This is a genomic window from Lysobacter silvisoli (genome assembly GCF_003382365.1).
GTDB lineage: Bacteria > Pseudomonadota > Gammaproteobacteria > Xanthomonadales > Xanthomonadaceae > Lysobacter > Lysobacter silvisoli.
The window spans coordinates 2,095,820-2,153,490 of the sequence record NZ_QTSU01000001.1; the positions used below are offsets into that span (position 1 = coordinate 2,095,820).

51 protein-coding genes (2 of these 51 running past the window's edge) are annotated in these 57,671 nt (G+C 70.1%); 30 read left to right on the plus strand and 21 right to left on the minus strand.

What is annotated here, in order from left to right; all coding sequences use genetic code 11:
* The 15 genes from DX914_RS09290 to DX914_RS09360 form a co-directional block, all read right to left on the minus strand.
* Positions 1–65, minus strand: the 5' portion of a protein-coding gene (locus DX914_RS09290; RefSeq protein ID WP_231118185.1) for an alpha/beta hydrolase family protein. Its footprint begins 1,663 nt before the window's first position; only the first 65 of its 1,728 coding nucleotides appear in the window; it begins with the start codon at positions 63–65; its stop codon lies beyond the left edge, outside the window.
* A gap of 368 nt (positions 66–433) precedes the next feature.
* Positions 434–2,440 (minus strand): alpha/beta hydrolase family protein, encoded by a 2,007-nt coding sequence (locus DX914_RS09295; protein ID WP_115858700.1) that lies wholly within the window; start codon positions 2,438–2,440, stop codon positions 434–436.
* A gap of 94 nt (positions 2,441–2,534) precedes the next feature.
* A complete protein-coding gene (rfbD, locus tag DX914_RS09300) occupies positions 2,535–3,443 on the minus strand; it encodes a dTDP-4-dehydrorhamnose reductase (protein ID WP_115858701.1) in 909 nt (302 codons plus the stop codon).
* Positions 3,440–3,997, minus strand: coding sequence for a dTDP-4-dehydrorhamnose 3,5-epimerase (gene rfbC, locus DX914_RS09305; RefSeq protein ID WP_115858702.1), 558 nt, complete (start codon positions 3,995–3,997; stop codon positions 3,440–3,442). Before rfbC ends, rfbD begins: the two co-directional genes overlap by 4 nt.
* Positions 3,994–4,878, minus strand: coding sequence for a glucose-1-phosphate thymidylyltransferase RfbA (gene rfbA, locus DX914_RS09310; RefSeq protein ID WP_115858703.1), 885 nt, complete (start codon positions 4,876–4,878; stop codon positions 3,994–3,996). The genes rfbC and rfbA overlap by 4 nt, the downstream gene beginning before the upstream one ends.
* Positions 4,879–4,887: 9 nt before the next feature.
* Positions 4,888–5,940, minus strand: coding sequence for a dTDP-glucose 4,6-dehydratase (gene rfbB, locus DX914_RS09315; protein ID WP_115858704.1), 1,053 nt, complete (start codon positions 5,938–5,940; stop codon positions 4,888–4,890).
* Between the two features lie 421 nt (positions 5,941–6,361).
* Positions 6,362–7,558, minus strand: a complete 1,197-nt coding sequence (locus DX914_RS09320) for a CaiB/BaiF CoA transferase family protein (RefSeq protein WP_231118186.1) — start codon at positions 7,556–7,558, stop codon at positions 6,362–6,364.
* A 108-nt stretch (positions 7,559–7,666) separates the two neighbouring features.
* On the minus strand, positions 7,667–9,514 hold the full coding sequence (locus DX914_RS09325) for a beta-L-arabinofuranosidase domain-containing protein (protein ID WP_196778856.1): 1,848 nt from the start codon (positions 9,512–9,514) through the stop codon (positions 7,667–7,669).
* 4 nt (positions 9,515–9,518) lie between these two features.
* Positions 9,519–11,708 carry a formylglycine-generating enzyme family protein gene (locus DX914_RS09330; RefSeq protein ID WP_115858705.1) on the minus strand — a complete coding sequence of 730 codons (2,190 nt, stop codon included), beginning with the start codon at positions 11,706–11,708 and terminating at the stop codon, positions 9,519–9,521.
* 33 nt (positions 11,709–11,741) lie between these two features.
* Entirely contained in the window at positions 11,742–12,632 is an 891-nt protein-coding gene (locus tag DX914_RS09335; RefSeq protein ID WP_115858706.1) for a ribokinase, read from the minus strand.
* On the minus strand, positions 12,629–13,822 hold the full coding sequence (locus tag DX914_RS09340; RefSeq protein WP_115858707.1) for a serine hydrolase domain-containing protein: 1,194 nt from the start codon (positions 13,820–13,822) through the stop codon (positions 12,629–12,631). The genes DX914_RS09335 and DX914_RS09340 overlap by 4 nt, the downstream gene beginning before the upstream one ends.
* 130 nt (positions 13,823–13,952) lie before the next feature.
* Positions 13,953–16,226 carry a TonB-dependent receptor gene (locus DX914_RS09345; RefSeq protein WP_115858708.1) on the minus strand — a complete coding sequence of 758 codons (2,274 nt, stop codon included), beginning with the start codon at positions 16,224–16,226 and terminating at the stop codon, positions 13,953–13,955.
* A gap of 268 nt (positions 16,227–16,494) precedes the next feature.
* Complete coding sequence (locus tag DX914_RS09350; RefSeq protein ID WP_115858709.1) at positions 16,495–17,376, minus strand: LysR family transcriptional regulator; 882 nt, start codon at positions 17,374–17,376, stop codon at positions 16,495–16,497.
* Positions 17,377–17,456: 80 nt separating this feature from the next.
* Positions 17,457–19,874 carry a sodium:solute symporter family protein gene (locus DX914_RS09355; RefSeq protein ID WP_231118187.1) on the minus strand — a complete coding sequence of 806 codons (2,418 nt, stop codon included), beginning with the start codon at positions 19,872–19,874 and terminating at the stop codon, positions 17,457–17,459.
* 128 nt (positions 19,875–20,002) lie between these two features.
* Positions 20,003–20,851: an HpcH/HpaI aldolase/citrate lyase family protein gene (locus tag DX914_RS09360; RefSeq protein ID WP_115858710.1), complete on the minus strand. Its 849-nt coding sequence runs from the start codon at positions 20,849–20,851 to the stop codon at positions 20,003–20,005.
* Positions 20,852–21,027: 176 nt separating this feature from the next.
* Between DX914_RS09360 and DX914_RS09365 the strand changes: the two genes are divergently transcribed.
* Both DX914_RS09365 and DX914_RS20210 read left to right on the plus strand, forming a co-directional pair.
* Positions 21,028–21,363 (plus strand): PadR family transcriptional regulator, encoded by a 336-nt coding sequence (locus tag DX914_RS09365; protein WP_115858711.1) that lies wholly within the window; start codon positions 21,028–21,030, stop codon positions 21,361–21,363.
* Between the two features lie 2 nt (positions 21,364–21,365).
* Positions 21,366–22,301, plus strand: coding sequence for a hypothetical protein (locus DX914_RS20210; protein WP_158549227.1), 936 nt, complete (start codon positions 21,366–21,368; stop codon positions 22,299–22,301).
* A gap of 90 nt (positions 22,302–22,391) precedes the next feature.
* Here the strand turns inward: DX914_RS20210 and DX914_RS09375 are convergent, their stop codons facing one another.
* Positions 22,392–23,306: an AraC family transcriptional regulator gene (locus DX914_RS09375; protein ID WP_115858712.1), complete on the minus strand. Its 915-nt coding sequence runs from the start codon at positions 23,304–23,306 to the stop codon at positions 22,392–22,394.
* A 99-nt stretch (positions 23,307–23,405) separates the two neighbouring features.
* On the opposite strand from DX914_RS09375, the gene DX914_RS09380 reads away from it, so the two are divergent.
* From DX914_RS09380 to DX914_RS09390, 3 genes are all read left to right on the plus strand, one after another.
* Positions 23,406–24,149: an SDR family oxidoreductase gene (locus DX914_RS09380; RefSeq protein ID WP_115858713.1), complete on the plus strand. Its 744-nt coding sequence runs from the start codon at positions 23,406–23,408 to the stop codon at positions 24,147–24,149.
* 25 nt (positions 24,150–24,174) lie between these two features.
* Complete coding sequence (locus DX914_RS09385) at positions 24,175–24,432, plus strand: hypothetical protein (RefSeq protein ID WP_115858714.1); 258 nt, start codon at positions 24,175–24,177, stop codon at positions 24,430–24,432.
* A gap of 68 nt (positions 24,433–24,500) precedes the next feature.
* The gene (locus DX914_RS09390) at positions 24,501–25,433 is read left to right on the plus strand and encodes a patatin-like phospholipase family protein (protein WP_158549228.1); all 933 of its coding nucleotides are present in this window, start codon (positions 24,501–24,503) and stop codon (positions 25,431–25,433) included.
* A gap of 74 nt (positions 25,434–25,507) precedes the next feature.
* Here the strand turns inward: DX914_RS09390 and DX914_RS09395 are convergent, their stop codons facing one another.
* Positions 25,508–26,164 carry an O-methyltransferase gene (locus DX914_RS09395; RefSeq protein WP_115858716.1) on the minus strand — a complete coding sequence of 219 codons (657 nt, stop codon included), beginning with the start codon at positions 26,162–26,164 and terminating at the stop codon, positions 25,508–25,510.
* Between the two features lie 262 nt (positions 26,165–26,426).
* On the opposite strand from DX914_RS09395, the gene DX914_RS09400 reads away from it, so the two are divergent.
* Entirely contained in the window at positions 26,427–27,059 is a 633-nt protein-coding gene (locus DX914_RS09400; protein ID WP_115858717.1) for a TetR/AcrR family transcriptional regulator, read from the plus strand.
* A gap of 193 nt (positions 27,060–27,252) precedes the next feature.
* Here DX914_RS09400 and ssb read toward each other — a convergent pair whose 3' ends face one another.
* A complete protein-coding gene (gene ssb / locus DX914_RS09405) occupies positions 27,253–27,795 on the minus strand; it encodes a single-stranded DNA-binding protein (protein WP_115858718.1) in 543 nt (180 codons plus the stop codon).
* A gap of 216 nt (positions 27,796–28,011) precedes the next feature.
* Between ssb and DX914_RS09410 the strand changes: the two genes are divergently transcribed.
* The 24 genes from DX914_RS09410 (at position 28,012) to DX914_RS20010 (ending at position 56,109) form a co-directional block, all read left to right on the plus strand.
* Complete coding sequence (locus DX914_RS09410; protein WP_115858719.1) at positions 28,012–28,746, plus strand: nuclear transport factor 2 family protein; 735 nt, start codon at positions 28,012–28,014, stop codon at positions 28,744–28,746.
* Positions 28,747–29,128: 382 nt separating this feature from the next.
* Complete coding sequence (locus DX914_RS09415) at positions 29,129–30,145, plus strand: sigma-54 interaction domain-containing protein (protein WP_115858720.1); 1,017 nt, start codon at positions 29,129–29,131, stop codon at positions 30,143–30,145.
* Positions 30,145–30,750: a hypothetical protein gene (locus DX914_RS20005; protein WP_147300637.1), complete on the plus strand. Its 606-nt coding sequence runs from the start codon at positions 30,145–30,147 to the stop codon at positions 30,748–30,750. The genes DX914_RS09415 and DX914_RS20005 overlap by 1 nt, the downstream gene beginning before the upstream one ends.
* Positions 30,751–30,784: 34 nt before the next feature.
* Complete coding sequence (locus tag DX914_RS09425) at positions 30,785–31,816, plus strand: hypothetical protein (RefSeq protein WP_115858722.1); 1,032 nt, start codon at positions 30,785–30,787, stop codon at positions 31,814–31,816.
* Positions 31,809–32,132, plus strand: coding sequence for a hypothetical protein (locus DX914_RS09430; RefSeq protein WP_115858723.1), 324 nt, complete (start codon positions 31,809–31,811; stop codon positions 32,130–32,132). Before DX914_RS09425 ends, DX914_RS09430 begins: the two co-directional genes overlap by 8 nt.
* Positions 32,129–34,237 carry a phage tail sheath family protein gene (locus tag DX914_RS09435; protein ID WP_115858724.1) on the plus strand — a complete coding sequence of 703 codons (2,109 nt, stop codon included), beginning with the start codon at positions 32,129–32,131 and terminating at the stop codon, positions 34,235–34,237. Before DX914_RS09430 ends, DX914_RS09435 begins: the two co-directional genes overlap by 4 nt.
* A 30-nt stretch (positions 34,238–34,267) precedes the next feature.
* Positions 34,268–34,738 (plus strand): phage tail protein, encoded by a 471-nt coding sequence (locus DX914_RS09440; protein WP_115858725.1) that lies wholly within the window; start codon positions 34,268–34,270, stop codon positions 34,736–34,738.
* Positions 34,735–35,553 carry a T4 family baseplate hub assembly chaperone gene (locus DX914_RS09445; RefSeq protein WP_115858726.1) on the plus strand — a complete coding sequence of 273 codons (819 nt, stop codon included), beginning with the start codon at positions 34,735–34,737 and terminating at the stop codon, positions 35,551–35,553. Before DX914_RS09440 ends, DX914_RS09445 begins: the two co-directional genes overlap by 4 nt.
* Before the next feature lie 23 nt (positions 35,554–35,576).
* Positions 35,577–35,720 carry a hypothetical protein gene (locus tag DX914_RS20215; RefSeq protein ID WP_158549229.1) on the plus strand — a complete coding sequence of 48 codons (144 nt, stop codon included), beginning with the start codon at positions 35,577–35,579 and terminating at the stop codon, positions 35,718–35,720.
* Positions 35,721–37,523 (plus strand): hypothetical protein, encoded by a 1,803-nt coding sequence (locus DX914_RS09450; protein ID WP_115858727.1) that lies wholly within the window; start codon positions 35,721–35,723, stop codon positions 37,521–37,523. It begins immediately after the preceding gene.
* Positions 37,524–37,528: 5 nt separating this feature from the next.
* The gene (locus tag DX914_RS09455) at positions 37,529–39,538 is read left to right on the plus strand and encodes a hypothetical protein (RefSeq protein WP_115858728.1); all 2,010 of its coding nucleotides are present in this window, start codon (positions 37,529–37,531) and stop codon (positions 39,536–39,538) included.
* 3 nt (positions 39,539–39,541) lie between these two features.
* Positions 39,542–41,470: a hypothetical protein gene (locus tag DX914_RS09460; protein ID WP_115858729.1), complete on the plus strand. Its 1,929-nt coding sequence runs from the start codon at positions 39,542–39,544 to the stop codon at positions 41,468–41,470.
* Positions 41,471–41,481: 11 nt separating this feature from the next.
* On the plus strand, positions 41,482–42,225 hold the full coding sequence (locus DX914_RS09465) for a CIS tube protein (protein ID WP_115858730.1): 744 nt from the start codon (positions 41,482–41,484) through the stop codon (positions 42,223–42,225).
* A 12-nt stretch (positions 42,226–42,237) separates the two neighbouring features.
* Positions 42,238–42,558 (plus strand): hypothetical protein, encoded by a 321-nt coding sequence (locus tag DX914_RS09470; RefSeq protein WP_147300638.1) that lies wholly within the window; start codon positions 42,238–42,240, stop codon positions 42,556–42,558.
* A gap of 9 nt (positions 42,559–42,567) precedes the next feature.
* A complete protein-coding gene (locus DX914_RS09475; RefSeq protein WP_115858732.1) occupies positions 42,568–43,689 on the plus strand; it encodes a hypothetical protein in 1,122 nt (373 codons plus the stop codon).
* A gap of 7 nt (positions 43,690–43,696) precedes the next feature.
* Positions 43,697–44,491: a phage baseplate assembly protein V gene (locus DX914_RS09480; RefSeq protein WP_115858733.1), complete on the plus strand. Its 795-nt coding sequence runs from the start codon at positions 43,697–43,699 to the stop codon at positions 44,489–44,491.
* A 13-nt stretch (positions 44,492–44,504) separates the two neighbouring features.
* The gene (locus DX914_RS09485; protein ID WP_115858734.1) at positions 44,505–44,861 is read left to right on the plus strand and encodes a hypothetical protein; all 357 of its coding nucleotides are present in this window, start codon (positions 44,505–44,507) and stop codon (positions 44,859–44,861) included.
* A gap of 4 nt (positions 44,862–44,865) precedes the next feature.
* Entirely contained in the window at positions 44,866–45,111 is a 246-nt protein-coding gene (locus DX914_RS09490; RefSeq protein WP_115858735.1) for a hypothetical protein, read from the plus strand.
* A 14-nt stretch (positions 45,112–45,125) separates the two neighbouring features.
* Positions 45,126–45,485: a GPW/gp25 family protein gene (locus DX914_RS09495; RefSeq protein WP_115858736.1), complete on the plus strand. Its 360-nt coding sequence runs from the start codon at positions 45,126–45,128 to the stop codon at positions 45,483–45,485.
* Between the two features lie 26 nt (positions 45,486–45,511).
* Positions 45,512–47,116: a baseplate J/gp47 family protein gene (locus DX914_RS09500; protein WP_158549230.1), complete on the plus strand. Its 1,605-nt coding sequence runs from the start codon at positions 45,512–45,514 to the stop codon at positions 47,114–47,116.
* Between the two features lie 10 nt (positions 47,117–47,126).
* On the plus strand, positions 47,127–51,200 hold the full coding sequence (locus DX914_RS20220; RefSeq protein ID WP_158549231.1) for a two-component regulator propeller domain-containing protein: 4,074 nt from the start codon (positions 47,127–47,129) through the stop codon (positions 51,198–51,200).
* 64 nt (positions 51,201–51,264) lie between these two features.
* Complete coding sequence (locus DX914_RS09510; protein ID WP_147300639.1) at positions 51,265–51,804, plus strand: hypothetical protein; 540 nt, start codon at positions 51,265–51,267, stop codon at positions 51,802–51,804.
* A gap of 25 nt (positions 51,805–51,829) precedes the next feature.
* Entirely contained in the window at positions 51,830–53,560 is a 1,731-nt protein-coding gene (locus DX914_RS20225) for a DUF6519 domain-containing protein (RefSeq protein WP_158549232.1), read from the plus strand.
* A 17-nt stretch (positions 53,561–53,577) separates the two neighbouring features.
* Positions 53,578–56,109: a vWA domain-containing protein gene (locus tag DX914_RS20010; protein ID WP_158549233.1), complete on the plus strand. Its 2,532-nt coding sequence runs from the start codon at positions 53,578–53,580 to the stop codon at positions 56,107–56,109.
* A gap of 208 nt (positions 56,110–56,317) precedes the next feature.
* Here the strand turns inward: DX914_RS20010 and DX914_RS09530 are convergent, their stop codons facing one another.
* From DX914_RS09530 to DX914_RS09540, 3 genes are all read right to left on the minus strand, one after another.
* On the minus strand, positions 56,318–56,773 hold the full coding sequence (locus DX914_RS09530; RefSeq protein WP_115858741.1) for a hypothetical protein: 456 nt from the start codon (positions 56,771–56,773) through the stop codon (positions 56,318–56,320).
* 114 nt (positions 56,774–56,887) lie between these two features.
* Positions 56,888–57,247 carry a hypothetical protein gene (locus DX914_RS09535; RefSeq protein ID WP_115858742.1) on the minus strand — a complete coding sequence of 120 codons (360 nt, stop codon included), beginning with the start codon at positions 57,245–57,247 and terminating at the stop codon, positions 56,888–56,890.
* A gap of 58 nt (positions 57,248–57,305) precedes the next feature.
* Positions 57,306–57,671, minus strand: partial view of a DUF1801 domain-containing protein gene (locus DX914_RS09540; protein ID WP_115858743.1) — the 3' portion only. It continues 24 nt past the right edge of the window; 366 of the gene's 390 nt are visible here — the last part of the coding sequence; its start codon lies off the right edge, out of view; the stop codon is at positions 57,306–57,308.

Consider the following 57,671-nt stretch of genomic DNA (forward strand, 5'->3'; position numbering starts at 1 on the left):
AGCAACGGCTGGTCCAGCGAGCCGATCTTGCGCGACATGCTGATGACCACGCGCTCCGGGCTCACCCACCAGAAGCCGGCGACATGGGTGTTCTTTTCCAGCCGGAAGTTGGCCGTGACCTTGTTGTCGGAGCGGCGGATGATCGCCAGCGCCGTCTTGTCCTCGAATGGGACCGTGGCCGCCAGGTAGTCGCCGTTGGGCGACAGCTTCACGTCGTTGAACTGGTCTTTCTTGATGTAGGCGTCGACGTTGACCGCCGCCAACGCGGGCACAACCAGCATCAGCCCGGCGGCGAGGGCCGCGGCGCATCCCAACTTCTTCATTCTTCCCCCTGACTCCACTACTTACGTGCCGTAAGGCACCCAGGCCCCCCAAACGGCTGCGGCCACCCGAAGGTGGCCGCAGATTACCGCTTCCCAAGGGCGGGCGAAACTCAGTTCGCCTTGCTCGCGCTGCCCACGTTGACCTTGCCGCCGATGTGGCGGTCGAAGAAGTTCAGCATCTCGGTGTAGAGGCGCTGGTTGTTCTCTTCCTTGTAGAAGCCGTGCATTTCGCCGGACTGGATGATCATGCCTTCCGGCGGGTTGCCGGCGGCGATCAGGGCCTTGTTCATGTTCTCGGTGTTCTCCGGCGGGCAGCGCGGGTCGCGGGCGCCGGCGGCCAGGTAGACCGGGATCTTGAACTTGTCGGCGTGCTTGACCGGCGACATGGCGTCCTGCTCGGCCTTGGTCTTGCCGAAGGCGCGGGCCATGTAGCGGCGGCCCGATTCGCGCTCGGAGGTGTCGCTCTTGGTCAGCTGCACGTCCATGTCGTAGGCGCCGACGTAGCCGAACGCGCACTTGAACAGCTTCTGGTCGATGGTCGGCGCCATCAGCGAGGCGTAGCCGCCGAAGCTGCCGCCGTAGATGCACACCCGGTTGCCGTCGGCGTAGCCCTGGTCGATGGTCCACTTGGTGGCGTCGATGATGTCGTACATGATGCCGGTGCCCCAGGTGCCGTAACCCTTGTCCTGGAACGCCTTGCCGAAGCCGCCCGAGCCGCGGTAGTTGATCTGCATCACCAGGTAGCCGCGGCTGGCCAGCAGCTGGGTTTCCCAGTTGAACGCCCAGTCGTCGCGCGGGCCCATCGGGCCGCCGTGGACGTTGACGATCATCGGCAGGTTCTTGCCGTCCGAGCCGTTGGGGATGGTCAGGTAGCCGTGAATCTTCAAGCCGTCGCGCGTGGTCAGCGAGAACGGCTTGACCGTGGCCATCTTCTTCGGGTCCAGCCACTTGCGGCCCTGCATCAGAAAGCGGGCCTTGCCGGTGTCGCGGTCGTACAGGTACAGCTCGCCGGGGTTCTTGTCGCTGACCACCGAGACCACGATCTTCTTGCCGTCCTTGGTGGCGCTGGAAAAGCGCACCAGCTGGCCCGGGAAGGCGCCGGCCAGGGAGGCGTAGATCTCGGCATCGGCGTGCTTGTCGTCGACCATGGTCACGCGCGGCGCTCCGGCCTCGGTGATCACGCCCAGGATGTTCTCGCCGTCGGCCGAGGTGATGTAGCCGGCCGGGTCGGAGACCGGGTCTTCGAACAGGGTGTTGAAGTTGCCGGTGGCCGGGTCGATGGTGCCCAGCGCCTCGGGCTTCTTGCCGTCGCTCTGGTTGGCGTAGATCAGGCCATCGGTGGAGGTGCCGATCACGCTCAGGTGCTTGCCCGAGCTCTTGGAGCTGTTGACCAGGGTCCACTTGCCGTCGTCGCCGCGGCGGTACAGCTCGTTCTGGCTGTCGAAATTGCCCTGCGCGTCCTCGTCGTCGTAGCAGATCGCGAAGCGCGGCGCCTTGCTGGCGTCCAGGGCGATTTCGCAGTTCTCGCGCGGCGCGCGCGCCAGCGACTTGCGCCGGCCGGTCAGGGTGTCGAACAGCACCAGCTCGGTGCCCACGCCTTCGCTGGAGCGCGGCGAGGTCACGGTCATGATCACGTTGACGTCGTCGTCGGGCAGGGTGTCGAGCAGCTGGAAGCGCTCGTTGCCGACCTGCTTGCCGCGCTGGGTGGCGTCGCGGGTGCCGTAGAACACCAGCGGGCGCGGCTGGCTGCCGTCGGCATTGACGCCGTACCACTCGCCGGTGCCGAAGGGCTGCGCGTAGCGGCCCAGCTTGCGCACCGAATTGAAGATCAGGCGCTCCGGGCTGACCCACTCGAACTGACCCACGCTCTTCTCGTCGGGCAGCTGGTTGACCTTGACCAGGCTCAGGTCCTTGGTGCGCAGCACGGTCAGCACGTCCTGATCGCCGCGGTCCACGGTCATCGCCAGGTACTCGCCGGTGGGCGAGATCTTGGCGCCGCTGTAAGTCGGGTGGCGGACGAAATCGGCGATGGTGGGCGCGCCCGCAGGCGTGTCCGCCGCGTGTGCCGAGGCCGCGCACAGCGCAAGGCCCAGCACCGCGAGGTGCAGCTTCTTCATGAAGTTATCCCCTAAAACGACGCGAAAAATACGGCTCGCGCCTAGCCTACCTCATCCAACGGTTTGGGGCATCCGGCCCCCTACCGTCACCGGATCAGGCGCCAGGCTTTGCCGAGTCTGGCGCCAGGGTTGCGTCCAGGGCATCGCGCCAATCGGGGAAACGCAGGCCGTAATCGGCCTGCAGGCGCGCGGTGTCGAGCACGGAGTACGCGGGGCGCTGCGCGCACGTGGGGTAATCGGCGGTGGTGATGGGGTGCACCGTCGGCCGGCGCGGGATCAGGCCCAAGGCATAGGCGCGGTCGAAGATGGCTTCGGCGAAACCGTGCCAGGTGGTTTCGCCCGCGGCCACCAGGTGGCGCACCGCCGGCGCGGCGATGCCCTGGCGCAGGATTTGCGCGCTGGCGTCGGCGATCAGCCAGGCCGGCGTCGGGCAGCCGCGCTGGTCGGCGACCACGCGCAGTTCGTCGCGCTCCGCGCCCAGGCGCAGCATGGTGCGCAGGAAGTTGCCGCCATGGGTGGCGTAGACCCAGGCGGTGCGCAGGATCAGGTGACGCGCGCCGCTGGCCGCGATTTCCTGTTCGCCGGCCAGCTTGCTGGCGCCGTATACGCCCAGCGGCGCGGTCGGGTCGTCCTCGCGGTAGGGGCGCGTGCCGCTGCCGTCGAAAACGTAGTCGGTGGAGTAATGCAGCAGCGCCGCGCCGCGCGCGGCGCAGGCGCGCGCCAGCCGGCCCGGCCCTTCGGCATTGGCGCGGAACGCGGCCTCGCGCTCGTCTTCGGCACGGTCCACCGCGGTGTAGGCGGTGGCGTTGACCACCACGTTCGGCGCGACCCGCGCGAGCAAGGGTTCGATCGCGTCGAAGTCGGTCAGATCCAGTCGCTCGCAGGCGCTGCCGTCGCCCAGCTCGCCGCTGCGCGTGGTCACGGTCAGCTCGCCCAGCGGCGCCAGGCTGCGGCGCAGTTCGTGGCCGACCTGGCCGTTGCCGCCGAGCAGCAGCAGCCTCACGGCGCGTATACCGGCAGGCGGTCCTCGCTTACCTCGGCCAGCAGCGGCGCGCGCGCATCCTTGTCCGACAGCGAAGGCTCGCTGACCGGCCAGTCGATCGCCAGCGCCGGGTCGTCCCAGCGGATGCCGGCATCGGCCTTGGCGTCGTAGGTGGCGGTGCACAGGTAGGTGAACACCGCGCGTTCGCTGAGCACGCAGAAGCCGTGGGCGAAACCTTCCGGTATCCAGAAATGGCGCTTGTTCTCGGCGCTGAGCAGCACCGCGGTCCAGCGGCCGTAATGCGGCGAACCGCGACGGATGTCCACCGCCACGTCCCAGACCTCGCCCTCGATCACCGACACGTACTTGCCCTGCGGATTGGGCCATTGGTAGTGCAGTCCGCGCAGCACGCCGCGCGCCGACGAGGACACGTTGCCCTGGACGAAGTTAGGGCTCAGGCCGTGCGCGGCCAGCTTGTCGCGGTTGAACGACTCGAAGAAGTAACCGCGCGCATCGCCGAACACCTGCGGTTCGATCACCACGCAGCCCGGCAGGTCGGTTTCGATCAGCTTCACGGCACGAACCCGCGCTTGGCCAGGCCCAGCAAGTATTGGCCGTAGCCGTTCTTGGCCAGCGGCGCGGCCAGTTCGGTCAGGCGGTCGGCGTCGATCCAGCCGTTATTCCAGGCGATTTCCTCGGGGCAGCAGATGCGCAAGCCCTGGCGCGCCTCGATGGTTTCGATGAAGTTCGACGCTTCCAGCAGCGACTGGTGGGTGCCGGTGTCGAGCCAGGCGTAGCCGCGGCCGAGCTGCTCCAGGTGCAGCGAGCCCTCGTCCAGGTAACGCCGGTTGAGATCGGTGATCTCCAGCTCGCCGCGCGGCGAGGGCTTGAGCTCGGCGGCGAAATCGCTGGCGCGGCCGTCGTAGAAATACAGGCCGGTGACCGCGTAGTTGGAACGCGGCTGCGCGGGCTTCTCTTCCAGCCCGATCACCCGGCCTTCGCCGTCGAATTCGGCGACGCCGTAGCGCTCGGGATCGTTGACCCAGTAGCCGAACACCGTGGCGCCCTGCTCGCGTTCGTCGGCGCGCTTGAGCATGGCCGTGAGGCCAGGCCCGTGGAAGATGTTGTCGCCCAGCACCAGGCAGCTGGGGCCGCCGGCGAGGAACTCGCGGCCGATCAGGAAGGCCTGCGCCAGCCCGTCGGGGCTGGGCTGCGCGGCGTACTCGATGTTCATGCCCCAGCGCGAGCCGTCGCCGAGCAGGTGGCGGAACAGCGCCTGCTCGTGCGGGGTGTTGATGATCAGCACGTCGCGGATGCCCGCCAGCATCAGCACGCTGAGCGGGTAATAGATCATCGGCTTGTCGTACACCGGCAACAGCTGCTTGCTGATCGCCTGGGTGATCGGATACAGCCGGGTGCCGGAGCCGCCGGCCAGGATGATGCCCTTACGGTTCATGGAAAGTCCTCAGGCCTGGCCGATGCGCTCGAGACGGTAGCTGCCGTCCAGCACGCGTTGCACCCAAGGCTGGTGCTCCAAATACCAGTCCACGGTACGCGCCATGCCCTGCTCGAAGGTCACGGTCGGCGCCCAGCCCAGTTCGCCCTGCAGCTTGGACGCGTCGATCGCGTAGCGGCGGTCGTGGCCCGGGCGGTCCTTGACGTAGGTGATCAGCGATTCGCGCGCGCGGCCGTCGGCCAGCGGGCGGCGTTCGTCCAGCAGCTTGCAGATGGTCTTGACCACCACGATGTTCTGACGCTCGGCGTCGCCGCCGACGTTGTAGGTCTCGCCCAGGCGGCCGGCTTCGAGCACGCGGCGGATCGCGGCGCAGTGGTCGCCCACGTACAGCCAGTCGCGCACGTTGAGGCCGTCGCCGTAGACCGGCAGCGGCTCGCCGGCCAGGGCCTTGGCGATGATCAGCGGGATCAGCTTTTCCGGGAACTGGTAGGGGCCGTAGTTGTTCGAGCAGTTGGTGGTCAGCACCGGCAGCCCGTAGGTGTGGTGGAAGGCGCGGACCAGATGGTCGGACGCGGCCTTCGATGCCGAGTACGGCGAGTTCGGCGCGTAGGGCGTGGTTTCGCTGAACTTGCCGCTGTCGCCGAGGCTGCCGTAGACCTCGTCGGTGGACACGTGCAGGAAGCGGAACGCGTCCCGGCCGGGCGCATCCAGCGACTTCCAGTAGTCGCGGCTGCATTCCAGCAGGCTCAGCGTGCCGACCACGTTGGTGTGGACGAAGGCGGCCGGGCCGTCGATGGAACGGTCGACGTGGCTTTCGGCAGCGAAGTTGATCACCGCATCGGGGCGGTGCTCGGCGAGCAGGCGCGAGACCAGCGCGGCGTCGCCGATGTCGCCCTGCACGAACACGTGGCGCGCATCGCCGTCCAGCACGGACAGGGTGTCGAGGTTGCCGGCGTAAGTCAGCGCGTCCAGGTTCACCACCTTGACGCCGCGCTGCACCGCTTCGAGTACGAAATTACCGCCAATGAAACCGGCGCCGCCGGTGACCAACCAAGTAGACACTCAGACACTCCCTGAAAGAAGAACCATGCGTACGTGCGCCGCCGCGGCCCGCACTCCTTGTGGCGGGCGCCGGGACGATACGACAGCCAAGCTGAAAGCCGCCGTCACGCCCCGCCCGGCCGCGCCTGCTGCGCCACCGGGTCGTGCAACCGCATGATTCTAATACTTTCGTTAAGACGATTAGGGTTGCGACCCGAGCCCTGACACAGGGCATTGGGCCAGCAAAAACCGTCTCGTTCAGGCAGTGGGGATCACGCAAACCCTTGTCTGCAAAGGCAGATTGCGCCTCGCCTCAGTGGAAAAGGCGTGCCATTCTGAACAGCACGGTCGCGGTACGGACCAGACCGATGGCACGAGCTGGGCCGCAGTCGGCCGACGGATCGTGATTGGGTTCACACCGCAGGCGTGCCAGCGGCGAGATTCAGCCCTGCGCGTCCCGCGCCGCCACCGCCGCCTTCACCGCCTCGGTGTCCTGCCCCAGCATCGGCGCGGCGAACGGCGCCGGCCCCGGGGTGCGGCCGAATTTGATCGACTGCGCCACCGCGCGGTAGCGGCCGACCTGCGGGTGCTCCAGCGTGCCGACGATGCCTTCGGCCAGCACCTGCGGATGCTCGAACATGTCCTCGATGCGGCGCGCGGCCGCGCACGGCACCTCGTCGCCGAACAAGGCCTCCCATTCCGGCGCGCCGCGTTGCGCCAGCGCCTGGTGCAGGCGCGGCACGATCTCGGCCGCGTGTTCGGCGCGCTTGCGCACGCTGTCGTAGCGCGGATCGGCGGCCAGCGCGTCCAACCCGGTCTTGGCGCACAGCGCCTTCCAGAAGCGCGGGGTGTTGGCGGAGATGTAGATGTGGCCGTCACGGGTGGGATGGATGCCGGTGACGCCGCCCGAACGCATGTCGCGGCCGATGTCCAGCGACTCGCCTTCGGCCCAGATCATCCGCGCCGATTGCATGGTCAGCGCGCTGCGCAGCAGCGACACGCCCACGAACTGGCCCAGGCCGCTGCGCTCGCGTTCGTACAGCGCCGAGGACACGCCCGCGGCCAGCAAGGCGGCGGTGTAGTAGTCCACGACCGAGCCGTAAATGATTTCCGGCGGCCCGCCGCGGCGTCCCTGCAGTGCGCACATGCCGGTCATGGTCTGCAGCACCTGGTCGTAGCCGGCCTTGTCCTTCATCGGGCCGGTCTCGCCATAGCCGGTCACCGCGCAATAGATCAGGCGCGGATTGATCAGCTGCAGGCGTTCGAAATCGATGCCCAGCCGCGGCGGCACGCCGGGGCGGAAGTTGTGCACCAGCACGTCGGCGTCGCGGACCAGGCGCAGCAGCACGGCGTGGTCGGCGGCCTGCTTGAGGTCCAGCACGATGCCGCGCTTGCTGCGGTTCACGCCCAGGAAGGCGCGGCTTTCGCTGGGCAGGGTCGAAGGGTATTGGCGCAGGTTGTCGCCGTCGGGCGGCTCGATCTTGATCACCTCCGCGCCCTGGTCGGCCAGCAGCGCACAGCCGTAGGGGCCGGCGATGTAGGCGCTGAGGTCGAGCACGCGCACGCCGGCCAGCGGACCGCCGGGACTGCGCGCGGCGGCGGGCTCAGGCGGAAAGGCGTCCATACGCTGCGCGTCCATGAGGTTCCTGACGGGGGTCTGCGGTCACTGTGCGCCGCGCTGCGGCAAAGAAACAGGCAGGCGGCATAGGTTCTGACGCCACAAAATCTTGCTTGGTGCCGCCGCGATTCACGGCGACGGCTCCGGCGCCAGGCCCATCCAGGTCAGGCGCCAGGCGCCGTCGACGCGGCCGCCGGCGGCGTAATACGGCGCGAACACCAGCGGCTCGCGCCGCAGCGGCCGCAGCACCAGGGTCGGCAGGCCGTCCAGCGGTTCGCCCGGCGCCAGCCAGTCGCGCTGCGGCAGGGCCGGCAGCTTCAGCGTTTCCTCGGTCTTGTAACCGTCGATCAGCGTGGTGGCGTAAACCAGCGGGCCGTAGGTGAGGCCCAAGTATTCGTAGCGCAACACTTGCTGCTGCACCTGACTGCCGTCGGGCGCGCGCGACTCCTGCACGTTGCGGTTGAGCGCGCGGTGGGTGCGCGGGGCCATCGGGAATTCGGCCAGCACTTCATCGCCGTCGCGCCAGACGCGTTCCAGCACCCATTCGCTGCCGGGTGCCGCGGCGGCGGCGCCCTCACCCGCCATGGCGACGCTCGCACCCTCGGCCCACGACGGCACGCGCAGCTTCAGCGCGAAGCGGGCCGGGCCGTCCACGCCGATGCGCAGGCGCACGCGGCCGTCGAAGGGGTAGTCGGTGATCTGCTGCAGACGCACGCGTCCCGCGCCGGGCAGATCCAGCATCGCCTCGCCCGGCCCGTACACGCGCACGGCGACCGTGGCCTCGCCCTCGCAGGCATAGGCGATCGCCGGCAACTCCTCCAGCGCCATCGCGCCGCTGGATTTGCAGCAGCGCCAATACGTGGTGTGCACGCGGCGCCCGTTGGGGAACACGTAGTAGCACCAGTCCTCGCCATTGGGGGCCTGCGCGGCGAGCAGGTCGTTGTAGGCGGAGCGCTCGATCTCCTCGGCGTACACTGGCTCGCCGGTGATGGCCAGCAGTTCGCGGTTGAGCTGGATCCAGGCCAGAGTCGAGCAGGTTTCCACGTAGCCCTGCGGATTGAACGCGCCCGGCGCGTTGAACACCTCGCGCGAGCGATGGGCGACGCCGCCCCAAGGTCCGCCGCCCAAGGTGAGGTGGCGTTCGCGGATGCTGCGCCACAAACCCAGCACCGCCTCGCGGTAGGCGGGCACGCCGGTCGCGCGGTGCAGCTTGGCCAGGCCGACCAGATTCCAGGCCAGTTGGTAGGCCTTGCCCGTCGCGATCTCGGCCGCGTCGGCGCCGGCCAGCGCGCGCGGCAGCAGCGCCAGTTCGGGGTGGCGGTCGGCCTGGACCAGGACGTTCAGCCCCAGATCCAGGTAGCGCCGCTCGCCGGTGGCGAAGTAGAGCTCGGCCGCGGGGTCCATCAGCACCGTCGCCGACAGGCCGTGGTGGTTGCCCAGATCGGTGATGTCGATGCCCTGGTCCAGCGCCTGCGCGCACAGCTCGCCGATGCGGCGCGCGGCCTGCAGATAGCGCGGTTCGGGGAAGTGGCGGTGGATCTCCAGAAACCCCAGGATCAGATACGCGTGGGTCCAGATGTCCCAGGTGCGCACGCTGGGCGCGCCGTCCCAGCTCACCGGCTTGGGCGGCTGCTTGCGCATGAAGCGGCGCTCGGGGGCGTAGGTGCCCAGGTAGCCGTCGTCTTCCTGGGTCGAGACCAGGAAATCGGCGACGCGGCGCAGGCGCGCCAGCAGCGCGGCGTCGCCGGAGCGCGCGGCGGCCTTGGCCGCGGCGACCATCCATTTGCCGGCGTGCTCGCCGTACCAGTCGCCTTCGCGATTGGCCGCGCGCGCGGCCGGTGCGAACAACGCGATCGCGGGGCTGGTTTCGTCGACGATGAAATGCGACAGGCGGCCATTGAGGTTGGCCGACAGCGCTTCGCCGAGCAGACCCTGCAGCTGCACGTCCACGCGCGGTTCGTACTTGGAATCGGTCATGCGCTCAGCCCGCGTCCACGACGCAGCGGAAGCCGATGCAGCCCGAGCGGTCCTTGCTCGGCGCCATCAGCAGGTACTTGCCGTGCTGGTCCAGGCGATAGGCCTGGGGGAAATACCAGTGCGAGGTCTGCGGCTGGTAGCTGCTGCCGCCGCGCAGGATCGCCGCGCGCGTGTGCTCGTCGTGGTACTCGTCGGTCCACTGCCAGACGTTGCCGACCAGGTCGAGCACGCCGTAGGGGCTGGCGCCTTGCGGGTGCGCGTCGACGTCGTCGGGCGCGCGCAGGCGGCGGCCGCGGTTGGGCGCGGGCACCGCGTCGGCGCGCCAGTCGTCGCCCCAGGGGTAGCGGCGGCCGTCGCCGCCCTGCGCGGCGTACTGCCATTCCCATTCGCGCGGCAGGCGCTTGCCGGCCCAGTGCGCATAGGCGCGCGCGTCCTCGATCGAGACCCAGGTCACCGGCTTGCGCTCCCAGCCCGGCGGCGGCGCCCCGTCGACCCAGTCGCGCAGGTAGTTGTGGGCGTCGCGCGGGCGGTAGCCGCTGGCCTGGACGAAGCGCAGGTACTGCGCGTGGGTCACCGGCGTGCGGTCGATATGGAACGGCGTCATGCGCATGCGCCGGCGGTGATGGCGGCGCGCGCTGGGCTCCCAGGGGTATTGCACGTCCACGCCGTCCCAGGTCTGGCCCTCGATCTCGACGCCGCCGACGATGAAATCGAAATCGCCACCGGGGACCGCGATCATGTCCTCCGGCGCTTCGGCCGCGGGCGCGGTACGCTCGATCGGCAACAACTGCTGCGGCAGCGCGCGCCATTGCGCGGAGTAGTCGCGCAGCGGCGTGGCCGCCTGCGCGGCCATGCGCGCGAGCAGATCGTCCAGGCCTGCGAGCGTGGCGCCGGGCGCCAGCGCGGCGACCGCGCCGAAGCCGCGGCCTTCCAACGCGAACTCGAACACCGCGCGCTCGCCGTCCAGCCGCGGCGACAGCGGCACGCCGTTCCAGACGTCGTAGTAGCGCGCGCCGTCCGTATGCGGCACCGACAGCTGCTCGCCGCCTACCTCGTACTCGTTGCGGTTCACCAGCGTCCACAGGGTGACGCCCTCGCGCGGGAAGCGGCTGGCGAACACGCCGGCCTGCAGAGTGCGCTCGTAGGGTCGCCAATCGGGGCTGACCATGCAGGCGGCGAAGCCGCGCTCGATCGCGGCGATGCGGCGCAGCGATTCGGCGTCGCGCGGCGTGAGCTGGTTCCACAGCCCCCAGATGTTCTCCCAGGCGTTGTAGCCCACGCCGTTGAAGAAGATGTACTGCAGGTCGTGGTTGCGGTCGCGGCCCCAGCGGTTCTCGTAGTTGATCATGTGGCGCGGTTCCAGCCACTTGAACTTGGCCACCGGCGGCACGACTTCGTTGGGCGCCTTCTTGCCCCAGCTCTGCACGTTCCAGATCAGGGCCTCCTCGGCGCTGATCGTGGATTCGGGCTGCAGCACCACCGGGTGGCCCAGCGCGTCGCAGGCGTCGAAGAACGCGCGCGGCACGCCGTTGTAGGTGTCGCCGTTGATGCCGTCGGCGCCGACGGCGACCACCAGCTCGGCGATGGACTCCCAATCCTGGCGGCCGTCGTCGCGGGTGCCGTTGTCCCAGGGCATGGTCGGCAGCAGCACGCGCACGCCGCGACGGTGGAAGTCGGCGATCGCGCCGCGCAGGCCCTCCAGGCCGCCGGGCAGGTCGCCGGCCAGGTCGAACTGGTTGCGGTCGTCGATGCCGATGTTCGGGTAGACGTGCCAGATCAGCACGCTGTCGATGCCGCCGTAGCGGCGCTCCAGGTCGTCCAGGTAACGGTCCACGGTGTAGCGGCCGGCGACGGGATCGTAGAAGTAGCGGTCCTCGGCCATCATCTGCGCATGGACGAAGTTGCGCTGCGCCCACTGCAGTTCGGGGCGGCGGTAATGGCGGTCGTCGTAGCCGATGCGGATCAGGTGCTCGCGGCGCCAATCCACCAGCTCGGCGATCCAGTCGTCGACGCTGCCGTCCACGTCCATCTTCCAATGGCCGATCTCGGCGAAGGGCCAGCCCGGCGCCTTGCCCGGCAGCGGCAGGTAGCGCTGCGTGGTCACGTGCGAAAACTTGTACTCGTGGCGGACCACGCGGCGTTCGTCGCCGTCGTCGCGCCGCGTGTCGTGGGGGGAATCGGGCGTGGGGCTCATGGCAGGGTTCGCAGGGGAGGTGTCGGTAAGGACTCAGGCCGTGGCGGCGGCGAGCAAGGCATCGACCTCGGCGCGGCTGGGCACGCTGGTCTGCGCACCGGCGCGGGTGCAGGCCAGGGCCGAGGCCGCACTGGCGCGGCGCAGCGCCGCAGCGCCGTCCTCGCCCGCGGCCAGCGCCGCCGCCAGTGTGCCGCAGAACGTGTCGCCGGCGGCGGTGGTGTCCACGGCGACCACGGCGAACGCGTCCTGGCGCCAGCGGCGGCCGTTCAGGCGTGCGCAGCAGCCGCGTGCGCCCAGGGTCACGATCACGTTGGGCACGTCCAGGCGGTCCAGCGCGGCATCCACGTCGCCATCGACGCCGGTCAGCACGGCCAGTTCGCCTTCGTTGACGACCAGCACGTCGACCGCGGCCAGCAGTTCGGCGGGCAGGCGCTGCGCGGGCGCGGCGTTGAGCACGACCTGCACGCCGGCCGCGCGCGCGGCCCGGGCCCAGGCCGTAACGGTCGGCAACGGCGTTTCCAACTGCAACAACAGATGGCTGACGCCCTCCAGTGCGGGCAGATGCTCGGGACGCAGCGCGGCGTTGGCGCCGGGGGCCACGGTGATCGCGTTCTCCCCCGCGTCGGACACGCAGATGAAGGCGGTGCCGGTGGCGCCGCGCACGCGCAAGGCGTGCAGGCGCACACCGGCATCGCGCAGCGAGGCTTCGATGGCGGCGCCGTGGCCGTCGTCGCCGAACGCGGCCAGCAACCGGGTGGGCGCGCCGCCCGCATGCGCGCAGGCCACCGCCTGGTTGGCGCCCTTGCCGCCGGGATAGGTGGCGAAGTCGTAGCCGAGCACCGTTTCGCCGGGCGCCGGCACATGCGCGGCGCGGACCACGAAATCCAGATTGGCCGAGCCGGCCACCAGCACCGCGCCGCTCATGGCGTCAGCCCCTGGTAGACCAGCGCGTAGTAGCGCTTGGCCAGGCGCGGCAGGTCGGCGCGGTCCTCGCGCGGCAGGTGCTGCAGCATCAGGATCGCGAGCATCCGCTCCTGCGGGTCGATCGTGTAGCTGGTGGACGCGGCGCCGGACCAGCCGAACTGGCCGACCGACCCGAGCTGGCCGCGTCGCGCGGGGTCCAGCACCACGTAGCCGCCCAGACCGAAGCCCTCGGCGTCGCTGTATTGGTTCACCGGCGGGTCCAGCATGGTCAGGTGGTTGCGCAGCATCAGCTCGACGGTCTTGCGGCCCAGCACCGTGTGGCCGTCGAGCCGACCGCCGTTCAACAGCATCTGGCAGAAACGCGCGTAATCGCCGGCGGTGGAGTACAAGCCGCCGGCGCCGCTGGGGTAGGCGTTGAGCGGCGCGCCGGGTTCGCGCGCGCTGGGACCGTCGTCCAGGCGCAGCTTGCCGTCCGCGCCCATCGTGGTGATGTCGACCACGCGCGAGCGCTGCGCCGCGGGCACGTTGAAGCCGGTGTCGCGCATGCCCAGCGGCGCGAACAGGCGCTGTTGCAGGAAGGCCTCGAAGCTCTGCCCGCTGCGGACTTCCACCAGTCGCGCCAGCACTTCGGTGGCCGCACCGTCGTAGCCGAAACGGGTGCCCGGATCGGCGGCCAGCGGCGCGCGGCTCAGGCGCTCTACGAAGCCACGCAGATCGCGGGCGCCATGCGGGTCCGCGAGCGTCTGCGCGCGTCCTGCGGCCTCGTCGCCAGGCCGGCCAGCAGGAAATCCAGCGGTGTGGGTAAGCAGATGGCGCAGCGTGATCGGCCGCTGCGCGGGACGCGCCACGGCGCCGCCGGCCAGCACCTGCGGGGCCTCGAATTCGGGCAAGTAGCGCGAGACCGGATCGTCCAGCGTGAGCCTGCCCTCCTCCAGCAGCATCAGCACCGCCACCGAGGTCACGGTCTTGCTCATCGAGTAGATGCGGAAGATGTCGTCGCGCCGCAAGGGTTCGCTGCGCGCCAGATCGCGATAGCCGTAGGCGCTCCAGTCGACGACGCGGCCGTTGCGCGCGATCAGGACCACGCCGCCCAGGTAGCCGTCGGCACCGGTGGCCTCGCGCATGAACGCGTGCAGCCGCTGCAGGCGCTGCGCGGAGTAGCCTTGCCGTTCCGGCGCGGCGACCGGCAAGGACGCACCCTCGCCCGCTCGCGCCGCCGGTCCGGCGCAGGCCAGGGCCAGCAGCGTCAGGAAAAAAACGCCGCTGCGGACACGGGAATCCGCAGCGGCCAGTCGAGGGTGATGCGCCACGTCGTACGTTTCAGAACTTGATCGTGTGGGTGAGCGAGATGGTGCGGCCGCGGCCGGCCCAGTAGTTCTGGAAGCCGCCCGGCGGCTGCGACCAGCTCAGGATGTACTGCTTGTCCAGCAGGTTCTCGATGCCGAGCGAGAACTTGCCCCAGCGCTCGGTCTCGTAGTTGAAGCCCAGGTCGAACAGGGTGTAGCCCTCGGTCTTCTCGGTGAAGCTGAAACGCTGGCCGTCGAAGGGTCGCACGTCGGTGCCGTTGAGCGTGCGCGAGAACAGCGTGGTCGCGCCCAGGGTGATGTCGCCGCGCGGCACGAAGTTCCAGGTCACCGACCAGGCGAACTTGTCCGGGTTGATGTCGAGCACGCCCATGGGCCGGTTCAGGCCGCCAGCCGGATAGCGGCCGGCCGCGTCGGCGGACCAGAACGAGGTCTTGCCGCGGGTGTGCGAATACACCGCGCTGACCTTCCAGGCCTCGTTGAAGCGGTAGTCGCCGGCCAGCTCGTAGCCCTTGATCCGCACCGGCGCGCGCAGCAGCACGAAGTCGTTGGTGACCGGGTCGATCGACAGCGATTGGCCGAAGTCGGACTTGGAGTCGTAGTGCGAGGCGCTCAGCGAACCGCGCTCGCCGCGCCAGTTGAAGCCGAACTCGGTGTTGTCGACCACGATGGCATCCAGATCGAGGATGTCGCCCACGCCGATCGCCGGATCGCCCGGGCAGCCGTCGGGCTTGTTGTCCAGCGGATCGTTCGGGCACTGGATGTTGCGCAGCGGGATGCCGACGTTGGCCAGGGTGAAGCCCTCGCCGTAGGAGCCGAACACCGAGAAGGTCTCGTTGATGCGCCAGACGATGCCGGCGTTGACCAGGTTTTCCTGATAGTCGACGGTGCCGCCGTTGACGAAGCGGCGGTCGCGGAACCAGGTGGTGGTGTAGTCGTCCACGTGCAGCTCGCCGTCCTCGCGGCGGATGCCGCCGCTGAGGGTGACCGGGCCCACGTCCCAGGACAGCTGCAGCCACGGCGCCTGGCTCTTGTACTCCATCGGCGGCACCCAGATGCGGTTGGTCAGCGCCAGCCGCTGCTGCGCGGTGTCCTCGACCAGGTCCAGGCCCACGCGCAGTTCCAAGCCGGAGACCGAGAACAGCGACGGCCGCGTCCACGAGCTGCGCAGGCCCTTCTTGTTGGTCACGATCTCGGACTGGTCGTAGATCGTGCCGATCGGCGCGATCAGAGGATCCTGGCGGTCGGAGGTGTTCTCCACCAGGTAGCGCATGGCCTGGTCGGCCTTGTAGGCGTTGATCAGCAAGGTGCCGCCGCCCAGGTCGAAATGGCTGTAGCTGAGCTGGTATTGCTTGAAGTCGTTGAACGCGGCCTTGGAACCGAAGATCTGGCCGCGCTCGGAGGTGTTGGTGCGGGTCGCGCCGCACAGCGCGAACTCTTCCGGCCGGCAGCCCAGCACCTGGATGTAGTTGGCCTTGCCCTCGATGCGGAAGTGGCTGAACGAGCCTTCCACGCGCTGGTTGCCGTCGGTGCCGAAGTTGTAGCCGGCCTTGAGGAACAGGTTGCGGGTTTCCGAATCGGCCACCGAGCCGCTGGTGTTCATGCCGATGCGGCGGCCGTTGCCGTCGTAGGTGATGCCGCGGTCGATCATGGCCGCGCTGGCCAGCATGTCGAAGTCGCCGGACTTGCGGGCGAAGTTCAGCCCCACCTTCCAGCCGTCGCTATCGTCTTCGAACTGGGTGGTGTAGCGCGTGGTCAGGGTGAACTCGTTGCCTTCCTTGCTGGGAATGGCCGAAAGATAATTGATGATGCCGCCGGCCGCGCCGATGCCCTCCGACGCGGACGGGCCGTTGATGACCTCGATGCGGCCGACGATGCCCATGTCGGTGAAGGTGGCGTTGCGGGTACCCTCGCGCAGCGGCGAGCCCTGCGGCACGCCGTCGAACAGGCGCAGGGCCACGCGGCCGCGCAGGTTCTCGCCGGTGTTGCTCATCGCCTGCGAGGACTCGGCGTAGCCCGGCACCGAGCGCGCCAGCACCGCGGTGGCGTCCTCGGTCAGCACCAGGCTGCGCTGCACCTCCTCTTTCGACACCAGGGTGATCGCGCCGGGGATCTTGTCCACCGCCTTGGGGCTGCGCGTGCCGGTGACGACGACGCCGTCCAGGTCGACCGCCGAGGGATCGGTTTTCTCGCTGTCTGCGACCGCTTCGGCGTCCTGCGCGCGGGCCTGGCCGGAGATGGCGGACAGCAGCAGGATGCTGCCGATCGCGGCGGTAAGTGGCTTGACCATGTCGTGTCTCGTGATGGATGCGGATGGCGGCGGGCGTGCCGGTGTCTTCGGTTCTGCCCGCGATCGGTGTTGGGTGCGTCCGCGCTGTTCGCGCTGAGCCTGGACCACGCCCCCCGACGTGCCGGCCCGTCCATTGGATTTCGAACGAGCCTATGCGCAAGGCCGCGCTCATAGAACCGCCGCGGACTATGTTCAGAGACTAGGTTTTGTTGCTTGAGTGCGCAGGAAAAATATTGCGGCGCAACATGCGCCCGCGATACGGCGACGCTCAGGCCTTCTGCGCCTGCATCGCCTTGCGGCTTTCCTGCAGCAGCACCGTGACCAGACGCACGCGCACGCTGGAGCGCGACCAGACGATGCCGATGCGGCGCGTGGCGGTGGCGTCGGGCAGCGGGAGGCGCACCAGGTTCAGGCCCTCCGGCCAGGGCTTGGCCCAGTCGGGCACCAGCGACACGCCCAGGCCGCGGTCCACCATCACCGCGATCGCGTTGAGCGCGTTCAGTTCGAAGCGCTCGCGCGGCACGATGTTGGCCGCGCGCAGGTACTCGTCGGCCTGGCGGCCGCCCCACTGGTTGCGGTCGTAGCGGATCAGCGGCTCGCTCGCCAACAATTCGCGCGGATCGCGTCCGGCCATGGAGGCGGGCGCCAGCACGATCAGCGGCTCCTCGCGCAGCAGCTGCCATTCGCAGGTCTTGGGCAGCGGGAACGGCGCCTGCAGCACCACCGCCGCGTCCAGGTCGCCCTTCTCCACCGCGTGGTAGAGGTCGGCCGAATAGCCGGGCTTGATGAACACGTTGATCTGCGGAAAGGTCTCGACCATGCGCGCGAGCACGTCCGGCAGCATGCCGGCCAGCGCGGTCGGGCAGGCGCCCAGGCGCAATTCGCCCGAGACGTCGCTTTCGTTGGCCACGCTGCGCAGGTCCGACACGCTGCGCAGCAGCTCGCGCGTGCGCGGCAGGATCCGCGCGCCCTCTTCGGTGACGCTGACGGTGCGGCCCACGCGCGCGATCAGCGGCGCGCCGATCTCGCGCTCCAGGGTGCGGATCTGCTGCGCCACCGCGGCCGGGGTGATGCCGAGCACGCGCGCGGCCGCGGCCATGGAGCCCTGGTCGACGACGGTCACGAAGGTGTTGAGGAACTGGGTTTCCACGGCGGCTCGCGGGCTGGATCGGGCAACGCTACCTCAGGCGGGAGGGGCGGACCACGTCCGTTGGTCACTCTTCGGTGCGGTCAGACGTCCGAACGGCCTTGCAGCGGCATCGGCTCGGCCACCGCCGGCTCGCTGCCGCGCTTGCGCCGGTAGATGGTCAGGCCTTCCAGCGACTGCGACGGCGGCGGGAACGCATAGCTAGCCAGGTAGCCGATCACGATGCACAGCGCGATCGAGATCGCCAGGTAGTAGTAGGGGTGCACCGCGCGCAGGGTCCAGATGCCCAGGGTCAGCACGATGCTGCCGGCGATGCCGATGGCCACGCCCTGCCAGTTGGCGCGGCGGGTGAACATGCCCAGGGTGTAGGCGCCGGCGAAGCCGCCGCCGAGCAGGCCGGCCAGCTCGATCGACACGTCGAACAGCGAATGGATATCGAAGCGCGACAGCAGCAGCGCGGTGCCGATGCCGACCAGGCCCACCACCACGGTCATGATCTCGGCGAAGAACACGCTCTGCTTGGGCGTGCGGTTCTTGGCCAGCTTCTCGTAGAAGTCCACCGAGATCAGCGTGGCCACCGAGTTCATGATGCCCGACAGCGTGGCCATGGCCGCGGCGAAGATGCCGGCGATGATCAGTCCGGTCACCCCCACCGGCAGTTCGGCGGCGATGAACATGGGGAAGGTCGCGTCGATCGGCAGCAGCGGATTCATCCGCTCGGGGAACGAGCGGTAATAGGCGAACAGCGCGGTGCCGATGGTGTAGAAGATGATGCCGCCGGGAATCATGATCGCGGCGAAGGCCCAGATCGAGCGCCCGGCCTCGCGGTCGGACTTGGTCGACAAGGTGCGCTGCATCAGCACCTGGTCCTTGGGGAAGGTCAGCACCACCTCGAACAGCACCAGGAAGATGAAGCCCCACACCGTGGCCTTGGTCAGGTCGAAGCTGAAGTCGAAGGTGTGCATCTTGTTCTCGGCCATGGCGGTGGACCAGAACTCGCCGAAGCCGCCCTTCAGGCTCCAGATCATGAACACGATCGCGAACACCGCGCCGCCCATCTTCACGATCACCTGGACGAAATCGGTCCAGATCACCGCCTTCATCCCGCCCATGGCGGTGTAGACGATGGTGAAGCCGCCCATCAGCAGCACGCTCCAGAACACGCTGATGCCGGTGATGGTGGCGATGGCCAGCGCCGGCAGGAACAGGATCACGCTCATGCGGCTGCCGATCTGCACAAAGATGCACAGCGCGCTGGCGAGCATGCGGATGGACGGGTGGAAGCGCGTCTCCAGGTAGGAGAACACCGACATCAGGTCCAGCCGGCGCAGCAGCGGCACGATCCACACCGCCACGAACATCAGCCCGAACACGGCGATGATGTTGTTGGCCATGTACTGCCAGTTGGTCTCGAAGGCCTTGGCCGGGATGGCGATGAAGCTGATCGAGCTGGTATTGGCCGCGTACAGGCTGATGCCGGCCGCCCAGAACGGAATGCTGCGGTTGCCGACGAAGAAGTTGGCGGTGGAGCCGCGCTTCTCGCGCAGATAGAAGTACAGGCCGATGCCGATCATGCCGGCCAGGTAGACCACGATCACCACCCAATCCAGCCAGTGCAGGCGCAGCTTGCTGGACTGCACCTGGGCGGCGGTGAAGGCGCTGCCGCCGGGCGCGGCGCGCGCCCACACCAGGCCGTCGGTCCAGGCCGCCGAGCGCGTGGCGGCCACGGCCTGCGCACCGGGCAAGATGGCCCAGGCGGCGGTCACGGTCTGGTAGGTCTGCACGCGCGCGGGCGCGTCGGCGGCGGCCGCGTCGCGCACCAAGTACAGGATATGCGCCTGCCCGGTGGCGCGGCCGGAGCCCGGCACCAGCCGTCCCGGCACGGTGCTGGGACGGGTCCAGCCCCTATCGGCCGACCAGCGCAGCACGCGCTCGCCATCGGCCTCGGGCACCACCGCGAACAGCGCGCGGGTCTGCGCCACCAGCGACAGCGCGGGCGCGCCGCCGGGCCACAACGTCATCGCGGTCCAGTGCGGGCGCTCGTCGGCGAAGTCCAGACGCAGCAGGCGGCCGTGACCGTCGGCGCCGCGGCCGCTGAGGTAGAAGCTGTCGGCGGACAAGGCCCCGCGCGGATCGTGCAGCGCCTCCGGCAACGGCGGCAGCTTCTGCAGGTTCAACGCACCGTCGCGGATGCCCAGTTGCGCCACGCCCCGCACCGCGCGGTCCGCGCCTTGCGCGAGCAGCGCATACGCGCGCTTGCCGTCCTCGACCACGGCGACCACGTCGGCCGGCTGGGCATCGGCCGGCCAGCGCAGCGGCGTCCAGGCGCGCGCCCCCTCCTCCAGCGACCAGGCACCGTCGGCCGCGACCGCGAACGCGCGGCCATCCACGCGCGCCAGTCCTGCCAGCGGCGCGCGATGCTGCAGCGCCGGCAGTTCGGTAGGACGCACCGGGGTGAGCGCCTCGGCATGCAGCGGGCCCACGGTGGCCAGCAGCAGCAAGCACCCCAGCGCGCCCGCACATCGCCGGGCGGTCGCGCTGCGGTGGAGGCGCGTCGCAACCCCGGGCGCGAACCGGCCGTCGCGGACCAGCCGCGACAGAAAACCGCGTATACCGCCCTGCCCCGCGCTCACGGCCGGCCCGCCGTGGCCAGCAGCGCTTGCGCGCGCTTGAGGAAAGGCGCATCGATCATGCGGCCGTCGACCACGAACACGCCGCGGCCCGGCGCCTGCGCCGCGGCCTCGACGATGCGCCGCGCCGAGGCCAGTTCGGCTTCGGTGGCCGCGAACACGGCGTTGGCCAGCGCGACCTGGCGCGGATGCACGCAGGTCTTGCCCAGAAAGCCCAGCCGCCGCGCCATCAGCGCTTCGGCCCGGTAGCCGTCCTCGTCGTCCAGATCGGCGTAGGCGCCGTCGAGCGCGAACACGCCCGCCTGCGCGGCGGCCATGCGCAGGGCGAACATCGCCGCGTGCACGTTGGCGCGATCGCGCCGGTCCACGCCTTCGGGTTCGAACAGGTCGCCCAAGCCCAGCTGCAGGCCGGCCACGCGCGGATGCGCGGCGGCGATCTGCGCTGCGGCGGCCAGCGCGCGCGGGGTTTCGATGTTGACCAGCAAGCCGATCGGCCGCTGCACGCCGTTGTCCGACTCCGCCGCTTCGATCGCGCGCACGGCCGCCTGCAGCGCTTGCGCCGATTCGATCTTGGGCAGATTGAGCAGGCTCGTGCCGGCGCAGGCTACGGCCGCGATGTCGTCGGCGAACCAGGGCGAGTCCGGCGCATTGACGCGCACGATCGCGGTCTTGCCCGAAGCGGCGACCGCGTCGCTGGCCACGAACTGCGCCACCGCGGCACGCGCGGCGTCCTTGCGCTCGGCCGCCACCGCGTCTTCCAGGTCGAACGACAGCGCGTCCGCCGGCCCGGCCAAGGCCTTGGCGAACAGTTCCGGCCGCGCTCCGGGCACGAACAATTTGCTACGCATGGAACGGCCGGGCCTGGGTGCGCTGGGTCATGGCCGCAGTGTGCGCCAAGGGAAAGAGTGCGGGCGCACAGTCCGGCCAGTTTCAAACGATAGGTTTTGTATCGACCGCCGCCCTCCCGGCCGGCTCGGCGACGGCCCTGTTGACTTACTGTGCAGTGCACAGTACTGTGCGCCACATGGTCGACTCAGACGCCTACGCCAAGCTCGAACTGGAACTGCGCCGCGGCGTGGTGGTGCTGGCCACGCTGTCGCAGCTGCGCAGCCCGCGCTACGGCTACGAGCTGCGCCAGGCCCTGGCCGACAAGGGCATGCCGATCGAGGAAGGCACCCTCTACCCCCTGCTGCGCCGGCTCGAAACCCAGGGCCTGCTGCAGAGCGAATGGCGCACCCAGGACGGCCCGCCGCGGCGCTACTACGCGCTCAACGCCAACGGCCGCGCGCTGCTGAAAAAACTCACCCTGGCATGGCAAGGCATGAACGACGCCATGCACCGACTCCTGCTGGAGGACTGACGATGAACGCCCAGGAAGTGATCGAGTCTTACGTCGCCGACGTGGCCCTGCGGTTGCCGCGCAAGCAGCGCAGCGATGTGGCCTTCGAACTGCGCATGCTGTTGAACGAGGAACTGCAGGCCAAGGCCGACGCCGCCGGTCGCGAGGCCGACGCCGACATGGCCATCGCGCTGGCGCGCGCCTTCGGCCGGCCCGGCGACGTGGCCGCGCGCTACCGACCCACGCTGACCATCATCGACCCCGAGGACGGCCGCAGCTTCCTGCGCGCGACCGTCATCGGCATGGCTGCGATCTGGGGCCTGGGCCTGCTGCAGAAGCTGGGCCAGCCGATGGACACGACCGGCCAGGCGCTGGGCGCCATCGGCCAATGGCTGGGCGGCACCGTGGTCGGCTCGCTGTGGTGGCCGGGCGTGCTGGTGGTGGGCTTCGCCATGGCCGCCTGGTCGCGGCGGCGCTCGCCCGACAGCGCCGCGACGTGGACGCCGCGCGCGGCCGATCACCTGCCCGGCGGGCGCGCTGCGATGGTGCTGGGACTGATCGGCATCGTGCTGGGCATCGCCGCGATGCTGGAGCCGCGCTGGATCCTGGACCTGTTCTGGGGCGGGCGCGCGGCGCCGGCCGCGTACGAGGCGCTGACCTACACCGACACCTTCCGCCAACGCCAAGGGCCGGTGCTGTTGCTGCTGGTGCTGTTCAATGTTCCGATGCTGCTGATCGCCATCGCGCGCGGTCGCTGGCCGGCGTCGCTGCAGCGCATGCAGTGGGTGCTGACGCCGCTCACTTGCGCGGCGATGCTGTGGACGGTGTTCGACGGCCCGATGATGATGACCGACCGCAGCGACAGCGTCGCCAAGTTCTGCCTCGCGGTCATCGCCGCCATCAGCCTGATCGACGTGGCGGTGAAGGCCGTCCGCAAGGTCAAGCCGGCGCCGAACTGAGCGGCGCTCGCGCTCTGGCGAGGTGCCCGAACCATTTTCCCCACGCGGCCGCCTGCGCTCGAACCGCTCCGCCGGCCGCGCTTTTGCCTGTCACGACTTCGCCAGGCTCGCCGCGGCTTGCGCATAACGGCTGGGCGGCCGGCCCACCTGGCGGCTGAAGGCCGTGCTGAAGGCGGCGCTGGAGCCGTAGCCCACGCGTTCAGCCACCTGGGCGACGTTGAGCTCGCCGCGGCGCAGCAGGTCCTTGGCGATTTCCATGCGCCAGCGCAGCAGGTATTCCATCGGCGCCACGCCGACGATGCGGCTGAAGCGCTCGAAGAAGCTGGAGCGCGACAACGCCGCATGCCTGGCCAGCTCGTGCACGCTCCACGCGTGCTCGATGCGTGCATGCAGCTGCTTCAACGCCGGCGCCAGGCGCTCGTCGCCCAGGCCGCGCAGCAGGCCCGGCGGCGCGTCGCCGCTGCTGCTGGCACGCATGGCTTCGATCAGCAGCATCTCGACCAGGCGGCTGAGCATGTACTCGTTGCCCGGCTGCCGCTGTTCGTATTCTTCGCCGACCATCTGCACCAGCAGCATCAGCCGCTGCGAGCCGCGCACGTGGACCACGCGCGGCAGCAGCGACACCAGCAGCCCGGCGTCGGCGGTGTCGAAGGCGAATGCGCCGCCCAGCGAGCGCATGTCCGGCGGCCCCTGCTGTTCGCCGTGGCGGCGCTCGCCGTCGCCGCCGGGCACCCGCTTGGGATCGATGAACACCGGCGGCGCCGGCACGAAGCTGGACAGGGTGAAGGCCGGCGTCGTCGGCAGCAGGACGAAGTCGCCGGCGGCGATCGCGATCGGCGCCTCGCCGTCCACGGCCAGGCGGCAGCTGCCCTCCAGCACGATGCAAAAGCCGGGCTGGCCGTATTCGGAGTAGCGCACGGCCCAGTTGCCCTTGCCGCTGATCGGATTGGCCAGCACCGCGCGCGGGCGCAGCAGTCGCACCACGTCGGATAAGGGATCGGCCATACCGGACTCTGGATAATATTATTAGGACTATACGCTATCGATCATCCAGCCATCGCCCCCTAATGTTCGCTCCGAGTCCCTCACCCCTTGGAGCTACACATGAAGACCGCACTGATCACTGGCTGCTCCTCCGGCTACGGCCTGGAGACCGCCCGCCACTTCCTCGCTCAGGGCTGGAAGGTCGTCGCCAGCATGCGCACGCCCCGCCACGACCTGCTCCCCGCCTCCGACCGCCTGCAGGTGCTGGAGCTGGACGTGACCCGTGCCGACAGCATCGCCCGCGCCCTGACCGCGGCCGGCCCCATCGACGTGCTGGTCAACAACGCCGGCATCGGTCTGTTCGGCGCGTTCGAGGCCACGCCGATGACCACCGTGCGCGAGATCTTCGAAACCAACACCTTCGGCACGATGGCCCTGTGCCAAGCCGTGTTGCCGCGCTTCCGCGAGCGCCGCGGCGGCACCATCGTCAACGTGACGTCCAGCGCGGTGCTGGCGCCGTTTCCGCTGGTCGCCGCCTACACCGCCAGCAAGACCGCCATCGAAGGCTTCACCGCCTCGCTGGAACACGAACTCCGGCCTTTCGGCGTGCGGGTCAGGCTGGTCCAGCCGGGTTACGGCCCCAGCACCGGCTTCACCGCCAACGGCCAGCAACGCATGCAGGGTCTGATCCCGCACGCCTACGAGGCCTACGCGCAGGAGGTGTTCGCGTCGATGGCCGACCTGCGCGCCCACACGCACGAAAGCGACGTGGCCACAGCGGTGTGGCACGCGGCCCACGACGCCTCGGACCGGCTGCGCTACCCGGCCGGCGCCGACGCCGTGGCCCTGGCCGGCGCGGCCTGAGCCCCTCGACCCGAGACCCGCCGCCATGCATACGCCCGACCGGCACCTGCTGCTGAAAGTGGACAACCTGGGCGAGCGCGTGCGCACGCTGATGGACGCCCTGCTGCGCGTGGACCTGGGCGCGCGGATCAAACCCGATACCGCGCGCGGCGCCATCGACATCGAAGGCTGGTTCCGCGACGAAGACGTGGTGGCGGCGGTGCTCGGTGTGGGCGGCCGACTCAGCGGCGTGGAAGTACGCCCGCCGACGTCCAAACGCCTGGCGCTGGCGGCCCACAACTGAGCCTGCGCCGCGCGAGCCGAATCTCAACGGCCGGCACCGCAACCGCGCTGCCGATGGAAGTTACGACCATGAAGATCACCAAGCTACGTTTGCTCACACTCGCCGGCGGCATCGCGCTGGGCTCCACGCTGATGAGTTTTGCCAGCTCCGCGCAACGGTCTGCAACGCCGGTGCAGGCGCGCCCGCTGCCGCTCGCGCGGGCCGAACGCGCGCACCCCGGCGACGACCGCCGTCCGGTGATCGGCCTAGCCCTGGGCGGCGGCGGCATGCGCGGCCTGGCCCACATCGGCGTGCTGCAGGCGCTGGAGGAAGCCGGGATCGAGCCGGACCTGATCGTCGGCACCTCGGCCGGCGCGCTGGTGGGCGCGATTTACGCCAGCGGCAAGGACGCGCAGGAGATCGCGCGCCTGGCGCAGCAGGTCGAGATCGGCTCGTTCGTGGATTTCACCCTCAGCACCCAGGGGCTCATGCGCGGCGACCGTATCGCCGACTGGGTCGACACCACCGTCGGCGCGCAGCCCATCGACGCCTTCCCGATCCGTTTCGCCGCGGTGGCGACCGATCTGCAGCAGGGACGGCCCATGCTGTTGGATCGCGGAGATGCCGGCGAGGCGGTGCGCGCGTCGGCAGCCGTGCCCGGTGTGACCCTGCCGGTGCCCTACGCCCAAGGCCACCTGGTCGACGGCGGCGTCGCCAGCCTGGTACCGGTACGCGCGGCCAAAGCCTTGGGCGCCGATGTGGTGATCGCGGTGGACATCTATTGCCGCAGCAGCGAGGCGGCCGGGCTGAGCGCGCCGTCGGTACTGCGGCAAACCATGCACCGCCAGTCCTGCCTGATCGCGGAGCCGGAGCTGGCAGAAGCCGATATCCGCATCGCTCCCGAGGTGATTGCACCGGGAATTTCCGATCGCCCCGCACAGCAGCGCGCGATCGACGCGGGCTACGAGGCGGCGCGCAAAGCCCTGGCCGAAGGCAGGCAGCGCGATATCGCCCTGCGCTGAGAACTGCGCCGCGGCCACCGGCATGCCGATGGCCGCAAGTCTGGTCGCCGAGACGCAACCGTCGGCGCGTCCGCTCAGCCCAGCCGCATCGACAGTTCGACGTCTTCGGCGAAGGGCACCGACAGGTAGCCCGACCTGGGCGCGCGCACCTGCGCCAGGTACTCGAGGCTGAAGTCGGCGTTGTCGGCCACGATCAACGCGCCCGGCCGCAGCCGCGGTTCCAGCAGCGCCAGCACTTCGGGATACAGCGCCTTGGCGCCGTCCAGCAGCACCAGGTCGATCGAATCGGGCAGGTTCGCGCCCAGGGTCTGCAGAGCGTCGCCCGCGCGTATCTCCACCAGGTCGAGCAGGCCGCCCTCGGCGAGGTGCTGCTGGGCGCGCGCGACCTTGTAGGGCTCGAATTCGGTGGTGAGCACGCGCCCGCCGCCGTTGTCGCGCACCGCCGCGGCCAGGTACAGGGTGGAGATGCCGAACGAGGTGCCGAATTCGACCACGCTGCGCGCTTGGGACGAGCGCGCCAGCATGTAGAGCAAACGGCCCGTTTCGCGCGAGACCGGCAGCCACAGGTCTTTCACCCGCTCGTAGAAATCCAGGTATTCGGTCTTGCTGCGCAGCAGGCGGTCGCGTTCGTCGGAGGACAGCGCCTCGGCCGCGGGGCTGCGCGCCGCATCCGACTCGCGGAAGAGTCGATCGAGCAAGGGCGCAAGGGGTTCGATGGCAAGCGTATTCATAGCGAAATCCGTGTTGTGTGGGAGGTGTTTGCCGGCCCGGACACAATACGAATAAATCGTCGCGTTTCGTACTCGCATTGGTTATGCGATGCGCGAACTGCCGTTTTTTCCTGCAATCACGCGCTCTACCGAACACGGCATCGGACAACCGCTACGCTCTCACGTTCCGCTATTCGCATTTAACGGCCGCGCATACCCACCGAACCCGGCCCGCTTATGATGCGATCGGTTCCCGGCACCCCGTACTGCGCCCAGCACCGCCATGGTCAAGCCCAAGCCCCCGAAGATCTCCACGCGCAAACAGCCCCAGCAGACGCGCTCGAACCAACTCGTCGCCGCGATCCTGGAGGCCGCGGCGCAAGTTCTGGCCGCGCAAGGTGCGTCCCGCTTCACCACGGCACGAGTCGCCGAACGCGCCGGCGTCAGCGTCGGCTCGCTGTATCAGTACTTCCCCAACAAGGCCGCCATCCTGTTCCGCCTGCAGAGCGACGAATGGCAGCAGACCAGCGACCTGCTCGGCGCCATCCTCAAGGACGTGGTGCGGTCGCCCGAGGCGCGGCTGCGCAGCCTGGCCCATGCCTTCCTGCGCTCCGAATGCGAGGAGGCGCGCATGCGCGTGGCGCTCAGCGACGCCGCGCCGCTGTACCGCGACGCGCCCGAGGCCAAGGCGGCGCGCGCGAACGGCGATCGCGCGCTGCGCGCCTTCATGCGCGAGGTGCTGCCCGACGCGCCCAGGGCCGCGCGGGCGCGCGCGGGCGAGCTGATCGGCACCACGCTGAGCACGGTGGGCAAGCAGTTCTCCGAATCCGAACGCACGGCGCCGGAGATCAGGGCCTACGCGGACGCGATGTCCGACATGTTCCTGGCCTACATCGAACGCATCCGGCGCGCGTGAAGCTGACCTGCTGGTCCGGGCACCTTCCAACGAGCACTACCCACCGTCATTCCGGCGCAAGCCGGAATGACGGTGGGGAAGCGGTTGCAGAAAGCTGCCGGGGCACGGCGACCCGAGCCGGACCGGCATAAAAAATGGCAGGAAACGCTGGGTTTCCTGCCATCTGCGAATCGAAGCCTGAGCCGCGGGAGGCTTAGAACGGGATGTCGTCGTCGGCGAAATCGTCGCCGAAGTCGTTGGACTTGGCCGGGGGCGCCTCACGGCGCTGCGAGTCCTGACGGCCGCCACCGCCGCCGTAACCGCCACCACCACCACCGCCGCCGGACTGGCGCGCCGGACGATCGCCGCCCCCGCCGCCACCGCGGAACTCACGACCGCCACCACCGCCACCACCTTCACCGCCCGCGCCGCCGAGCATCTGCATGTCGTCGGCGATGATGTCGGTGAAGTACTTCTCCACGCCGTCCTGGCCGGTGAACTTGTCGTAACGGATCGAGCCTTCGATATAGACCTGGCGGCCCTTGCGCAGGTACTCGCCGGCGATCTCGCCGAGCTTGCCGAACAGCTTGACCCGGTGCCACTCAGTGCGCTCCTGGGTGTTGCCGTCGCGGTCCTTGCGGACGCTGGTGGTGGCCAGGCTGATCGTGGTCACAGCCATGCCGCCCTGGGTGTACTTGGTTTCGGGGTCGTTGCCGAGGTTGCCGACCAGGATGACCTTGTTGATGCCACGTGCCATGAGATTGCGGTTCCTTGGGGTTGTCGCCGGAAGCGGGCGATAGACATTGGAGTATACCGCCCCCCTCGGAGGCCGTCGGGCGGCCCCCCGGCGCCGGGTAGGGTTTTGCCGCAGTCCCGGGTGGGCGCCAACGCCCGCCCGGCGTGGCCTTCGGCACTGCCGGCCGGGCCCGGCAGCGCCGAGCATCGGCCGGTCAGCCCTGCCCCGGAGCCCGCCATGCGCCCCTGCCCCGCCCGCCTGCTGCTCGCCCTGGCCCTGGCCGCCGCCCCGGTCCTGGCGGCCGCGGCCCCGGCAACCTCCGACGAGGCCGAGCTGCGCCGACTGACCCAGGAGAATCTGGACGCCATCGCCCCCGGCCGGGTCGAGGTCTGGCAGCGCAACGCCCACGAGCGGCTGCTGCACACCGACGAGAACGGCCAGGTGCGCAGCAAGGCCGAGCTGCTGGCCGAGTTCCGCCCGCTGCCGCCGGGCCTGAGCGGACGCCTGGCGGTGGACCGGTTCTCGGCGGTGGTGCTGGGCGACACCGCGCTGGTCAGCCACGAAGATCTGGAGACCCTGGACTACCACGGCCAGACCCTGGTCAGCCGCTGGCGCAACACCGATACCTGGCTGCGCACCGACGCGGGCTGGAAGCTGATCGGCGCGCAGGTGCTGGCGCTGCAGAACGACCCGCCCGCGGCCGCGCCGGCCACGGTGCGGCTGTGCGACTACAACGGCCGCTACCGTCTGGCCGACGCCATCGAGGCCACGCTGCAATGCGACGGCGATGCGCTCGTCGCGCAGCGCGAAGGCCGGCCGCCGTCGCGTTACCGCGCGGAGCTGGCCGATGTGTTCTTCCTGCCGGGGCAGCCGCGCACGCGGCGGATCTTTCAGCGCGATGCGACGGGCGCGATCGTGGGCTTCGTGGATCGGCGTGAAGGGTTGGATATCCGCTGGATGCGGGTGAAGTAGACGGGCTCTGCGATCAGGCGCGGTTTTCCGAGTGGCGCGGTCGCGGCTGACGCCGCTCCTACCCCAAAGCAGGGCGCTGGGCCGTCGCTGAATTTTGTGCGACACCACTCGCACGCGGTTGAGCGCTGCGTTCGCACGCATCGCCACTAACCGGTTAGCGCGCGCATCTCAGTCATCGGCGATCCGATAGCACGCACGCTCACGCGTGCACCACGCGCGCGTACGCAAGACTTGCGCGCAACCGGCCGCGCAGGACGCGCGCGCCGCGTGTCCTGTAACGCGCGCCATCGTCGTTCTCTACCTGTACCCGAACGACGGAACGGCCAAGCAGGCCCGCGGCGATCACGCCGCCCAGGTTCGGCGACCCAAGGAAGGAGCCCCCATGCCGCAAGGAACAGCGCCAGGACGAACGCCCCACATACGCGGGTTCCTGTACGCCAGCGACGCCTGCGCCCGGATCGCGCAGCGCCTGCCGGTGATCGCCGGCAGCGATTCCAGCGTGCTGATCGTCGGCGAGACCGGCACCGGCAAGGAAATCTGCGCGCAGGCGCTGCACTACCTGTCGCGGCGCGCCGACGGCCCCTGGGTCGCGGTCAACTGCGCGGCGGTGCCGGTGGAGCTGATCGAGAGCGAACTGTTCGGCCACGTCAAAGGCGCGTTCACCACCGCGCATAGCTCCCGCCACGGCCTGGTCAAGGAAGCCGAAGGCGGCACCATGTTCCTGGACGACATCGACTGCCTGCCGTTGCTGGCGCAGGGCAAGCTGCTGCGCTTCCTGCAGCAGCAGGAGTACCGCCCGGTCGGCTGCAACACGGTGCAGCGCTCGGACGTGCGGGTGATCGCGGCCAGCAATCGCGATCTGCGGGTGATGGTCAAGCAGAACGCGTTCCGTCAGGACCTGTATTTCCGCCTCAACGTGCTGCCGGTGGCGCTGCCGCCGCTGCGCGAGCGGCGCGAGGACATCGCCCTGCTGGCCGAGCACTTCGTGCGCCAGTTCGACCAGGCGCGCGGCGGCGACGGCCGCCGGCTCAGCGCGCAGGCGCTGCAGAAGCTGCTGGCCTACGACTGGCCCGGCAACGTGCGCGAGCTGCGCCATGTGATCGAACGCTCGGTGCTGCTGGCCGCCGGCGCGCGCATCGAGGCCGACGACATCGCCATCGATCCGGCCCTGGACGCCGACGCGCAGGCCGAGGCGCCGGACCCGGCCGGCGAATCCTTCCAGGCCGCCAAGAAACGCGTGGTCGAACGCTTCGAGCGTCAGTACATCGAGACCCTGCTGGCGCTGCACCACGGCAACCTCACCCACGCCGCGCACGCGGCCAAGAAGAACCGGCGCGCATTCTTCGAATTGGTGCGCAAGCACCAAATCGACACGCGACGCTTCAACGACAGCCCCTGATGAACGCCACGCCCGCCACCACGGCGCTGGTCGCCGTCAGCCCGCTGCACGCCGCGTTCGGCCTCGATGCCGGCTTAGGCCGCGCTAGCGAGCCTCAACGCTTCGTACGCGGACAGATCGATCCGCTTTGCAGGACAAAAACGTCCTCCCGCAGCAAGCCCGTCGTTGCAGGCTTTGCCGCTTGCATGCGCGCGCGGACGCAGGACAAAAGCGCGCGCGGCGACCGCGCGGCGCCAGTCGACACCCTCGCAAAATCAATCGTTTGCGCGCGCCACACGCTTGGCACGCCGCTTGCGTTCACCAGCACAAGGCTGGGACGCATGGACGACTATCCCGAAATGCTCGCGATCGTGAGAGCACTCGCCCGCTACCTGCGGGCGAACCCGAACAGTTCCGATACCGCGGAAGGCATCGCCACGTGGTGGTTCCGCGAGCACAGCGTGGTCGACGGCCGCGCCTTGATGGATGCGCTGGACTGGATGCGCGAACGCGGCCTGCTGGAAATGCTCAGCGCCAACAGCACCGGCGACCGCTACCGCTGCATCGCCAGCGCCGAGCAACTGGACGGTGTGCTGAGCGAACTGTCGAGGCGCCGACTGACATGACGTGCGCCCGCGCAAGGATGCAGGAGAGCCGCCCGTGCCGTCGCTGACGCTCGCCGCTTTCACCCAACCCGCCGGCTGGCAGCCGCTGCAGGCCGACGGCGTCACGCCATCGGCGGCCGTGGCCATCGCCGAGGACGTGCTCAGCGAAACGCCCAGCGGCGACCGCCGCAGCCTGACCCTGAGCTACTCCGGCGCCGCGCTGAACCATATCGCGCGCAAGCCGCTGGCCGCGCTGAACCTCAACAATTTCGACGAGCTGCGCTTCGTGTTGCGCGGCGACCGCAGCTCCACGCCCGGCTTCTACCTGGAGCTGCGCCTGGGCAGCGCGGCGCTGGCGATCGGCGCGCCCGGCAACAGCTGGCACCGCCGCGTGCCGGTGTCCGGCGGCGCGGGCTGGGAGGTGGTGCGCTTCTCGCTGGCCGACCTGCCCGCCGCCGTGCGCGGCGCGGTCACGGTGGCGCAGCTGCATTGCATCGACGCCGGCCAAGGTTTCCAGCTGGCCATAGACGAAGCGCTGGCGGTGCGGCCGAGCATGCTCGCCGACCTGGAGCAGGCGCTGCGCACGCGCCTGCACGAACGCACCAGCCTGGCCGGCAATCCGGTGCCGGCCGAACTGGTGCTGGCCGGCGGCGCCTGGCCGGCGACCGTGCCCTGCATCGCCATCGTGCCGATGGGCGTGCGCGACCTGCCCGAGCGCAGTGTCGGCGCCGCGCAGCGCTGCGACTTCGTCGCCGACGGCTACCGCGTGCGCCCGTCGGCGGTGGCCTTCGAGGCGCTGTACGCGCTGGAGGCCGTCGCCGCCGACCGCGCCGACCAGGGCGCGGTCATGGATTTCCTGCTGCGCGAGATCGCCCCGCGCGGCGCCCTGCGCGTGGCGGCGCAGAGCTGGTCGCTCGAGACCCTGCCGCCGCCCGCGCTGGAGTACGACCCCAACCTCAACCCCTCGCCGCGCCAGCGGCTGTATTGCCGGGTGCTGGCGTGGCAGGACCACGACACGCCGACGTCGGTGCAGCCGGTGGAAGGCCTGGTCACCCACATCGATTGGAAGGAGTCCGGCCATGGCTGAAGACAAGGCAGCTGGCAACAAGGCCGACGAGCGTGTGCGCTTGATCAACACGCGCTCGCAGCCGGTCGAGCTGCATCTGGGTTCGTCGGTGCACGTCCTCGCGTCCGGCCAGAGCCTGGAGCTCGACGCCGCCGCGCTGGCGTCGCCGCAACTGGCCCACCTGCTCGCTCGCAAGGCGCTGGCGTTACGCAGCGCGTCGCCCTCGGAGGCCGATCAGGCCGCCGCTATCGCAACCACTCCGCGCAAGCGCGGCCAGGGAGCCGCCGATGGAACCGCGCGGCCCCCGCAACCACCCAAGAGGAAGAAAGGATCATGAGCTTCATCGGCATCAATGTGCGGGAAGTCGACGGAACGGGCGCGCCGGTACTGGCCGCCGCGCCTACCTCCATCGCGGGCTTCAACATCCTGACCCGGCGCGGCACGCCGAATCAGGCCGTGATGGTGGATTCCTACGCTCGCTTCGTCGAGCGCTTCGGCGGCTATTTCCCGGGAGGCCTGGGCGCCTATCTGGTCAAGGGCTATTTCGACAACGGCGGCCAGGTCGCCTACGTCAACCGCGTGGTCTCCGACGACCCGGCCACCGGCCATGCGCCGGGCACCCTGGTCCTGCGCGACGGCAGCCCCGCCGATACCCTGCGCATCTCCGGCGGCTTCCGCGGCAGCGAAGATCCGGGCAGCTGGGGCAACAACCTGCGCGTGCGCGTGGAGCGCTCCACGCCCACCACCACGCGCCTGCGCGAAGCGGCCGCGGCCACCATCACCGGCAGCGTCGCGCTGACCGCGCCGGTGGACATGAGCACCCTGCCCAGCCTGACCCTGCGCATCGACGGCTCGCCGGACAACACCGTCATCACCTTCCTGCCGGCGGACTTCCCCGGCGGCGCGGTCAACGCCACGCCGGCGCAGATCCGCGACGCGATCAACGGCCGCCAGAGCCGCGTGGTCGCCTCGCTGACCGGCCCGGGCAACCTGGTGCTGACCTCCACCGGCGAAGTGGCGCGCATGAGCGACGGCTGGACCTCGATCCAGGTCATCGCCGCCAACGCCACCCTGGGCTTCGCCATCGCCGCGGCGGTGCCGGGCACGGCCAGCGCGGTGGCCACCACCGGCGCCAGCCTGCGCCGCACCGAGGACTTCGATCTCGGCGACGCGATCGAGGTCTACGACCCGACCGTGCCGGCCAACACCGCCATGGTCAAGCTGCTCTCGCGCAATCCGCAGACCGGCGCGGTGACCTGGGGCCCGCCGATCGCCGGCATCGCCGGCTGGACCGCGCAGAACATCCGCGTGCGCAACCTGCGCTTCAGCGTGACCGTGGCCGAAGGCGGCACCGAAGCGGAGAACGTGCGCGAGACCTGGTCGGACCTGTCGATGGAAGCCGACACGCCGAACTACGCGCCGGCGCGCATCAACGACGCCATTCGCGGTTCGCGCTACATCATCGCCGAGGACCTGCTCAACGCCAGCGCGGTGGGCGCGGACCGTCCCGCGGTGCTGGCCTGGACGCCGCTGGCCTCCGGCCTGGACGGCACCCCGACCTCGGGCCACTTCAACGGCGACGCCTCCACCCGCAGCGGCTTCTTCGCCTTCGATCCGCACGACGTGCAGCTGCTGACCTGCGAACGCACCGACCCTGCGATCGTGGCCGGCGCGCTGGCCTACTGCGAGAACCGCGGCGACTGCATGTACGTGGGCGCGGTGCCGGAAGGCTTCACCGAAGCCGGCCAGGCCGTGGCCTACGGCCAGTCGTTCCAGGCCAAGAAGGCCTACGGCGCGCTGTACGCGCCGTGGATCACCGTCGCCGATCCGGCCGGTGTGGGCGACAACCCGCGCCGCAACCTGCCGCCGGTGGGTCACGTGCTGGGCGTGTACGCGCGGGTGGAACGCACGCGCGGGGTGTGGAAGGCGCCGGCGGGCGACGAGGCCAACCTGGCCGGCGTGCTCGACGTCACCTACCGCCTGACCGACGCCGAGCACACCCAGCTGGTCAGGGACGGCAGCGTCAACGGCATCCGCGCGATTCCGCGCGCGGGCATCGTGGTCGATTCCTCGCGCACCCTGAGCACCGACCCGCGCTGGATGTACGTGGGCGTGCGCCTGCTCTTCAACTTCGTCAAGAGCAGCCTGAAGAACGGCCTGCGCTGGGTCCGCCAGGAACCCAACCGCTCCACCCTGTGGAACGCGGTCAAGTTCAACGCCGTCAACCCGTTCCTGCTGGGGCTGTGGCGTCAGGGCGCGTTCGGCACCGGCTCGCCGGAGGAAGTGTTCACCGTCATCTGCGACGCGTCGAACAACCCGCCCGACCAGGTCGATCAGGGCCTGCTCAACGTCGAGGTCTATTTCTATCCGTCCAAGCCGGCGGAAACCATCGTCATCACCGTCGGCCAGCAGCCCTCCGGGGCGTCAGCGTCCGAAGGCTGAATTCATCACTAGCGCACGCAGGAGGGCGTCATGCCACAAGTTGGAGACATTTGGGAAAGCTATCGCGCCGGCGAGTTCGTGCTGGTCATCGACGGGCGCGAAAGCCCCGGCGTCAGCAAGATCGGCGGGCTCAGCGAGGGCGAACTGGAAACCGTGGAACAGCCGCACGGCGGCTCGTTCCGGGTGTTCAAGACCGCGGGCGGGAAGATCAAGTTCGACCCGCTCACCATCGAACGCTACGTCGACGGCAGCCCCGAGGACCAGCGCTTCAAGGACTGGTTCCAGGAGTGCTTCAAGCTCAACCGCGACGAGCAGGGCGCGTCCACGCCCCGCCGCGACGGAATGATCATCAAGCGCCATAACGGCGCCGACGTGCTGACCTTCGCCTTCTACGGCGCCTGGGTGAAGTCGTCGAAGTTCACCGACCTGGAAGCCGGGTCCACCAACCACTTCAAGCAGACCATCGTCCTCGAGCACGAAGGACTGGAGCGTGTCGAATGAGAACCGAAGCCACCGCACTGCGCGAGGTCCCGCTGGCGCCGCCGCCGTCGACGACCCACCGCACCTACGAGTTCGAGCTGCCGATCGGCGTCTACGACGACGAGGGCCGCCTGCACCGCCACGGCCTGCTGCGCAAGATGACCGGACGCGACGAGGCGATCCTGGCCGACCCGCAGAACCAGCGCAACGGCGGCAAGCTGGTCACCGAGCTGCTGGCCAGCTGCATCGTCAGCCTGGGCGAACTCAAGTCCACCGGCCCGTCGCTGGTGTCGGAGATGTACTCGGCCGACCGCAACTACCTGCTGCTGCGGCTGCGCGGCGCGACCTTCGGCAACGAGCTGCAGGCGACCTACAAGTGCCCGTCCTGCGGCCACGCCCACGAGGTCACCGAGGAGCTCGACGCGTTGCCGGTCAAGCGCATGGGCGAGGAGGAGTCGCCGGGCGAGATCCGCATCCGCCTGGAGGACGGCTACATCGACAACCAGGGCGCGGCTCACCACGCCATGGTCATGCGCCTGCCCACCGGCGCGGACGAGTCGGCGGTGGCTCCGCAGATGCGCAAGAACGCCTCGCTGGGCAAGAACGCCCTGCTCGCGCGCTGCCTGAAATCGCTGGGCGACGTGCCGCAGCACCGGCTCAACGCGATCGGACCCAAGCTGCTGGCCGAGCTGACCATGACCGACCGGCGCCTGATCGACCGGGCGCTCAACTCGGCCGCGCCGGGCGTGGACCTGATCCGCGCGCTGGAGTGCCCGGCCTGCGGTCACGAGTTCAAGGCCAGCCTGGATCTGTCCCATTTTTTGGCATTGGACTGACGCTCGAAGACCTGCGTCGCGAGGTGTTCTTCCTGGCATACCACCTGCACTGGCCGCATGGCGAGCTGATGGACATGCCCACCGAAGACCGACGCAGCTTCGCGCGTCTGCTGATCGAGCAGATCGAGCGGGAAAACGCCGAAATCGAATCCTCACGGAGCCGTTGAATGCCCATCGGGCTGCTACTGACCGGACTCTCGGCGCCGCTGGCCCTCATGGCCACGGCGTTCGAACGCTGGAACGCGGTGCTGCGGCTGGAAGCCGTGGTGATCGACCGCGCTCGCGGCGCGTTCCTGGTCGAATGGTTCGGCGCCGCGCTGCCCCGCATCGGCACCCGGCTGCGTGTGGTGATCGAGAACATCGACGCCCTGGGCGAGCGCTATCGGGAGGCGCGCTCGCGTTCCATGGGCGGACAGACCGGCCCCAACCTGCTCGAACCCGTCGCCGGCCTGGCCGGCATGGCGGCGGGCATGTTCATCAGCCCCAGCGGAGCGCTGATGTACCTGTACTCGTGCCTGCGCGAGTCGGCGGGCGCGATCGTCTCCAGCCTGCTGACCATTTTGTACAGCCCGATCTTCCTGGCCGAAATCACCGGCCTGGGCACGGCGGTGGCGGCGATCGCCTTCCCGCTGGTGCTGCTGGGCGGCTTCGTCGTGGCGATCATCGCCGCGGCCGGCGGCACCAACAGCTCGATGGTGCTGGTGTTCGAACTGATCGGCGACGCCACCCGCGCGATCCAGGCGCTGACCCGCTTCATCAACCTGCTGATGGGACCGCGCGAGGCGATCCGCAACCCGCTGCTGCGCGGCATCCTGGAACTGGTCGACCGCATCGCCGCGCTGTTCGCGCAGCTGGTCGGCGCCGCGGCCTGGCTGCTGACCCGCTTCGGCCGGATGCTGCTGCCCACCGCGATCCAGTTCCACGCCCTGATCGAACTCGCCAAGGGCATCTGGGACGTGGTCGAGCGCATCGGCCGCGGCACCGTGACCGCGCTGGAAGGCGCCGACCCGGAGTCCTCGCCGCTGGCGATCCTGATGCGCCTGATCGATCACGTGGTGGCCATGGCCCGGCGCCTGATCGAGAGCGCGGGCGCGATGCTGGCGCAGATGGCGGTGTCGCTGAAGGACGGCTTCGGCTCGATCGTCAACGAAACCCGCGCCTACATCGAACTGAACGTGTCGATGGCGCGTTCGCTGATCGAAGACCTGCCGATGATCCGCATGTTCCGCGCCACCGCGCGGATGGTGACCGTGATCCGCAGCATCTTCGCTTCCTCCGGCGCCTCCGGCGCCGCCGCGCCGACCCCGCCGCCGGCCGCGGCGGCGCCGCCATCCGCGCCCAGCGGCCTGGGCGGCGCGATCAGCACCGGCGTCGGCCGGGGCCGTGCCTTGTCCGGACTGCTGGTCGCACCGCCGACGCCGAGCCTGGGCTACGCCCGCGGCATGGTCGATACCGCGCGCGGCGGCACCACGGTCACCAACCCCTGGGGGCCGGACTTCGACACCGACATGGCCGCGCCGTTCGCGTTGGACCCGGCCACCGACGCGCTCGCGCAGCAGCTGATGGCCACGCCGCCCAGCGTGTTCCGCGACGAGATCCCGATGATGACGGCGGAGTTCGGCGTGGACACGCCCGACGCCGCCTTCGAGCAGTTGCGCACCCACGAGCTGCGCTACCGCGACCTGCTCTACGCCGTGGCCGCGCGCATCCTGCCGCCGGAGATCCAGATCCGCATTCCGATGCTGCTGGACGCCTTCGACGCCCTGGACCGCCACGTCTACGGCCGCGACGTGCCCGAGCGCGATCCCGATTTTCCGGTGCGCGACCTGCCCGACAACGGCCGCCTGCGCCCGGTGGTGCGGCGCATCACCGTGCGCGCGCCCGGCGCCGACCCCGTGTCGGTGCGCAACATCGCCAACGATCTGACCCGCCTGTTGCGCGAGCAGACCTACCTGGCACCGGCGGAGTGACGGGCATGCCGATCGACTTCCTCCCGATCACCTCCGACTGGCTGGCCGCCTTCGACAACGTCCGCCGCCGCATCGGCGGCCTGTCGGCGGCGCTGCACAGCTGGCTGACCCAGCGCCTGGCGCGCATGGGCGAGCTGGAGCAGCGCACCCGCGCGTTCCCGATCTTCGCCTTCGAAAACCGCGCGCTGTCGGTGGCCATCGACGCCCAGCAGCACGGCGCGCTGCGCCCCTACCGCAACGCCGGCCAGGCCTGGGCGGCGCCGTTCGTGGCCTTCGGCCGCGGCTTCACCCGCATCCCGCAAGCGGTGGAAGACGAGATGGTGCTGCCGAACCTGATCGGCATGATCGAGAACATCATCACCGGCATCGCCGGCTCCATCGACCGCCTGATCGAGCCGCAGCCGAGCACGTTCGATCCGCGCAACGCGCGCGCCGGCGACCTGTTCGGCCTGCTGGCCATGGCCTGGCGCGGCATGATCACCAGCACCGGCCAGCTGCGCATCATCGTCGGCGACCTGGGTAAGGCGAAAGCGGTGTTCGCGCCGCCGCCGCCCGCTCACGACGGTCCGTCCGGACCGGCCACGCCGGCCGAGGCGGTGGCCGCCAGCGCCGCCGCCGAACCGGCCAGCCCGGGCTTCGGCAGCGACCCCATCGACCTGGTGCTGCGCGGCATGACCGCGGCCATGCTGATCCTGCCGATCATCCCCGACTGGATCCGCACCCTGGCCAGCGCGATCTGGCTGCGCATCCGCCTGACCGTGGTGGACGTGCTGCGCCGGGTCGAGGCGCGGGTGTTCCGCGCGCGCCGCGAGGTGCTGTCGTTCTTCTTCGAAGGACTGCCCAAGCTGCTGCGCGAAGTGCCGGCGCTGGTCGGCGCGATCGGCACCATGCTGCAGTGGAGCATCAACTACTTCGCCGTGGTCGCGCGCATCTACCTGGAAACGGTGCTGTTCTCGCTGACCGTGTTCCTGCGCGACCTGCAGCGCCAGGTCAACGAGATCATCATCATCGTCGACTACGTGCTGGCCATGATCGACGCGATCATGGACTTCGACCTGCTCGAGCTGATCAAGCCCTTCCTGGGGCCCACGGCGATGCTGATCGACATGATCGGGGTCAAGCTGCAGGTCAAGGACGTGATCGACGCCGCCGGCACGGTCATCAACTGGACCCTGTACGGCGCGCTCAAGGCCGGCATCCTGGCCGCGCGCGCGGCGATCGTGTCCACCGACTTCATGCCGGTCATCAACGACCTGCCCTGGGTCGGCTCCAAGCTCGACGCGCTGCGCGCGAGCCTGCTGCACGACCTGGGCCTGATCGACCAGATCGTGGACGCGCTGTTCCGCGACACCGGCGGCCCCATGGTCGAGACCGCGAAGCCGCGCATTCGGCGCATGCCCAACTTCTACGACCTGCTGATCGGGGTGCGCCCGGGCGACCTGGGCCGGGAAATGGGCAGCTTCGGCCGCGCCCTGGGGGCGAACATCCGCGGCCTGTTCGAGAACATCTCGCGCACGCTGGCGCACCTGGGCGAGGTGTTCTCGCGCACCGCCACCGACTTCGCCCGCACCGGCCCGGCCGACCGCATGCAGCGCTTCGCGCGCGAATCGGCCGAGCTGGCCAACGGGCTCTACGACGGCCAGATCCGCGCCTTGGGCGATCGTATCGAAGCCACGCCGATCGGGCCCTGGGAGCGCTGGCTGGCCGGCAACGGCTTCCGCCTGATCGAAGCGGCGATCCCGCTCTACATCGGCGAGATGCGGCGCTGGTGGCGCGAGCGCGCCATGGCCGGCGAAGAGAACTACGTCGAGTTCACGCCGACCTCGCCGCACATCCTCGCGCGCCGCGCGCGCCTGGGCCGGGTGCGGGTGCCGCGCCTGACCTTGCGCGCGCAAGGCCGCGCCCACGACGAGTCGCTGGTGCGCGATCTGGCCCAGCATTTCCGCGAGGCGGTGGGCCGGGCCTATGTCGACGGCCAGCGCCAGTTCGACGAAATCGCGGCAGGAGCGCACTGAGCCATGGCCGACGACGCCGCCCACGACGAGATCGTGACCCAGATGGGGCTGATGCTGACCCAGATGAAGGGGCTGCACGGCACCCTGGAACAGGTCGCCCAGGCCACCGTGCGCTATGCCGGCTTCGCCTTCGCCGAGGCGTTCACGCCGGGCGGCCGCTTCGGCGCGCCGCCGATGCGCGGCGGCGCCCTGCTGGTGCACGTGAACAACCTGCGCGACCTGGTCGCCAGCAGCGGCATCGCCGGCTTCTTCGAAGGCCTGCTGGGCGGCATCGGCCGCTTCTTCGGCGGCCTGTTCGGCGGGCTCATCGGCGGCACCATCGCCGGCGTGGCCTTGCCGGTGATGATCTGGAAGATCGAATCCATCGTCTCCAAGCTGCAGAACATCCTCGAGCGGCTGGGCATAGGCAAGGACAAACCGGCCGCCGCCGGCACCGGCGCGACCACGCCCACCGACGCCGCCGCCGAGACCGCGGCCCGGTCCCAGCCCACCGCTTCGGTCGCCGGCGAACCGCTGACCGATCAGATCGGCGAGTTCCGCGAAATCCTCAGCCTGCTCACCGGCCTGTTCGAGGCCGCCGGCAGCGGCGGCAGCGGCGGCGGCGGTTCGCCCGCGCCCGAGCGCGTGCAGGCCTCGCTCACGCCGCAGCACGAGCGCTGGATGGCGATGCTGCGCTCGGTCGAGAACGTGGTCGGCGGCGTCACCCGCATCATCAACGGCCTGATCATCCTGGTGCCGATGATCGTGGGCAGCCTGGCCCTGCTGTTCTCCAAGCTCGACACCTTCAAGCTGGCCGTGGTCGAGATCCTGCAGTTCCTGGTGCGCAACGTGCTGCTCTTGCGCGGCGTGGTGCTGGTGACCGTGTTCGACCTGCTGGGCGTGGTCGCGCGCCTAGCCGCCGGCCTGGCGCAGATCATCGGCGAGATGCTGCAGGGCATCCTGACCAGCCTGTTCGACATCGCCGGCACCGTGCTGGAGGGCGCGCTGGCGGTGTTCCAGTTCCTGGCCGGCGGCTTGCAACGCGTGGTCAACGGCATGCTGCGCTGGCTGGTGGATACGCTGTTCATCACCCTGGCGCGCTTCAGCGACCTGCGCGTGTTCCGCCTGATCACCCACCTGATCCAGGTGATGCCGGCGGTGCTGCCGCCGCTGTACGAACTGCTGCGCAACAAGGGCACCACCGCCAGCGGCGCGCCGGTGAGCGCACCGCTCACGCCCACCCAACTGGCCGACCTCAGCGCGGCCGCGGCGCTGCCGCTGCCGCCGCCGGTCACCCCGTCCACCGCGCTGCCGTCCTCGCTGCTGCCGGCCATGCCCGACCCGGCTGCGCTGGCCGCGCCGCCGGCCGCGCTGGCCACGCTGCGCACGCAGATGAACGACCTGCGCACCGGCCTGCTCGCGGGCGTGTCGGCGCTGACCGGCAGCGTGGCCACCGGCTTCGCCGCGCTGTCGGCGCGTTTCGATTCGATGATCTCCACCGAACTGGACCGCAGCCGCAGCGACTACGCCGCCAACCTGGAAGCGGTGCGCGCGCGTTCCAGCGAGTTCGCCACCGCCTTCGCCGAAGCCGAACGCGCGGTGCGCGAACGTCCCGAAACCGGCCTGGAAGCGATCGCGCGCGCCTACGAAACCTGGCTGTCCGGCGACGGCCTTCGCACCTTGCTGGACCAGATCACCCAGCAGTTCTCCTCCACCCCGGCCACCGCCGGCGATTCGATCCCCGGCCGCATCGTCGGCGAAGCGGTCGATCGCCCGCGCGCCTCGATCGAAATCCAGGAAGTGATCATCGACCTGACCGCGGCCTCGCCCGGCGGCGGCGACGGCGGCGTCGGCCCGCTGCCTTCGCCGGAACTGATGTACGCACAGCTGCTGCAGTACCAGCGCGAGCTGGCCCAGCGCGGCTCCGACGACCCCATGCTCCTGCCCGCCTGAGGACGCCCGCCATGGCCTACGGATATCTCGCCTGCTGGAACAGCCTGCCGCCGCTGGTGTTCCGCTTCCAGTTCAACCCCGAGTCGCTGACCGAGAAGCGCGGCTACAAGTACACCGACGTCGAAAACTTCGGCAACTGGGCCTTCGACAAGACCTCCGCCGCGCTCAGCGCCAGCCAGCCCTGGTACGTGAAGCTGGCCACGGCGCCGGCCGGCGCGCTGGAAGACCTCAAGGAATTCGGCCCGCAGCTGGTGCGCACCCATCCGCTGGAAGCCGGCTGCGGCGAGCCGCGCACCTTCGCCCTGGACTTCGTCCTCGACGGCAAGGTCAAGCCCGAAGGTTCCACCGCCGAGGTCGGCAACCTCTACGACGGCGACATCTCGCCCGACCTGGCCCTGCTGCGCTCCTTCGTCAACCCCGGCGTGGACGTGGGCAGCCTGGTGGAGTGGATCAGCAGCGGTTTCGAAAAGACCTTCTCGCCGCCGCTGTGCACGCTGATCTACGGCGGCGTCAACACCGACTGCGTGATGGAAAACCTGAGCATCAAGATCACCCGCTTCAATCCCGACACCTCGCCCTCGCGCGCCGAGATCAGCGTCAGCCTGAAGCAGCAGACCAAGGCGATCTCGCCGCTGGTGGAAACCATCGAACGCTACGTCAACGTCGCCCGCACCATGGGCCGTTCCGGCTACGGCATGGACTACGTCAACGTGCTGCCGGGCGCGTCGGTCATCAAGCACATCTTCGATCTGTGAGGACTTAAGCGCATGCCCGTTTCCGCACGATCGCGATACGCCCTGTCGGCGCCGATGCAGGCCCCCGACGCCGAAGGCGAGCCGCGCACCGCCCTGCCGATCCGCCGCCACGAGGGCGTGCCGGCCAATTCGGCGCGCTACGCGCACCTGGTCACCGGCGCCGAATCGCTGGAATACCTGGCCTGGCGCTACCAGGGCTCCAGCGAAGGCTGGTGGCGCCTGGCCGACGCCAACCCGCTGCGCTTTCCGCTGGACTGGCGGCCCGGCGACCAGCTCGACGTGGCCTCCGGCGGCAACGCGCCGGGCCTGGTCACCCGCGACCGGCGCTTCTGAGGACCGGCCATGAGCGACAGCCGCCAGCCGTACAAGCGCGTGCACCTGCAGGGCATCGACATCAGCGCCAACGTGCGCAGTGCCGAGGTCGAGGACAACGACCGCCTGATCGACAAGGCGGTGGTGGTGCTCAACGACCCCAGCGGCAGCGGCAGCGAAGCGCCGCGCGAGGGCAACACCCTGCTGGTGGACCTGGGCTGGGGCGAGAACCACGCGGTGCTGTTCGAAGGCGAGGTCACCCAGATCGCCAACTCGGCCGCCGGCTGCGATCCCAAGCAAGTCACGATCACCGCGCTGGACCTGTCCTACCGCATCCGCAAGCGCCCGTTCCGCGCCACCCACCACGTGGGCACGCTGAGCGCGATCCTGCGCAGCATCGTCACCCGCGAGCCCACCACCGGCATCGAGGTCGGCCAGATCGAACCGGCCACCGATCCGGAATTCACCGAGGCCGCGCCGCTGCGCCAGACCACCCAGAACGACTGGGACTTCATCGTGCTGCTGGCGCGGCGCTATTCCTGCCGCGCCTTCGTCGAGTACAACGGCGGCGCGTCCAAGTTCTATTTCATTCCGGTCTCGCGCCTGCTCGAAGGCGAGGCCATGGGCACCCTGGCCGCCACCGGCATGGCCGGGCGCATCACCCGTTTTTCCTACGAGCGCACCGCCAGTTCCGCTTCGGCGCGGCGCGGCACCTCCACGGTCGATCCGATCAGCGGCGACACCGTGACCACCACCGCACCGCCGGCGCCGGCCGAGCCGGCGCACACGCCCAGCGCGACCACCGCCGAGACCGGCGGCGCGGCGCTGGACAGCGCGCTCAGCGTGGCCGGCGAAGCCACCGAGACGCCGCAGAGCCAACGCCCCGAAACCTTCGCCCACGGCACGCCGTCCAGCCCGGACCGCGCCGCCACCGACACCGCGCAGGACCCGACCATGTCGCTGGGCTTCACCGCCCGCGGCGCCTGCGTGGGCACGGTGATGCTGCGCGCCAAGGGCTCGGTCGACGTGGCCGGCGTCAGCGGCTGGGGCGCGGGCCGCTGGTACGTGCGCAAGGTCAAGCATGCGGTGCGCACCGTGTCCGGCGGCGGCATGTCGCCCGGCTACACCTCCGAATTCGAGCTCACCCGCTAGGACGCCCATGAACGCCATCCACCGCCACGCCGAACGCTGGTACGGCAAATACAGCGGCACCGTCACCGGCAACGAGGACGACGACAAGCAAGGCTGCGTCATGGTCACCGTACCGGCGATCTTCGGGCCCGAGCTGGCGGTGAAGGCGCGTCCGTGCTTCCCCTACGGCCATTTCTTCGTGCCGCCGGTGGGCGCCAAGGTCTGGGTGGAATTCGAGGGCGGCGACCCCGAGTTCGCGATCTGGGTCGGCACCTGGTACCCCAAGACCGCCACGCCGGAGGAAAGCCGCGTCACCCCGCCCGACAACCGGGTGATCCAGACCGCCAGCGGCCACACCATCGAGCTCAACGACACCAGCGACACCGCGCGCGTGGTGATCCGGCACAAGGACAACTCGTTCCTGGCCATCGACGAGAAAGGCAGCGTGGTGGTGTCGAACAAGAGCGGCTCCACCCTCTATCTCAACGCCGACAAGGGCGAAGCCTCGCTGATGTCGGAACAGGGGCACGTGCTGGCGATGAACGCCGACGGCGTGGTGCTGATGAACAAGGACGGCGCCAGCCTGGACCTCACCGGCGACACCGTGCGCATCACCGCCGCCAACATCCTGCTCGAAGGCACCACCGTGTCGGTGGGCTCCGGCGCCAGCGAACCGACCCTGCTGGCCAAGCAGTTCGACCTCCTGTGGAAGCAGTTCATGTTCCACACTCACCCTTCGGCGATGGGCCCCACCGGCCCGGCCACGCCGCCGGCGCTGCTGGTGCCGCAACAGCACTTCAGCGCTTCGGTGCTGGTGAAGTGAGGAGCGCGCGCGCATGAGCCGTTGCACCTTCCCCGAACTGCCGATCCCGCTGTCGCTGCCGCCGTTGCCGCCGCTGCCGGTGCCGCCGTCGCTGCCGGCCTTGCCCGCGCTGCCGGAACTGCCCGCCCTGCCCGGCCTGGCGCTGCCCACGCTGCCGATCGCGATCAGCCTGCCGCCGCTGCCGCCCTTGCCGGTGCCGCCTGCGCTGCCAGCGTTGCCCGCGTTGCCGGCATTGCCGGACCTGCCCGGTCTGGCGCTGCCGACCTTGCCGATCGCGATCACCTTGCCGCCGCTGCCGCCCTTGCCCGTGCCGCCTTCGCTGCCCGCGCTGCCGGCGCTGCCCACCCTGCCGCCCTGCCCTTTGGACTGATGCCATGGCCCTGGACCGCAACACCATGGAAAGCACGCTGGCCGGTGTCTTGCGCACCAACTTCCAGAAGGGCGTGGACGAGGAATGGAGCGGCGACGACGCGGCCAATGCCATGGCCAAGGCGATCGCCGACGTGGTCCATGCCTACGTCAGCGCCGCGCGCGTGACCGGAGTGCAGTCGCAAGTACGTGATAACGGCAACGTGGTGATAGGTAGCGCCACCCAGACCGGCGACGTCGGACTGAGCTGAGGAGAACCACCGACATGGACAAGGTCATGGGTTTCGCATTTCCCTTCGCCCTCGCCGAAGGCGGCGTCAAGCGCGCCGACGGCCACGACAAGATCCGCCAGAACATCCGCGCGCTGCTGGCCACGCGTTTCGGCGAGCGGGTGATGCTGCGCGAATACGGCACCCGCATCCACTCGCTGGTGCACGACCCCAACGACGAGGCCATGGCCGTGCTGGTCAAGCGCCAGCTGCAGGAATGCATGCTGGCCTGGGAGCCGCGCGTGCTGGTCACCAACATCTCGTTCGAACGCCGCGAGGCCGAGCTTTACGTGCGCCTCGACTACACCCACACCAGCGAACCGAGCACGGATTCGCTGCTGGTTCCGCTGGCTTGACCGGCGGACCGCTCAGGAGCGACGACATGGCCGTCACCGACCCGCTGCCGCCGGCGATCGACTACACCAACAAGGACTACGCGTCCCTGCGCCGCGCCATGCTGGACCTGGCGCGCCTGCGCCTGCCGGAATGGACCGACCACACCCCGTCCGACCTGGGCGTGGTGCTCACCGACATGGTCGCCTACGTGGGCGACGTGATCCTGTATTACCAGGACCGCATCGCCAGCGAACTGTTCCCCGGCACCGCGCGCGAACGCCGCAGCGTGCTGCAGCTGCTGCGCCTGATCGGCTACGAACCCACGCCGCCGCTGCCGGCGCGCGCGGACCTGCTGCTGACCTTCTCGGTGCCGGTGGGGCCGGCGGTGATCGTGATCCCCAGCGGCGCGCAGTTCATCGCCACCCAGCCCAGCGACGATCCGGCCACCTTCGAATACCTGGGCCCGGCGCTGTCGCTGGACCTGCATTCGGATCAGGTGCTGCCCGGCCTGGCCGCGGGCCAGGCCCAGTTCGTGCTGCCGGTGTCGCACAGCCGCAGCCTGCCGCCGACCCTGCTGGGTTCGTCCAGCGGCGAGCCCAACCAGAGCTTCCGCCTGCCGCACAAGCCGCCGATCCTGGAAAGCCTGGTCGTGGAAGTGGACGAAGGCGCGGGCTGGGTGCGCTGGGACCGCCGCGACAACTTCCTCTACAGCACCGGCCCCGACGGCCGCACCCTGCTGTCCACGCGCGATTCGCGCGACTACGTCTGCCAGTTCGACGAGAACGACGCCTGCAGCATCCTGTTCGGCGACAACGTCTTCGGCCGGGTGCCGCCGCGCGGCACCAACAACGTGCGCGCGACCTGCCGCGTCGGCGGCGGCGTGCGCGCCAACGTGCCGGCCAACACCATCACCCGCGCGGTCACGGCGCTGCCCAATTTGCTGTCGGTGAACAACCCCGCGCCCGCCGCCGGCGGCAGCGCCGCCGAAAGCAGCGAGACCGCGGTGCGCAACGGCCCCATGGTCTACCGCAGCGGCCGCCGCGCGGTCACGCCCGACGACTGCGTGGCCCTGGCCTACCGCGCCGGCGGCGTGGCCAAGGCGCGCGCGCGCAGCCGCAACTGGAACCAGATCGACCTGATCGTGGCGCCGCAGGGCGACAGCTGGCGGCCGGTGCCCGAAGCGCTGCGCACCGCGCTGCTGGCCTACTTCGAGGACAAGCGCATGGCCGGCACCCAGCTGCGCGTGCTCGACGCCAGCCCCGCGCCGGTGTCGATCGCCATGAGCGTGCGCTACGACGCGCGCTACCAGCCCGACCCGCTGCGCCAGCAGATCTCCGACACGGTGGCGCGCTACCTGGCCTACGACGCGGTCGATTTCGGCCAGGCCCTGTACCCCAGCGACCTGTTCGCGCTGATCGAGGCGATCCCCGGCGTGCTGTCGCTGGACATCTACCGCTTCAACCGCGCCGACCAGCCGGCGTCCACCCTGGACGAGGATCTGCGCCGCCACGACCTGCCGTCGATGGCCGAGCTGCCCGACTTCATCCGCAACGCGCTGCTGACCCGCAGCGCGGTGGCCAGCCGCGTCGACGTGGGCCCTTACGAGCTGCCGGTGCTGTCGCAGTTCGACATCAGCCTGCAGGTCGGTTGAGGAGGCCGGGGTGATCATCGACCGCTTCAGCGCAGAATCCGACCTGGTCGCCCGCCGCGTGCGGGTGGCGTGGACGCTGACGCCGGCGCCGGGCGAGACGCTGGCCGACGCGCCGCGGCAGACGCTGCGGCGCAAGACCCGCGACTTCGAATTCCCGCAGCCGCCGCTGGCGCCGGACCCCTATCTGGTCTACGACAGCGCCGCGTTCCCGCCCATCCCCGGCGGCGGCATCAGCGTGATCGACCTGCCGCCGTGGGAAGTGCGCGACGGCGCCGAGCGCACCGTGCACGAAGCCGTGAGCGTAGCCCAGGACGTGGGCGGCGAACCGCTGGAGCGCATGCGCCGCATCGTCGCCACCACCTACGGCGCCGACGGCCAGCCGCTGCGCCGGCGCATCGAGATCGTCGACGGCGGCAGCACGCCGCTGTCGCTCACGCCCGGCGATGCCTGCTACTACCAGCTGTCCAGCCCGGTCTTCGATCCGGTCGAGGCGCAGCGCCATCGCGCCATCGCCACGCCCTCGGCGCCGCACGGCCTCAACCGCAGCATGTACGACCTGCTGCCGGCCGTGCACCGCCAATTCGACGTCAACCTGCGCCCGGTCACGCCCGGCTCCAACGCGATTCCGGAAATGGCCGCGCGTTCGGGCCAGCTGCGCCGCCTGCTCGACGTGTACGGCGCGGCCATGGACAGCGCGCGCAGTTCGGCCGAGAACCTGTGGACCCTGCACGACGTCGACCAGGTCGACGGCCGTCGCCTGCCGCTGCTGGCCGATTGGCTGGGCTGGCGCCTGGGCGACGCCGATGCGCTGCCGCTGGCGCGCAACGAACTCAAGGCCACGCCGCGTTTGTACGAATCGGTGGGCACGGTCACCGCGGTCGGCGCCCTGGTCACCCGCTACACCGGCTGGACCACGCGCACCGCCGAATTCGTCCAGCACCTGGCGCGCAGCAACCACGCGCCGCGCTACCACATCCATGCCAGCGTGCCCGCGGGCGCCGGCTGGCGCTCGCCGCTGGACGCGGCCGCGCTGCTGGGCTTCGGCGGCGGCAACGACGAAGCCTTCGGCGTGGGCCCCGCGCCCGCGACCCTGGTCGGCAACGTCGCCGGCCCGTACGCGATCTTCGCCGGCGCCGAACTCAGCATCGCCGTCGACGGCGGCGCCGCGTTCCGCGTGCGCCTGGGTTCGTCGTCCTTCGCCAATCCCAATGCCGCCACCGCCGCCGAGGTCGCCGCGGCGATCGCCGCGGTGGCCGGCGACATCGTCGCCGACGCGGTCGGCGGCCAGGTGCGGTTGCGCACGCGCAGCGTCGGCCCGGAAGCGCAGATCACCGTCAGCGCGCGCGAAAGCGAAGCCCTGACCCTGGATGCCGCCGGCGCCGACCGTTTGACCGCCGCCGCCGACGCGCTGGGCCGCGTGCGCGTGTTCGCCAGCGACGCCTTCGGCGCGCCCGATCCCGATCAACGCGAGGGCGAACGCGCGCCTTACGGCGGCCTGGTGTGCAAGACCTGGGACGCCGGCCAATGGCGCGGCGCCACCCGTTTGCTGTCCACGCGTCCGGCCGACGACGCCGCGGTCGCGCACCCGGCCGCGTGCACGCTGGCCGACGGCCGCGTGTTCCTGGCGCGCGTGGAAGCGGCCGAAAGCGCCGATGCGCGCGTGCGCTGGAGCCTGGGCAGTTCGCGCCCGCGTCTGCCGGCGGTGCTGCAAGGCCGGCAGCTGCCGCGCTTCCGCCTGACCGTGGGCACGCGCCTGACCCTGCGCACCGCGGGCGGCAACAACGTGTTCCAGGTCAACGCCATCGATTACGCCGACCCGCTGCAAGCCAGCACCGCCGAAGTGGTGACGGCGATGAACGCGCAACTGACCCAAGCCGTGGCCAGCCCGGCCGGCGACGGCTCGATCCGCCTGACCAGCACCGCATTGGGCCCGACCGCGCGGCTGTCGGTGGATCTGGCCTTGTCCAGCTGCGCGCGCGCGCTCGGCTTCGCCCATGCCACCGCGCCCAGCTTCGGCAGTTGGGACGACACGCTCGATCTCAGCGCCACCCAGACCCTCCCCGCGCTCACGCCCGGCCGTCCCACCGAACTCAGCGCGCTGGCTTCGGGCGAGGGCGCGATCCTGGCCTGGAGCGAACACCAGGACGGCCGCTGGCGCCTGCGCTCCAGCGCCTGGCTCGGCGCGGTCGATGCCATCGCCACCGCCGCCGGCCTGGCGCTGCGCGGCGAGAACGGCGCGATCAACGTGCTCGACAGCGCCGACGGCCTGCCCAGCGACGACATCCGCCAGGCGCTGGTCGGCGGCTTCGGCACGCTGTGGGTCGCCACCGATGCCGGCGTGGCCCGCCGCCGCGGCGATCTGACCTGGCAGAGCTTCGACAGCGGCGACGGCCTGTCCAGCGACGACTGCCGCTGCCTGCTGCAGACCGCCGACGGCGCGATGTGGGTGGGCACGGCCGCAGGCCTGTCGCGAATCGCGCCCAACGGCAGCATCTCCACCTTCGACAGCGGCGACGGCCTGGCCGACGACGACGTGCGCGCGCTCGCCCTCGACGCGGACGGCGCGCTGTGGATCGCCACCGCGGGCGGCCTCAGCCGCCGCGACCGCAACGGCAGCTTCGCCAACACCTTCGCGCCGGACCTGCCCGGCGACGACGTGCGCGACGTGGTCGTGGCCGCCGACGGCCGGGTCTGGGTCGCCACCTCCGCGGGCATCGGCGAACGCAGCGCCGCCGGCGTGTGGACCGTGCTCGCGCCGCCGCTGCCGATCGGCAACGACGTGCGCGGCCTGGCCCAGGCCGACAACGCGCTGTGGATCGCCGCGGCCAGCGGCGTCTGGCGCCGCGGCTCCGACGGCGCCTGGCGCGGCTGGGCGCTGGCCGACGGCTTGCCCAGCGTGGATGCGCGCCGCGTCGGCGTGGACGGCGCCGGCAACGCCTGGGTCGCCACCGCTGGCGGCGCCGCGCGCATCGCCCGCAACGACAGCGTGCTCGCGGTGCGCAGCGCGCAAGGCCTGCCCAGCAACGACGTGCGCGCCTGGTGCTCGCCCTGGTCGGGCGCGATCGCGCTCAGCGACGGCGGCGCGCGCGGCGACCGCGATCCCTGCCTGCTGCGCGAAGCTAGCGGCAGCATCCTGCTGCTGTGGTCGCGCTGGCTCACCGGCGCGGCCGGCGAAGACCGCCGCGCCCTGCGTGCGCGCCGCTACGACCCGGTGAGCATGAACTGGGGCGCGATCGCCGACGTGACCGCGCCGCCGCTGGCCGGCGCCGCCGACGTGCAACCCGCCGCGCTCGCGCTCGGCGGCGGCGGCGCGCGCGTGTTCTTCAGCAGCGACCGCAACGGCGGCCGCGGGCTGTGGGAAGTCAGCTTGAACGCGGCCCTGGTCGCGGGCGCGCCGGCGGCCCTGCCCTGGGACGAAACCGCGCGCATCGCGCCCTTGCCGCTGCTGCTGCCGGTGGCCGGGCTGACCCTGCTGCACCGCTGCGACGCCTCGCTGGCGCTGGACCAATTGCCGCCGATCCTGGCCGGCGCCGCGCCGATCGCCGCGCCCACGCGCGTGCCCGAAGCGGCCACCCTGCGCCGGCACTGCAACACCGTCACCCCGCGCATGGCCGACACCGCGCGCAACAGCCGCCACCATCAATGGGGCGACCTGCTCGCCTACACCCCGCACCGACCGCTGGGCGGCGACGACGAACCGCCGCTGTCGCCCAACGAGTTCTTCACCCGCGGCACGCTCGGCCTGTACGTCACCCGCGGCCGTTTCGGCCAGGCGCTGACCGCGACCAATGCCGCGCGGCTCAAGCAACTGCTGGCGGAATTCCTGCCGGTGAACATGCGCGCGGTGATCGTGCTGGCGCCGTCGCTGACCACCGAGGTGCTGTACCCGCCCGGCGCGGACATCGGCGAGAGCTACCTGGACGACTACCCCTTCGTCGAACAGTTCCTGGACCTGGCCGATTCCAGCGCCGCCGCGCTGCCGGACTGGGTGCTGCTGCTCAGCAACCAGGTCGCCGGCCGCACCGCCGACCCGACCAACCTGAGCACGCTGCGACGACGCACCTACTTCCCGCCGCCGGTATGACGGCGCGCGCCTCACCCATCGCATCACGCCTGCTTGCGAATCACGCTCATCGAAGGAATCGAACATGCAAACGGACACCCGCATTCCACTGCCGCAAGGCATGTACCGCGACGTGCTCAAGGACGCCGACGGGCGCGTGATCTGGGATCGCGGCTGGTCCAAGAACGCGATCCTGGCCGATTGCCGCCGGCTGCTCGCGGCCTTCATGGGCGGCACCCCGGGCGCCACGCTCGGCATCCAGGGCCTGGCCGTGGGCGCCGGGCTCGCGTCCTGGGACCAGGTTCCGCCGCCGCCGCCCACCGGCAACGAAACCGGGCTCACCGATCCCTCGCCCTTCGTGGTGCCGGCGGCGAACCTGGATTTCACCTTCATGGACGGGCCGGTGCCTTCGGCCTCGCCCACCAACCGTCTGCAAATCGTCGCCACGCTCGGCCCCAACGTGCCGCCGTGGCCGAACGGCAGCCATGCCAGCGGCAACCTGCGCGAGTTCGGGCTGATCGCCCAGCTCGGCGGCGCGCCGACGCAGATCAATCTCGTGCGCCATCCGGTGGTCGCCAAAGACCCGGCCAGCACGCTCGAACGCACCATCTGGCTCGTGTTCTGACACGACCTAACGACGGGGACACGCCATGGCCATCATCTCACCCAACACTTTCGATCCCATCCGCCGCTACGTCAGCGTGCGCCTGGCCCAGGGCGTGCCCCTGGCCGACGCCGACTGGAACGAAGGCGACGACATGCGCCGCTACGAGCTGCGCGCCTTCCTGCGCTGGTTCGTCGGCGACGGCGTGCCGGTCGGCAACGACGGCTTCCGCATCGCCGCGATCAACTCCGCCACCAGCTTCAACATCGTCGCCGGCGGCGGCCCGCAGCCGCTGCAGGCCGGGCGCATGCTGGTCGACGGCCTGGAGGCCTTCATCACCGCCAACGTCGGCTTCAGCGCGCAAGCGCTGCACAGCAGCCAGCCCGGCGCGGCCGCGCTCGCGGCCAGCTGGGGCGTGCCGGTGATCGCGGCGCTGCCCGCGCCGCCGGTGGCGCCGGCCACGCGCACCCTCACCGTCTACCTGGACGTGTGGGAACGCCTGGTCACCCTGGCCGAAGATCCCTCGCTGGTGCTGCCGGGCCTGGGCACCGAAACCTGCTCGCGCCTGCGCCGCGAATGGGCGGTGCGCGTGCGCACCGGCAACGCGCCGCCGGTCAGCGGCGACCCGGATTTCATCGCCGGCCACAGCTACGCCGCGCTGGCCACCATCGTCCAGACCTCGGCCGGCATCATCGACGCCGCCGCGGTCACCGACCGCCGCCGCCGCGGCATCTCGCTGCCGTCGCAGATGGATTTCAACCAGGTCCTGTCCGATACCTTCGGCGGCGCCTATGCGGTCAACGGCAGCGGCGTGCCGCAGCTGCCCTACCCGATCCGCGACGTGATCAACGCCATGCTGCGCGAGCGCCCGGCCGCGGTCGGCCCGACCACCGCGCTCAACGCCGGGCCCTACAACACCCCCAGCGCGATCATCGATTCCAGCGGCGTGCCCTGGGTGTTCTGGGTGCGGGTCAACGGCCCCAACCGCTTCCTGTCCTTCAGCCGCCGCATCGCCGGCGTGTGGACCGCGGCCGCCGACGCCTTCCAGTTCACCGGCGTGCTCAGCGTCAGCAGCATCGCCGCGGCCGCGCAATCCAACGGCACCATCCGGGTGTTCTACTCGGCGCTGTCGGGCAACAACCGCATCTTCAGCCGCGCCTTCACCGGCGTGTGGGGCGCCGAGGAACTGGTCGATTCGGTCGACCAGAACAGCCGCGTCAGCGCGGTCACCGACACCACCGGCACCATCATCGCGGTCTGGCAGCGCGACACCGGCGGCGTGCTCACCGCGCAGTCGATCCGCTACCCCCTGGGCGGCGCGCCGGGCGCGGTCACCAACGCCGGCACCATGACCCGCCCGGGCGATCACTCCATCGTCATCGACCCCACCGGCGCGCCGCAGCTGGTGTACGTGCAGGAGCCCAACCCGATGGGCCCGAACTGGGCGGTGTTCAGCAAGCGCTACATCGCCAACGCCTGGGAAGCGAACTTCACCGACACCACCCTGACCATCCCGGTCACCACCTTCATCGACCTGGCCGCGGGCTACACCGCCGACGGCTCGCTGTGGCTGTTCTACTCCACGGTGAGCACGCCCGGCTTCAGCACCCTGCGCGCGCGCCGGCTGGTGCTGGGCGTCACCGAAACCCGCGAGCTGCTGCCGCCGCAGCAGACCGCACGCTTCCCCAGTCTCGCGGTCGACGCCGCCGGCAACGCCGGCCTCTACATCCAGAACGGCTCCCTGCTGCAGCAGGTCGGCCTGGTCCAGCAAATCTGAGCGAAAAGGAGCTCCTCATGAAACCCAAACTTCCGCTGTGGCGAATCGGGGCGATGCTGCTCGCCCTGTTCGTCGCCACCGACGCCCTGGCGGCGACGGGCACGCCCAACGTCACCTCCGCCAGCACGTCGGAGCCCAAGCTCAACGGCACCGGCGACGCCTGGCAGCCCTTCAGCAACGCGCTGGGCTTCCCCAATTCCAGCAAGTCGATCAAGGTCTTCTACCTGGCCGACGACCTGGCCGTGTACCCGCTCAACGGCGCCGGCGCCACCGTGCAGCTGCGCGCCAAGAGCGGCGGGCCGATGATCAACTGCACGTTCAACGCCGGCGTGCCGGTGCTCAGCGGCACCAACGGCGGCACCTGCACCTTCCGCATGATCAACACCGCCGGCCAGATCGACACCCTGGAGGTGTTCCATCTGGGCCTGCTGTCGGGCGACATCCGTCTGACCGCGACCGGCATCGGCGCCAGCGGCGGCAACACCGTCGACAACTACGACAGCGACACGGTGCTGCCCGGCACGCCGCCGGCGCCCGCCGCCGGCCCGCCGCTGTCGCGCCTGCCCGCGCGCCTGGTGCTGGTGTTCGACAAGTCCGGCTCCATGGCCTGGTCGTCCAAGCTCGACGGCGATGCGACCTGCGGCGCGCTGTACTCGCCCAACCCCGACTGCAAGCGCTGGACCGTGCTGCGCCGCGCGACGGCGCAGATGATCTCGGTGGCCAAGGCCTATCAGCTGCCGGCCGACAAGCTGGGCGTGGTGTTCTTCGATAACGACGCCACCAACACCGGCGGTCTGGCGGCGATGACCAGCGTCAATCTGGATGCGGTGCTCACCGAGATCGACAAGCCGGCGCACCAGCCCGGCGGCGGCACCTCGATCGGCGACGGCATCGCCAACCTCAATGCGGACCTGGTCGGCGGCGACAACGCCAACTTCAACAACACCATGCTGCTGTTCACCGACGGCGCGCAGAACACCAGCAAGTTCCTGGTCTGGGATGGCCTGGACCTGCGCGTGAACGCCAACAACAGCCCGATCGGCGGCGACGCGGTGCGCCCCGCCGGCAAGCAGCTGAGCCTGTGCCCGTTCCGCCTGCGCCTGGACGATCCCAGCGATCCGGATTCCAGCTCGCTGCTGCAGAACGTCGCCAACTACAGCGGCTGCGGCGCGCTCAACATCGAAACCACGCTGGACAATCCGCCCGCCGGCGCGATCCAGTATTTCCTGCAGGTGCTGGCCGACACCCTGATCGGCGACAAGCTGGAACTGATCCAGGCCGCCAAGGGCGAGCAGTCTTCCGCCACCACCGGCCCCGTGTCGCCGATCGACATGACGTTCAAGACCAGCAAGAAGGATCTGGCCTTCACCATCCTGCTGGGCTGGGACAAGGCCTTCCAGGCCGACGGCCGTCCGAACATCGTCCTGCACAAGGACGGCGTCGATTTCGACCCGTTCAACAACCCGCGCTTCAGCGTCAGCGGCAACCAGGAACACGTGGCCCTGACCCTGCGCGCGCCGTTCTGCGACAAGGCCGGCAAGTGCGTGTCCACCGACGGCGACTGGAAGATGCAGGTCACCCGCACCGTGCCGCGCGGCAACGGTCACTGGAACCTGTTCGTGATGGCGGACAACGCCAGCATCGTCTCCAGCTACGACGTCAGCCAGGCCAAGGCCGGCATCGGCGAGCCGCTGCAGCTCAAGGCCACCCTGACCGAAGGCGGCAAGCCGCTGGCCGGCCTGCCGGCCGGCACCGTGCGCGCCTTCATCTCCGGCCCCTCGCAGAGCCTGGGCAACATCCTGTCCGACGGCAAGGCCAAGGCCGGCGAAGCGCCGCAGGGCGACGCGCTGAGCGCGGCCGGCCTGAAGGTGCAGGCCATGCTCAAGGACCCGGCGCAGCGCGACAAGATCCTGGCCGCGCTCGAACTGGGCGCCGAGAAAGGCATCGAACTGAAGGAAACCAGCCCGGGCGTGTACACCGCCGAATACCCGGCCACCCTGGCCGAGGGCGTGTATCAGGTCACCTACCGCATCGACAGCACCAGCCCCGACAACGGCGGCTTCGCCCGCATCTACACCACCGACCACTACGTGCAGGTGGCGCCGGATGCGGCCGCCACGGCCAAGACCATCACCCACGGCCCGGCCGCCAGTTGCCCCGGCAGCTTCCGCGGCGGTTGCGTGCAGATCACCCTGACCCCGGTGGACACCCAGGGCAACCGCGTGGGCCCCGGCAAGGGCCCGAGCTTCCAGCTGGTGCAGCCGTTCGAAGGCGGCATCGTCGGCGAGGTCAAGGACAACCTCAACGGCAGCTACACCGTGGTGGTCGGCTACAACAAGAAGGGTCTGCCGCCGCCGGTGCTGCGCATCGACGGCCAGACCCTGACCCTGCCCGACGCGGTCGGTACCGGCGGCAAGGGCGGCGGCACGATCATCGGCGGCGACAACGGCGGCAACGGCGGCGACAAGCCGGTGTGGATGCAGTGGTGGGTGTGGCTGATCGCCCTGCTGGTCCTGCTGGTGCTGATCCTGCTGATGCGACGCAAGTAAGTCGCGCTGCATGCAATGACGAAAACGCCGCGAGCGATCGCGGCGTTTTCTTTTGCGCCGGGGCTCGCAGCGGCCCTCACCCCAACCCCTCTCCCGTAAACGGGAGAGGGGCTCGAAGCCGCAACCTTGGATCCGTTCTCTCTCCCGTTTACGGGAGAGGGTTAGGGTGAGGGGGTGAGCGCGAAGCGCGAATGCACTTGATCTCAGATCACCTCACCGGCGGCGGCAACATCGTCTCCCCGCACACGCAGCGCCCGTTCCACAACAGCATCTCGAACCCCGGCGCGCATTTCAGAAAATGCTTGCAGGTCTCGATCCCGCCCAGGCTGTCCAGCGGTCCGGTGCTGCGGTCCGGATCGGGCAGACCCCGTCCAGGCGCAGGCTCGGGCGTGCTCAGATCGCGGCACCCGCAGTCCGGCCACTCGCCCACGCCGATCTGGCTGCCGTCGGCGCAGCCGAAGTTGGCCTCGCACGTCAGCGGCACGCGCGGCGGTGCGATCTTCTCGCAGCCGCAGTTCGGCGGCTCGCCGACCGCTACCGTGCCCTCGGCGCAATCCACCAGCGCCGCGCAGCTGTCCTGCGCGCGGGCAGCGAACACCGTAGCGAGCAAGGCGACGGCCAGCGCGATCGCAGGGCGCAGGCGCGTCCGAGTCGTGGTCCTCATGCCTAACCTCCTGTTGGGCATCGCGCGCGCATTCGACGCGGCACTAGGCAAGCACAGCCGCTGGCCGCCCGGCGCGCCGCTCGTCGGCGAAGAGGTACAGCGGACCGCAGCGCCTCAGCGGTTGCGACGAACCTCCAGCCACACCAGCAGCAGCGGCGTGCCGAACACCACCAGCACCAGCGCCGCATAAATCGTAGCCGCGACGATCTGGCCCTGTGCCGCCGCCAACACGGCCGGCAGCAGCGCCAGCAACACACCCAGCGGCTGGCGCCGGGTCAGCAGATAAGCGCCCAGCGCCGCCAGCAGCCACAGCGCCGATTGCAGCATGGTCCGGGTGGACGACACCGGCGCGCCCTGCACGCCGTCCGGGCCCGGGCCGATGAACAGCAGGGCGACCACGCCGAGCACGGCGACGGTCATCAGCATCCAGGCGCACAGGTCGGACAGGCCGAAGAGGAACTTGGTCAGGCGCATGAAGGCTTTCTCGGGACTCGGTCGTTGCGGCAGCGGCGCAGTGTAATCCGCGTGCGCCTCAATCGCTGCGGCTGGCCGGATGGCCCACGCTGCGGTTCAGTTCCACCGCCTGCCTGACCAGCCGCCGCACGATCGTGGCCGACGGCGGCTGCATGCCCTCGCGCAGGTCGGCCGTGGCCAGCTCGTACTTGCCGCCCGGCTTCAACCGCGGCTCGATGTCCTGCAGGCGCTTGCCGCGCCAGAACCCGAACAGCACGCGCTGCGCCTCGGCGCGGATCAACAACACCGGCCCGTTGCTGAAGTAGACCAGGTGGCCCCACTTCACCACCTCCTCCAGCGGCGCGGCCTTGCGCACCTGCTCGCGCAGGTGCTCGACGCAATCGCGGCGCCAGCCGTCCAGCGCGGCCACGTAAGCATCGGGATG

Bases quoted from the DNA above. Each gene is read 5' to 3' on its own strand.
- DX914_RS09390 (WP_158549228.1), top strand. From the start codon at position 24,501: ATGAAGATCACCAAGCTACGTTTGCTCACACTCGCCGGCGGCATCGCG.
- rfbA (WP_115858703.1), bottom strand. From the start codon at position 4,878: ATGAACCGTAAGGGCATCATCCTGGCCGGCGGCTCCGGCACCCGGCTG.
- DX914_RS09475 (WP_115858732.1), top strand. From the start codon at position 42,568: ATGAGCGACAGCCGCCAGCCGTACAAGCGCGTGCACCTGCAGGGCATC.
- DX914_RS09415 (WP_115858720.1), top strand. From the start codon at position 29,129: ATGCCGCAAGGAACAGCGCCAGGACGAACGCCCCACATACGCGGGTTC.
- DX914_RS20210 (WP_158549227.1), top strand. From the start codon at position 21,366: ATGAACGCCCAGGAAGTGATCGAGTCTTACGTCGCCGACGTGGCCCTG.
- DX914_RS09400 (WP_115858717.1), top strand. From the start codon at position 26,427: ATGGTCAAGCCCAAGCCCCCGAAGATCTCCACGCGCAAACAGCCCCAG.
- DX914_RS09330 (WP_115858705.1), bottom strand. From the start codon at position 11,708: ATGAGCCCCACGCCCGATTCCCCCCACGACACGCGGCGCGACGACGGC.
- DX914_RS09490 (WP_115858735.1), top strand. From the start codon at position 44,866: ATGGCCCTGGACCGCAACACCATGGAAAGCACGCTGGCCGGTGTCTTG.
- DX914_RS09295 (WP_115858700.1), bottom strand. From the start codon at position 2,440: ATGAAGAAGCTGCACCTCGCGGTGCTGGGCCTTGCGCTGTGCGCGGCC.
- DX914_RS09455 (WP_115858728.1), top strand. From the start codon at position 37,529: ATGCCGATCGACTTCCTCCCGATCACCTCCGACTGGCTGGCCGCCTTC.
- DX914_RS09510 (WP_147300639.1), top strand. From the start codon at position 51,265: ATGCAAACGGACACCCGCATTCCACTGCCGCAAGGCATGTACCGCGAC.
- DX914_RS20225 (WP_158549232.1), top strand. From the start codon at position 51,830: ATGGCCATCATCTCACCCAACACTTTCGATCCCATCCGCCGCTACGTC.
- DX914_RS09445 (WP_115858726.1), top strand. From the start codon at position 34,735: ATGAGAACCGAAGCCACCGCACTGCGCGAGGTCCCGCTGGCGCCGCCG.
- DX914_RS09530 (WP_115858741.1), bottom strand. From the start codon at position 56,773: ATGAGGACCACGACTCGGACGCGCCTGCGCCCTGCGATCGCGCTGGCC.
- DX914_RS09495 (WP_115858736.1), top strand. From the start codon at position 45,126: ATGGACAAGGTCATGGGTTTCGCATTTCCCTTCGCCCTCGCCGAAGGC.
- DX914_RS20010 (WP_158549233.1), top strand. From the start codon at position 53,578: ATGAAACCCAAACTTCCGCTGTGGCGAATCGGGGCGATGCTGCTCGCC.
- DX914_RS09410 (WP_115858719.1), top strand. From the start codon at position 28,012: ATGCGCCCCTGCCCCGCCCGCCTGCTGCTCGCCCTGGCCCTGGCCGCC.
- ssb (WP_115858718.1), bottom strand. From the start codon at position 27,795: ATGGCACGTGGCATCAACAAGGTCATCCTGGTCGGCAACCTCGGCAAC.
- DX914_RS09365 (WP_115858711.1), top strand. From the start codon at position 21,028: ATGGTCGACTCAGACGCCTACGCCAAGCTCGAACTGGAACTGCGCCGC.
- DX914_RS09360 (WP_115858710.1), bottom strand. From the start codon at position 20,851: ATGCGTAGCAAATTGTTCGTGCCCGGAGCGCGGCCGGAACTGTTCGCC.
- DX914_RS09435 (WP_115858724.1), top strand. From the start codon at position 32,129: ATGAGCTTCATCGGCATCAATGTGCGGGAAGTCGACGGAACGGGCGCG.
- DX914_RS09450 (WP_115858727.1), top strand. From the start codon at position 35,721: ATGCCCATCGGGCTGCTACTGACCGGACTCTCGGCGCCGCTGGCCCTC.
- DX914_RS09465 (WP_115858730.1), top strand. From the start codon at position 41,482: ATGGCCTACGGATATCTCGCCTGCTGGAACAGCCTGCCGCCGCTGGTG.
- DX914_RS09385 (WP_115858714.1), top strand. From the start codon at position 24,175: ATGCATACGCCCGACCGGCACCTGCTGCTGAAAGTGGACAACCTGGGC.
- DX914_RS09325 (WP_196778856.1), bottom strand. From the start codon at position 9,514: ATGACCGATTCCAAGTACGAACCGCGCGTGGACGTGCAGCTGCAGGGT.
- DX914_RS09535 (WP_115858742.1), bottom strand. From the start codon at position 57,247: ATGCGCCTGACCAAGTTCCTCTTCGGCCTGTCCGACCTGTGCGCCTGG.
- DX914_RS09375 (WP_115858712.1), bottom strand. From the start codon at position 23,306: ATGGCCGATCCCTTATCCGACGTGGTGCGACTGCTGCGCCCGCGCGCG.
- DX914_RS09500 (WP_158549230.1), top strand. From the start codon at position 45,512: ATGGCCGTCACCGACCCGCTGCCGCCGGCGATCGACTACACCAACAAG.
- DX914_RS09460 (WP_115858729.1), top strand. From the start codon at position 39,542: ATGGCCGACGACGCCGCCCACGACGAGATCGTGACCCAGATGGGGCTG.
- DX914_RS09380 (WP_115858713.1), top strand. From the start codon at position 23,406: ATGAAGACCGCACTGATCACTGGCTGCTCCTCCGGCTACGGCCTGGAG.
- DX914_RS09470 (WP_147300638.1), top strand. From the start codon at position 42,238: ATGCCCGTTTCCGCACGATCGCGATACGCCCTGTCGGCGCCGATGCAG.
- DX914_RS09485 (WP_115858734.1), top strand. From the start codon at position 44,505: ATGAGCCGTTGCACCTTCCCCGAACTGCCGATCCCGCTGTCGCTGCCG.
- DX914_RS09480 (WP_115858733.1), top strand. From the start codon at position 43,697: ATGAACGCCATCCACCGCCACGCCGAACGCTGGTACGGCAAATACAGC.
- DX914_RS09395 (WP_115858716.1), bottom strand. From the start codon at position 26,164: ATGAATACGCTTGCCATCGAACCCCTTGCGCCCTTGCTCGATCGACTC.
- DX914_RS09335 (WP_115858706.1), bottom strand. From the start codon at position 12,632: ATGAGCGGCGCGGTGCTGGTGGCCGGCTCGGCCAATCTGGATTTCGTG.
- DX914_RS20005 (WP_147300637.1), top strand. From the start codon at position 30,145: ATGAACGCCACGCCCGCCACCACGGCGCTGGTCGCCGTCAGCCCGCTG.
- DX914_RS09430 (WP_115858723.1), top strand. From the start codon at position 31,809: ATGGCTGAAGACAAGGCAGCTGGCAACAAGGCCGACGAGCGTGTGCGC.
- DX914_RS09320 (WP_231118186.1), bottom strand. From the start codon at position 7,558: ATGGACGCGCAGCGTATGGACGCCTTTCCGCCTGAGCCCGCCGCCGCG.
- DX914_RS09345 (WP_115858708.1), bottom strand. From the start codon at position 16,226: ATGGTCAAGCCACTTACCGCCGCGATCGGCAGCATCCTGCTGCTGTCC.
- DX914_RS09440 (WP_115858725.1), top strand. From the start codon at position 34,268: ATGCCACAAGTTGGAGACATTTGGGAAAGCTATCGCGCCGGCGAGTTC.